Origin of the sequence: Sporosarcina cascadiensis (genome assembly GCF_009650995.1) — a bacterium.
GTDB lineage: Bacteria > Bacillota > Bacilli > Bacillales_A > Planococcaceae > Sporosarcina > Sporosarcina cascadiensis.
Genome location: NZ_WHVV01000005.1, coordinates 172,619 through 228,670 on the forward strand (window position 1 = coordinate 172,619; position 56,052 = coordinate 228,670).

General features: G+C 45.5%; 61 protein-coding genes and 1 riboswitch (1 of these 62 running past the window's edge). Of the genes, 51 read left to right on the forward strand and 10 right to left on the reverse strand.

What is annotated here, in order from left to right:
* From ureG to GDZ68_RS07580, 8 genes are all read left to right on the forward strand, one after another.
* Positions 1-340: the 3' portion of an urease accessory protein UreG gene (gene ureG / locus GDZ68_RS07545; RefSeq protein ID WP_153721661.1), read on the forward strand. Its footprint begins 272 nt before the window's first position; the window shows 340 of its 612 coding nt (coding positions 273-612); the start codon falls outside the window, past its left edge; the stop codon is at positions 338-340.
* On the forward strand, positions 341-1,165 hold the full coding sequence (locus GDZ68_RS07550) for an urease accessory protein UreD (RefSeq protein ID WP_153721662.1): 825 nt from the start codon (positions 341-343) through the stop codon (positions 1,163-1,165).
* A gap of 144 nt (positions 1,166-1,309) precedes the next feature.
* Positions 1,310-2,356 (forward strand): selenide, water dikinase SelD, encoded by a 1,047-nt coding sequence (gene selD / locus GDZ68_RS07555; protein ID WP_153721663.1) that lies wholly within the window; start codon positions 1,310-1,312, stop codon positions 2,354-2,356.
* A gap of 21 nt (positions 2,357-2,377) precedes the next feature.
* Positions 2,378-3,412, forward strand: a complete 1,035-nt coding sequence (mnmH, locus tag GDZ68_RS07560) for a tRNA 2-selenouridine(34) synthase MnmH (protein WP_153721664.1) — start codon at positions 2,378-2,380, stop codon at positions 3,410-3,412.
* Between the two features lie 128 nt (positions 3,413-3,540).
* Complete coding sequence (locus GDZ68_RS07565; RefSeq protein WP_153721665.1) at positions 3,541-3,969, forward strand: YugN family protein; 429 nt, start codon at positions 3,541-3,543, stop codon at positions 3,967-3,969.
* A 192-nt stretch (positions 3,970-4,161) separates the two neighbouring features.
* Positions 4,162-5,463, forward strand: a complete 1,302-nt coding sequence (locus GDZ68_RS07570) for an MFS transporter (RefSeq protein ID WP_153721666.1) — start codon at positions 4,162-4,164, stop codon at positions 5,461-5,463.
* 87 nt (positions 5,464-5,550) lie between these two features.
* Positions 5,551-5,802, forward strand: a complete 252-nt coding sequence (locus GDZ68_RS07575) for a PepSY domain-containing protein (RefSeq protein WP_153721667.1) — start codon at positions 5,551-5,553, stop codon at positions 5,800-5,802.
* Positions 5,803-5,893: 91 nt separating this feature from the next.
* A complete protein-coding gene (locus GDZ68_RS07580; protein WP_153721732.1) occupies positions 5,894-6,376 on the forward strand; it encodes a GAF domain-containing protein in 483 nt (160 codons plus the stop codon).
* Positions 6,377-6,612: 236 nt separating this feature from the next.
* Here GDZ68_RS07580 and GDZ68_RS07585 read toward each other — a convergent pair whose 3' ends face one another.
* Positions 6,613-7,935, reverse strand: a complete 1,323-nt coding sequence (locus GDZ68_RS07585) for a sodium-dependent transporter (protein WP_153721668.1) — start codon at positions 7,933-7,935, stop codon at positions 6,613-6,615.
* 173 nt (positions 7,936-8,108) lie between these two features.
* On the opposite strand from GDZ68_RS07585, the gene GDZ68_RS07590 reads away from it, so the two are divergent.
* From GDZ68_RS07590 to GDZ68_RS07610, 5 genes are read left to right on the forward strand one after another with little or no spacing between them, the layout of a single operon-like run.
* Entirely contained in the window at positions 8,109-8,561 is a 453-nt protein-coding gene (locus tag GDZ68_RS07590; RefSeq protein WP_153721669.1) for a helix-turn-helix transcriptional regulator, read from the forward strand.
* A gap of 15 nt (positions 8,562-8,576) precedes the next feature.
* Positions 8,577-9,728: a PstS family phosphate ABC transporter substrate-binding protein gene (locus GDZ68_RS07595; protein WP_153721670.1), complete on the forward strand. Its 1,152-nt coding sequence runs from the start codon at positions 8,577-8,579 to the stop codon at positions 9,726-9,728.
* Positions 9,729-9,751: 23 nt separating this feature from the next.
* Entirely contained in the window at positions 9,752-10,057 is a 306-nt protein-coding gene (locus GDZ68_RS07600) for a hypothetical protein (protein WP_153721671.1), read from the forward strand.
* A 41-nt stretch (positions 10,058-10,098) separates the two neighbouring features.
* Entirely contained in the window at positions 10,099-10,323 is a 225-nt protein-coding gene (locus GDZ68_RS07605) for a DUF2651 family protein (RefSeq protein WP_228551039.1), read from the forward strand.
* 31 nt (positions 10,324-10,354) lie between these two features.
* Positions 10,355-10,762, forward strand: a complete 408-nt coding sequence (locus tag GDZ68_RS07610) for a hypothetical protein (RefSeq protein ID WP_153721673.1) — start codon at positions 10,355-10,357, stop codon at positions 10,760-10,762.
* A 36-nt stretch (positions 10,763-10,798) separates the two neighbouring features.
* On the opposite strand, the gene GDZ68_RS07615 is transcribed toward GDZ68_RS07610, so the two are convergent.
* Positions 10,799-11,188 carry an OsmC family protein gene (locus GDZ68_RS07615; protein ID WP_153721674.1) on the reverse strand — a complete coding sequence of 130 codons (390 nt, stop codon included), beginning with the start codon at positions 11,186-11,188 and terminating at the stop codon, positions 10,799-10,801.
* A 153-nt stretch (positions 11,189-11,341) separates the two neighbouring features.
* Here GDZ68_RS07615 and GDZ68_RS07620 point away from each other — a divergent pair, with 153 nt between their 5' ends.
* The 21 genes from GDZ68_RS07620 to GDZ68_RS07720 all read left to right on the forward strand — a co-directional run bounded on the left by GDZ68_RS07620 (position 11,342) and on the right by GDZ68_RS07720 (position 32,645).
* Positions 11,342-11,485, forward strand: a complete 144-nt coding sequence (locus GDZ68_RS07620) for a YfhE family protein (RefSeq protein WP_153721675.1) — start codon at positions 11,342-11,344, stop codon at positions 11,483-11,485.
* 405 nt (positions 11,486-11,890) lie between these two features.
* Positions 11,891-12,868, forward strand: coding sequence for an alpha/beta hydrolase (locus tag GDZ68_RS07625; protein ID WP_153721676.1), 978 nt, complete (start codon positions 11,891-11,893; stop codon positions 12,866-12,868).
* A 77-nt stretch (positions 12,869-12,945) separates the two neighbouring features.
* Entirely contained in the window at positions 12,946-14,376 is a 1,431-nt protein-coding gene (locus tag GDZ68_RS07630; RefSeq protein WP_228551040.1) for a PAS domain-containing sensor histidine kinase, read from the forward strand.
* Positions 14,369-14,938: an ANTAR domain-containing response regulator gene (locus GDZ68_RS07635; RefSeq protein ID WP_153721677.1), complete on the forward strand. Its 570-nt coding sequence runs from the start codon at positions 14,369-14,371 to the stop codon at positions 14,936-14,938. Before GDZ68_RS07630 ends, GDZ68_RS07635 begins: the two co-directional genes overlap by 8 nt.
* A gap of 160 nt (positions 14,939-15,098) precedes the next feature.
* Complete coding sequence (gene eutH / locus GDZ68_RS07640) at positions 15,099-16,358, forward strand: ethanolamine utilization protein EutH (protein ID WP_153721678.1); 1,260 nt, start codon at positions 15,099-15,101, stop codon at positions 16,356-16,358.
* A 31-nt stretch (positions 16,359-16,389) separates the two neighbouring features.
* Positions 16,390-16,731: an ethanolamine utilization microcompartment protein EutS gene (eutS, locus tag GDZ68_RS07645; protein ID WP_153721679.1), complete on the forward strand. Its 342-nt coding sequence runs from the start codon at positions 16,390-16,392 to the stop codon at positions 16,729-16,731.
* Positions 16,732-16,743: 12 nt separating this feature from the next.
* Positions 16,744-17,241: a EutP/PduV family microcompartment system protein gene (locus GDZ68_RS07650; protein ID WP_153721680.1), complete on the forward strand. Its 498-nt coding sequence runs from the start codon at positions 16,744-16,746 to the stop codon at positions 17,239-17,241.
* A gap of 657 nt (positions 17,242-17,898) precedes the next feature.
* Positions 17,899-19,347 (forward strand): ethanolamine ammonia-lyase reactivating factor EutA, encoded by a 1,449-nt coding sequence (locus GDZ68_RS07655; protein WP_153721681.1) that lies wholly within the window; start codon positions 17,899-17,901, stop codon positions 19,345-19,347.
* Between the two features lie 14 nt (positions 19,348-19,361).
* The gene (locus GDZ68_RS07660; protein WP_153721682.1) at positions 19,362-20,726 is read left to right on the forward strand and encodes an ethanolamine ammonia-lyase subunit EutB; all 1,365 of its coding nucleotides are present in this window, start codon (positions 19,362-19,364) and stop codon (positions 20,724-20,726) included.
* Positions 20,727-20,733: 7 nt separating this feature from the next.
* Positions 20,734-21,732 carry an ethanolamine ammonia-lyase subunit EutC gene (eutC, locus tag GDZ68_RS07665; RefSeq protein WP_376776784.1) on the forward strand — a complete coding sequence of 333 codons (999 nt, stop codon included), beginning with the start codon at positions 20,734-20,736 and terminating at the stop codon, positions 21,730-21,732.
* A 15-nt stretch (positions 21,733-21,747) separates the two neighbouring features.
* Entirely contained in the window at positions 21,748-22,392 is a 645-nt protein-coding gene (eutL, locus tag GDZ68_RS07670) for an ethanolamine utilization microcompartment protein EutL (protein WP_153721684.1), read from the forward strand.
* A 74-nt stretch (positions 22,393-22,466) separates the two neighbouring features.
* Positions 22,467-23,936: an aldehyde dehydrogenase family protein gene (locus tag GDZ68_RS07675; protein WP_194841095.1), complete on the forward strand. Its 1,470-nt coding sequence runs from the start codon at positions 22,467-22,469 to the stop codon at positions 23,934-23,936.
* A gap of 23 nt (positions 23,937-23,959) precedes the next feature.
* Positions 23,960-24,244 carry a BMC domain-containing protein gene (locus GDZ68_RS07680; protein WP_009499205.1) on the forward strand — a complete coding sequence of 95 codons (285 nt, stop codon included), beginning with the start codon at positions 23,960-23,962 and terminating at the stop codon, positions 24,242-24,244.
* A 33-nt stretch (positions 24,245-24,277) separates the two neighbouring features.
* Positions 24,278-25,156 (forward strand): phosphate propanoyltransferase, encoded by an 879-nt coding sequence (pduL, locus tag GDZ68_RS07685; protein ID WP_153721686.1) that lies wholly within the window; start codon positions 24,278-24,280, stop codon positions 25,154-25,156.
* 16 nt (positions 25,157-25,172) lie between these two features.
* Positions 25,173-25,478, forward strand: coding sequence for a EutN/CcmL family microcompartment protein (locus GDZ68_RS07690; protein WP_153721687.1), 306 nt, complete (start codon positions 25,173-25,175; stop codon positions 25,476-25,478).
* The gene (locus tag GDZ68_RS07695; RefSeq protein WP_153721688.1) at positions 25,453-25,788 is read left to right on the forward strand and encodes a BMC domain-containing protein; all 336 of its coding nucleotides are present in this window, start codon (positions 25,453-25,455) and stop codon (positions 25,786-25,788) included. Before GDZ68_RS07690 ends, GDZ68_RS07695 begins: the two co-directional genes overlap by 26 nt.
* Positions 25,789-26,010: 222 nt before the next feature.
* Positions 26,011-26,961 carry a malate dehydrogenase gene (gene mdh, locus GDZ68_RS07700; RefSeq protein ID WP_153721689.1) on the forward strand — a complete coding sequence of 317 codons (951 nt, stop codon included), beginning with the start codon at positions 26,011-26,013 and terminating at the stop codon, positions 26,959-26,961.
* A 134-nt stretch (positions 26,962-27,095) separates the two neighbouring features.
* The gene (locus GDZ68_RS07705; RefSeq protein ID WP_153721690.1) at positions 27,096-29,198 is read left to right on the forward strand and encodes a methyl-accepting chemotaxis protein; all 2,103 of its coding nucleotides are present in this window, start codon (positions 27,096-27,098) and stop codon (positions 29,196-29,198) included.
* A 373-nt stretch (positions 29,199-29,571) separates the two neighbouring features.
* A complete protein-coding gene (locus GDZ68_RS07710) occupies positions 29,572-29,742 on the forward strand; it encodes a hypothetical protein (RefSeq protein WP_153721691.1) in 171 nt (56 codons plus the stop codon).
* A gap of 177 nt (positions 29,743-29,919) precedes the next feature.
* Positions 29,920-30,804 (forward strand): hypothetical protein, encoded by an 885-nt coding sequence (locus GDZ68_RS07715; protein WP_153721692.1) that lies wholly within the window; start codon positions 29,920-29,922, stop codon positions 30,802-30,804.
* A 78-nt stretch (positions 30,805-30,882) separates the two neighbouring features.
* A riboswitch (cobalamin riboswitch) is annotated at positions 30,883-31,058 on the forward strand.
* 171 nt (positions 31,059-31,229) lie between these two features.
* The gene (locus GDZ68_RS07720) at positions 31,230-32,645 is read left to right on the forward strand and encodes a ribonucleoside-diphosphate reductase subunit alpha (RefSeq protein ID WP_194841092.1); all 1,416 of its coding nucleotides are present in this window, start codon (positions 31,230-31,232) and stop codon (positions 32,643-32,645) included.
* Between the two features lie 400 nt (positions 32,646-33,045).
* Here GDZ68_RS07720 and GDZ68_RS07725 read toward each other — a convergent pair whose 3' ends face one another.
* Positions 33,046-35,106, reverse strand: a complete 2,061-nt coding sequence (locus GDZ68_RS07725) for a catalase (protein WP_153721694.1) — start codon at positions 35,104-35,106, stop codon at positions 33,046-33,048.
* Positions 35,107-35,293: 187 nt separating this feature from the next.
* On the opposite strand from GDZ68_RS07725, the gene GDZ68_RS07730 reads away from it, so the two are divergent.
* The 14 genes from GDZ68_RS07730 to GDZ68_RS07795 all read left to right on the forward strand — a co-directional run bounded on the left by GDZ68_RS07730 (position 35,294) and on the right by GDZ68_RS07795 (position 49,661).
* A complete protein-coding gene (locus GDZ68_RS07730) occupies positions 35,294-36,403 on the forward strand; it encodes a CdaR family transcriptional regulator (RefSeq protein WP_153721695.1) in 1,110 nt (369 codons plus the stop codon).
* Between the two features lie 164 nt (positions 36,404-36,567).
* Positions 36,568-37,662: a YibE/F family protein gene (locus tag GDZ68_RS07735; protein WP_153721734.1), complete on the forward strand. Its 1,095-nt coding sequence runs from the start codon at positions 36,568-36,570 to the stop codon at positions 37,660-37,662.
* Positions 37,659-38,423 (forward strand): YibE/F family protein, encoded by a 765-nt coding sequence (locus GDZ68_RS07740; protein WP_153721696.1) that lies wholly within the window; start codon positions 37,659-37,661, stop codon positions 38,421-38,423. Before GDZ68_RS07735 ends, GDZ68_RS07740 begins: the two co-directional genes overlap by 4 nt.
* A gap of 238 nt (positions 38,424-38,661) precedes the next feature.
* Entirely contained in the window at positions 38,662-40,074 is a 1,413-nt protein-coding gene (locus tag GDZ68_RS07745) for an FAD-binding oxidoreductase (protein WP_153721697.1), read from the forward strand.
* Positions 40,067-41,377, forward strand: coding sequence for a (Fe-S)-binding protein (locus tag GDZ68_RS07750; protein WP_153721698.1), 1,311 nt, complete (start codon positions 40,067-40,069; stop codon positions 41,375-41,377). Before GDZ68_RS07745 ends, GDZ68_RS07750 begins: the two co-directional genes overlap by 8 nt.
* Before the next feature lie 17 nt (positions 41,378-41,394).
* On the forward strand, positions 41,395-42,444 hold the full coding sequence (locus GDZ68_RS07755) for a DctP family TRAP transporter solute-binding subunit (protein WP_153721699.1): 1,050 nt from the start codon (positions 41,395-41,397) through the stop codon (positions 42,442-42,444).
* An 18-nt stretch (positions 42,445-42,462) separates the two neighbouring features.
* Positions 42,463-42,948 carry a TRAP transporter small permease gene (locus GDZ68_RS07760; RefSeq protein ID WP_153721700.1) on the forward strand — a complete coding sequence of 162 codons (486 nt, stop codon included), beginning with the start codon at positions 42,463-42,465 and terminating at the stop codon, positions 42,946-42,948.
* Positions 42,945-44,267: a TRAP transporter large permease gene (locus GDZ68_RS07765; protein WP_153721701.1), complete on the forward strand. Its 1,323-nt coding sequence runs from the start codon at positions 42,945-42,947 to the stop codon at positions 44,265-44,267. The genes GDZ68_RS07760 and GDZ68_RS07765 overlap by 4 nt, the downstream gene beginning before the upstream one ends.
* Positions 44,268-44,279: 12 nt before the next feature.
* Positions 44,280-45,044, forward strand: coding sequence for an SDR family NAD(P)-dependent oxidoreductase (locus GDZ68_RS07770; protein WP_153721702.1), 765 nt, complete (start codon positions 44,280-44,282; stop codon positions 45,042-45,044).
* A complete protein-coding gene (locus GDZ68_RS07775; RefSeq protein ID WP_153721703.1) occupies positions 45,037-45,510 on the forward strand; it encodes a PPC domain-containing DNA-binding protein in 474 nt (157 codons plus the stop codon). The genes GDZ68_RS07770 and GDZ68_RS07775 overlap by 8 nt, the downstream gene beginning before the upstream one ends.
* A gap of 6 nt (positions 45,511-45,516) precedes the next feature.
* Entirely contained in the window at positions 45,517-46,998 is a 1,482-nt protein-coding gene (locus tag GDZ68_RS07780; protein ID WP_153721704.1) for a class I adenylate-forming enzyme family protein, read from the forward strand.
* Positions 46,995-48,128, forward strand: coding sequence for a thiolase C-terminal domain-containing protein (locus GDZ68_RS07785; protein WP_153721705.1), 1,134 nt, complete (start codon positions 46,995-46,997; stop codon positions 48,126-48,128). The genes GDZ68_RS07780 and GDZ68_RS07785 overlap by 4 nt, the downstream gene beginning before the upstream one ends.
* 7 nt (positions 48,129-48,135) lie before the next feature.
* Entirely contained in the window at positions 48,136-48,441 is a 306-nt protein-coding gene (locus GDZ68_RS07790; RefSeq protein ID WP_153721706.1) for a Zn-ribbon domain-containing OB-fold protein, read from the forward strand.
* A gap of 257 nt (positions 48,442-48,698) precedes the next feature.
* Positions 48,699-49,661 carry a bile acid:sodium symporter family protein gene (locus tag GDZ68_RS07795; protein ID WP_153721707.1) on the forward strand — a complete coding sequence of 321 codons (963 nt, stop codon included), beginning with the start codon at positions 48,699-48,701 and terminating at the stop codon, positions 49,659-49,661.
* Positions 49,662-49,898: 237 nt separating this feature from the next.
* On the opposite strand, the gene GDZ68_RS07800 is transcribed toward GDZ68_RS07795, so the two are convergent.
* The 6 genes from GDZ68_RS07800 to GDZ68_RS07820 all read right to left on the reverse strand — a co-directional run bounded on the left by GDZ68_RS07800 (position 49,899) and on the right by GDZ68_RS07820 (position 52,343).
* The gene (locus tag GDZ68_RS07800; RefSeq protein ID WP_153721708.1) at positions 49,899-50,141 is read right to left on the reverse strand and encodes a hypothetical protein; all 243 of its coding nucleotides are present in this window, start codon (positions 50,139-50,141) and stop codon (positions 49,899-49,901) included.
* A 34-nt stretch (positions 50,142-50,175) separates the two neighbouring features.
* Positions 50,176-50,451, reverse strand: a complete 276-nt coding sequence (locus GDZ68_RS07805) for a hypothetical protein (protein ID WP_153721709.1) — start codon at positions 50,449-50,451, stop codon at positions 50,176-50,178.
* A 138-nt stretch (positions 50,452-50,589) separates the two neighbouring features.
* A complete protein-coding gene (locus GDZ68_RS07810) occupies positions 50,590-51,465 on the reverse strand; it encodes a hypothetical protein (RefSeq protein WP_153721710.1) in 876 nt (291 codons plus the stop codon).
* A 51-nt stretch (positions 51,466-51,516) separates the two neighbouring features.
* Complete coding sequence (locus tag GDZ68_RS18295) at positions 51,517-51,651, reverse strand: hypothetical protein (RefSeq protein WP_255425139.1); 135 nt, start codon at positions 51,649-51,651, stop codon at positions 51,517-51,519.
* Between the two features lie 130 nt (positions 51,652-51,781).
* Complete coding sequence (locus tag GDZ68_RS07815) at positions 51,782-52,114, reverse strand: hypothetical protein (RefSeq protein WP_153721711.1); 333 nt, start codon at positions 52,112-52,114, stop codon at positions 51,782-51,784.
* 31 nt (positions 52,115-52,145) lie between these two features.
* Entirely contained in the window at positions 52,146-52,343 is a 198-nt protein-coding gene (locus GDZ68_RS07820; RefSeq protein WP_153721712.1) for a hypothetical protein, read from the reverse strand.
* A 284-nt stretch (positions 52,344-52,627) separates the two neighbouring features.
* Between GDZ68_RS07820 and GDZ68_RS07825 the strand changes: the two genes are divergently transcribed.
* The 3 genes from GDZ68_RS07825 to GDZ68_RS07835 all read left to right on the forward strand — a co-directional run bounded on the left by GDZ68_RS07825 (position 52,628) and on the right by GDZ68_RS07835 (position 55,218).
* Entirely contained in the window at positions 52,628-53,338 is a 711-nt protein-coding gene (locus tag GDZ68_RS07825; protein WP_153721713.1) for a pseudouridine synthase, read from the forward strand.
* Between the two features lie 186 nt (positions 53,339-53,524).
* On the forward strand, positions 53,525-53,899 hold the full coding sequence (locus GDZ68_RS07830) for a BlaI/MecI/CopY family transcriptional regulator (protein ID WP_153721714.1): 375 nt from the start codon (positions 53,525-53,527) through the stop codon (positions 53,897-53,899).
* Between the two features lie 11 nt (positions 53,900-53,910).
* Positions 53,911-55,218, forward strand: coding sequence for a M56 family metallopeptidase (locus GDZ68_RS07835; RefSeq protein WP_153721715.1), 1,308 nt, complete (start codon positions 53,911-53,913; stop codon positions 55,216-55,218).
* A gap of 217 nt (positions 55,219-55,435) precedes the next feature.
* Here the strand turns inward: GDZ68_RS07835 and GDZ68_RS07840 are convergent, their stop codons facing one another.
* Positions 55,436-56,002, reverse strand: coding sequence for a hypothetical protein (locus tag GDZ68_RS07840; protein ID WP_153721716.1), 567 nt, complete (start codon positions 56,000-56,002; stop codon positions 55,436-55,438).
* Between the last annotated feature and the right edge of the window lie 50 nt (positions 56,003-56,052).

The following is a 56,052-nucleotide window of genomic DNA, read 5'->3' on the forward strand; positions in this document are numbered from 1 at the left end:
TCCGGACGTCGAACTTATTTTTGTGGAAAGCGGCGGTGACAACTTGGCTGCTACCTTCAGTCCTGAACTAGTGGATTTTTCTATTTATATTATTGACGTGGCACAGGGTGAAAAAATTCCACGTAAAGGCGGGCAGGGGATGATCAAATCCGATTTATTCATTATCAATAAAACGGATCTGGCTCCGTATGTGGGTGCCAGCTTGGAAGTGATGGAGGCAGATACCAAAGTGTTCCGTGGAGATAAGCCCTTTGTATTTACAAATTTAAAAGACAATACAGGACTTGATGAGGTCATACGATGGATTGAGGAGCATGTGCTGTTAAGGGGTCTTCACTAATTGGCCGGGTGGACAGGTCTATTACGGCTGGCTGTAGCGGACCGGAACGGCAAGACGGTGCCAAATCGAGTCTATTTTGAAGGCGCATTGAAAGTGATGCGCCCCATTTATCATCAAGCATCAGGACAGGTTTGCTATTACCTGTTGAACCCGGGCGGCGGTTATATAGATGGAGATCGTTACCGCATGGAGATTACCGCAGAGAAACAGGCGCGTCTCACTCTGACAACACAATCAGCGACTAAGGTGTACAGGACTCCCCGGCATCACGTCTATCAAGAAGCAGAATTCCACTTGAAAGAGGGAAGCTATCTGGAGTATCTTCCTGATCCGTTAATTGCTTATCAACAAGCACGCTTTATGCAAAAAACCGTTGTGAGGATGGATCGGACCTCCACCTTGTTTTATTCAGATATTCTGACGCCCGGGTGGTCGCCTGAGAATCGGGATTTCAGCTATGAACAGCTTCGTTTAATAACCGAAATCTACGTGGATGATGAATTAGCAGTGTACGATCACATCAAGCTGCAGCCGGCTCATCAGAAAATGGACGCACTTGGTTCGATGGAAGGTTACACACATTTAGGCTCCATTTTGGCAGTGCGTGGAGACATCACGCAAGACTTGGTCAACCGGCTGTATCAAGAAGTTGCGGAAGCAGAAGTCGAATGCAGAATCGGAATATCGCGTTTGCCGATTGGCGGGTTTACCGTGCGTATTTTGGCCAATCAAACACAGGTGGTAGAACGGATCATTGAACGGTGTCATCACTTTGTCAGTAAGGAGTGGTTCCAGACCAAGCCGAGCTTCTTGCGAAAGTATTGAAGGCGTCATCTTAGCGGCAGTTGTTATGGCTGCTCTAAGAGGATGCCTTTTTGTGCAGAGCAAGAATTCCAAGTGCCGATTCGCGAGTGAGAGTAAAATTTGTGATAAAATTAAGGAACTACAAATGAAAGGTTGATTTCCATTATGCGAAATTCTTCTGTTAAATTGACATCATTGTCTTCAAAAGGAGGCTGCGGCTGTAAAATCGGACCGGCCGACCTTGCTGAAGTTTTACATACACTGCCTCCTGGCCTTTCTGACCCTAACCTGCTTGTCGGTCTTGATACGAGCGATGACGCGGGGGTATACAAACTGAGTGATACGATGGCGATCGTACAGACGCTGGACTTTTTCACACCAATCGTCAACGACCCGTATGACTTCGGGCAAGTGGCGGCTGCGAATGCAATCAGCGACGTTTATGCGATGGGCGGCAAGCCAATTACCGGATTGAATATTGTAGCTTTCCCGATTCACACACTGGATCGCAATATCTTGACTGAAATCCTGCGCGGAGCCGGCGATAAGCTGAAGGAAGCCGGTGCAGTACTCGTCGGAGGCCACTCCATTGATGATCAAGAGCCGAAATTCGGCATGCAGGTCACAGGCACGGTTCATCCTGATAAAATCCGTACGAATGCAGGAGCTAAGCCGGGAGACCGCTTGATCTTGACAAAACCGATAGGCGTCGGCATCATGACCACTTCATTGAAAAATGAATTGCTGACGGAAGAAGAGATTACGCTTGTTACGAAGGTCATGACCACGCTTAATAAAACGGCATCTGAAATTATGGATGACTACAGCGTCCATGCATCAACAGACGTAACAGGCTTTGGCTTGCTTGGACATGCATCTGAAATGGCAAAAGGAAGCGGCGTCTGCCTGCGCATCGACAGTGAGAAGGTACCTGTCCTGCCTCGTACAAGAGAACTGGCGGAAGCGGGTTCAGTGCCGGGCGGAACGAAAAATAATCACGCTCATTTGGCAGGTGACGTTGATTATCCAGAATCAATGGATCAGATCGGTCAATGGATTTTATGTGATGCCGTGACGTCGGGCGGTCTTCTTGTGTCGGTTGCAGGAGAAGAGGCTGATCGCCTTCTCGCTCAATTGCGCGAACAAGGTGTCGACGCCCATTTGATTGGGGAAGTAACAGACGAGCAAGACGGAAGAATTATTGTGCAGTAAATCAGGGAGATGGTGAACGAAATGGTTCGAGAATTAACATTGACAGATGCATTGGAACTACAAAAAACACAATCACATACGCTGGTCGATGTCCGCTCTCCTAAAGAGTTTGAAGAAGCAACGATTCCCGGCAGCCTCAACATTTCGGTTTTTTCGAATGAAGAGCGGGCGGAAATCGGTACGTTATATAAACAGGTCGGCAAGCAGGCCGCGATGGACAGAGGACTGGAGATTTTCTCCGCGAAACTGCCTGCGTTCATTGCGGAATTCAGAAAGATCGGCACACCGATTACGGTCTATTGCTGGCGCGGCGGTATGCGAAGCAAGACGGCAGTGACAGTGCTTGAGCTGATGGGAATCCGCGCAAATCGTATAAGCGGCGGAATTCACACGTACAGAAAGTGGGTCATCCAGCGTCTTGAGCAGCCCTTCACACCTGAGCTTATTGTGCTGAACGGCTATACAGGAAGCGGTAAGACAAAAATTCTGCATAAGCTGAAGGAAGACGGCTACCCTGTGATTGATTTAGAAGGTATGGCGGGGCATCGCGGTTCCATTTTCGGACAGATCGGTGTGAAGCCTAATAATCAAAAGAAGTTTGAAATACTGCTGGCAGAGAAGCTCGACCGTTATGCAGATGAGCCGTTTGTGTTCATTGAAGGGGAAAGCAAGCGCATAGGACAAGTGCATATGCCGCCCTTATTGTTTGAGAAAAAAGAGAAAAGTCCACAGTGGATCATCCAGCTGCCGACCAAAGTCCGTGTAGATGAAATTATGTCAGAGTATGAGCCGAAGGAGCGCCCTGAACAGTTTTTGGAAGCGTTCAAACTGATTAAAAAGCGAATCCATCAGCCGGTTGCTGCAGACATTGAAAGTGACTTGGAAAATGGACGATTTGCTGAAGCTGTCGAGCAGCTGCTGACAAACTACTACGACCCGCAGTATGAATATTCCGTTGCGCGTTTTGCTGTTGCAGGCGAGCACGTTATTCAGGCGGAAACGGTGCAGGAAGCCTATGAAGAATGTCTGGACAGATGTAAGGAATTAAAGAAATAAAACAGCGGCAGCTCTTCTTTTTCCGGAAGTTCCTGTTGGTTTGCCGGCTATGTAACTGGGGTATTCCTAGATATACATTCAACTAGATCAGCAGCGAGAAAAACCGACAAAGAAAAGAGGGGCAAGCCATGATTGAATTAAAAACCACTATGCCGGGTAAAAAAGCGTTGTTCGGCGATGCATGTAAAGTTCTTGCGGAACATGGAGTAATCATTGGAGGGAACTGGGATTTTGACCGGGGGAACTTTGACACGGTATTAAACCAGGATGGCGGCGAGTCCGTCTATTTACGACTGCCTTTTGATGTAGTGGACGGCGTAATGGACGAGGACAGTGCGATGATCTCATTCGGCACACCATTCATTATCAAACACGTAGTGAATATTGGTTTGGACGATGATGACAGCCCGGTGTTAGCGGCTGCCGGACTGGATCAGTTTCAAACACCGCATGATAAAGATGCACCGATTGTATACGATGAAAAGTGGGTGCATGAAGGCGAAGACCTCATTGCGAGATTTTCAGAAAATCCTATTTTCATTATACCCTTTGTATAATACAGACACAGTATGAGAGCAATCCCTGAAGATAAGGGAATTGCTCTTTTTTTATGTGCGCTGATTAAAAGAGAGTCTTCCGCTGCAAGCGCCGTCAGATATGATAAGATGGATGGAATTATTAGCGTATAAACACTATGTCTGATAAGAGATGATACATAGACAGACGGCCTAAGGGGGATGGGAAAACAAATGGCAAGACAGCAGGATTACTCTCAATACACACAATCAGAACATGCCCAGCAGCAATTGTACAAGAGATCTTTGATTGTGGTCATGATTTCTCAAATTTTTGGCGGAGCCGGATTAGCAGCGGGAATAACTGTAGGAGCCCTATTGATTCAGCAGATGACCGGGAATGAAAGCCTGGCTGGCATGCCGATTGCACTGGCTACTTTCGGTTCTGCTTTTTCTGCCTATCTAGTCGGAAGAATTTCGCAGCGTTATGGCCGCAGACTTGGCCTGGGGGCCGGCTTTATAACGGGAGGCATCGGCGCGCTCGGCGTGATTGCCGCTGTGGCGATGGGAAACCTTTTCGTATTATTCATTTTCTTGTTTATTTATGGGGCAGGCACCTCGACCAATCTTCAGGCACGCTATGCCGGTACTGACCTGGCCAATCAAAAACAGCGTGCTACGGCAGTCAGTATGGCCCTTGTTTTTACTACGATCGGTGCTGTCGCCGGTCCTAACTTGGTTATACCGATGGGGTATGTGGCGGACTTTATCGGCATTCCGACATTAACAGGCGTATTTTTATTAGCAGGAGTTTCCTATATCCTGGCAGGTCTTATATTTCTCATTTTCTTGCGTCCTGATCCGCTGTTGGCTGCACGGGCCATTGAACTCGCTAAGACAAAAGAAAGAGAACAGGCAAATGACGGAGCGTTTATTCACGAGCATAAAGCGAGCCGAATGGGCATCTGGACAGGCGCGATTGTCCTGGTTCTGTCCCATGGTGTGATGGTGGCCGTCATGACAATGACACCTGTTCACATGAAGCATCACGGCGCTTCATTGGAAGGCATCGGTTTGGTAATCGGACTACATATTGCCGGCATGTATCTGCCCTCCATCTTTACCGGTGTCTTGGTGGATAAAGTAGGACGGCCGGTAATGGTAGTGGCTTCCGGCGTGACCTTAGCGCTGTCAGGCATACTCGCGGCATATGTGGCTGGCGGATCCGTTTTCTGGATGTCCGTTTCGCTGATATTGCTCGGCGTAGGCTGGAATTTTGGATTAATCAGCGGCACAGCAATTGTCATTGATTCCACAGATGTGCTGACACGTGCGAAGACGCAAGGGAGTATTGATGTATTTGTAGCGCTCGCCGGCACTTTGGGCGGCCTGGCATCAGGCTTAGTTGTTGCATTCTCGAGTTTCGCAATGCTTGGTCTTCTAGGAACATATATCGCACTGCTGCTCATTCCGCTGATTATCTGGGTACGCTTGAAAGAAAAAAAGACATCGGCTGAAGCAGCTTTCAAAGCATAGAAACCGCAGCTGTAATCTTGAGGCAGGCACGTTAATTCATTTCACTGCATAGATTGATATGGAGTAAAGAAATGGAGGAATCGGCGTATGAACCAACAGCGTGAAGAAAATTCTTACTGGGTAAATCACTGGCAGCATCCGCAATACCGAAGGATATCTATGGAAGAGGCAAATGAAATTGCATTGAAAAGAGTTCCAGGAAAAGTAGTGAAATCAGAACTGGACTTTGATGACGGCCAGTTGCTCTATGAAATTGACATTCGCACGGAAGACGGCCAGAAGTTTGAAGTAAAAGTGGATGCTGTTACTGGAGAAATCCTCAGGGTGAAATTGGATTGAACAGGAACCAGATGTAAGCCCGAATGCTTTTCCTAAGCTGTGATTCTGTGTAGAATATAGTAAAGATCTTACACAGAAAGCAGGTAATATGATGTTCACTGCAACGGATTATTCAAGCAATCCAAAGGAAAAGTATACACAGCTTGCAGCACAGCTGGATTCGTTATTATCTGGCGAGTCGAATATTTATGCCAACTTAAGCAATGCATCCGCTTTATTGAACCAATTTTTCGACCGCATTAACTGGGTCGGCTTTTATTTAATGGACGGCAGAGAATTAGTGCTCGGTCCGTTCCAGGGGCTGCCCGCCTGCATCCGTATTCCGCTTGGAAGAGGTGTCTGCGGAACAGTGGCACAGACAAAAAAAGGATTGGTTGTTCCAGATGTGAATGAATTTCCGGGCCATATTGCATGTGATGCAGCTTCCCGTTCAGAGGTTGTTGTACCGCTTATGAAAGACGGAGAAGTGTTCGGGGTGCTCGATATTGACAGTCCTGAATTGAATCGTTTCACTGAAGAAGATCTGGCAGGGCTTACAGAAGCGGCAGCTGTCCTGATGAAACATATTAACTAAATAGGCGGTCTTGAAAGTAATTCTACTTTCAAGACCGCTTTTTTCATGATATTCATTTCTATTCTGCATGTCAACGCACCAATAAAACAGTCAGCCGAGCCAAAAAAGCCCGCGAACGAACCAAAGACTGCTGCCGCCGCACGTAACACAAGCTCTAACGCGCCAAACTACATAACAAACGAACCAATCCGGCCCTTTCCCGCACCAAACTTCTCACGCAGAGGAAGACAGAGAATTTACATTCCCACTATCCACGTAATAAAAATAACGACAATCGCGAGCGGTGCAAAGTAGCGGACGATCAACTTCCACAAAGAATGAACAGCCGGATTCATCCGTAATTCTTCCGCTGTATCTTCTTTTGTCAGGACAAACCCGGCAAACAGTGATACCGCCAGCGCACCGAGAGGCATCGCAATCCGGCTCGTCAGGATATCGGCAAAATCAAAAATCGAGTTGCCGAATAGCTGAACGTCAGATAATAAACCAAATGACAACGCACTTGGTATTCCGACTAAGAAAATCAGTCCGCCAAATACCCATGAAGCACGTCTTCTGCGGTCATGCTTCTTGCGTATTCCGGTAGAAACCACAATTTCCAGCATGGCAATCGCTGAAGTCAGTGTCGCAAACAGCATCAGAATAAAGAAGATGATCAAAAATACACTGCCAAATGGTATTTCATTGAAAATTGCCGGCAGAATGACGAAAATCAATCCCGGACCTTCTGCCGGAGAATGCCCGAGCGCAAAAACTGCAGGGAAAATAACCAGACCCGCCAGAATAGAAATTCCGATATTAAGGATGGATACATTAAATGCAGACTGACCGAGCTTCTCTTCTTTTGAGAGATACGATGCATACGTCATCATCGCCGTCACCCCGACGCTGAGAGAAAAGAACGCCTGACCGAGTGCCACGAGAAAAGTGGTCCCGTTGAAATAGCTCCAGTCCGGAACGAATAAAAACTTAACACCTTCCATTGCGCCATCGAGCGTCAGAGAACGGATCGCCAGAACGATAAATGACAGAAATAGCAGCGGCATCATCCAGCGGCTCGCCCGTTCAATCCCGCCCCGTATTCCACTCTGCACGATGAAGATTGTCAGTGCCATAAACAAAGCCTGTGTAATCAAGACCTCCCAAGGATTTGCGATTGTCGTGTTGAACAGTTCGCCGTAATCCTTTCCATTCAGTTTAAATGTAAAAGCTCTTGCCAAATACGATAAAATCCATCCTCCGACCACACTGTAAAAAGACAGGATGATAAAGGATGAGGCAAGACCCATCCAGCCGACCCACGCCCAGTTCCTGCCGGTTGACAGTTTCTGCAGGGAAGTGACAGCATCCGCCTGTCCTCGCCGGCCAATAACGAACTCCGCCAATAAAATCGGCAGTCCAATCAGTAATGTACAAATAATAAATAACAAGACAAACACGCTGCCTCCGTTTGTTCCCGCCATATAAGGAAATTTCCAGATTGCCCCTAATCCGATCGCACTGCCGGCAGCCGCCAGTATAAAACCAATCTTGGAAGTCCATTGTTCCCGCTGTTTCATATACGTCCTCGTTTCTTTTACATAATTATAAATTCACTAAATCCTATCATGATTTCGAAAAAAAAGCGATGCCTCTGCGGTTCGCAGAGAGTTTTGAAAATTCGTTTGCAATATTTTATTCGGTGGTGTAATATTACACCAATAGATATGAAATGTAACCATGAGGTGAGAGTATGAACCAGCAGGAATTAACCGATTTGATATCACTTAAGCTCCGCGTTGTACGTTTGGAAAAAGAGTATTCCCAACAGAAGATGGCAGATGTACTGGGACTTTCCAAAAAGACGCTAATCCAGATTGAAAAGGGGCGGACCGCAGCGGGCTGGACGGCTGTTATTGCGGTCTGTGCGCTGTTCCGGGACAGTGATGTTCTGCAGGCAACGGTAGGAGGAGACCCGCTTGAAGTATTGGAGACGATCGCACATGACGGAATAGACCGGCCGATTGATCAGTCGATGGGCGGGAAAGTATGGTGGCGGGAAATTGAAAAGAATGGACGTTTTCGGCTGCAGCAAAATGTAATCAGCCAGCATTTTCGGATTTTAGATGAAGAACATTATCGCTGGTACAGTTCATTTGATGAAGAAGAAGCCAGACAACGTTTGAGTGAATTAACTGGGAAATAGGAAGGAGAGGGCGATATGTTCACAACGATAGTATTTGCTGTGTTTTTTCTGATCGCGCTGCTATTTTTTGTTGGAATCGGCTTATTGTATTTGCTGTTTATGGGACAGTTTCATTATATTCCTCTGATGATCGCAGTAGCTGTTACTTTATATGTCTGGATTATCATGATGATCAATCATTCATTCCGGACGAAACAGCGGAAAAAGATATTTGGAATTTCTGCTGCCGTCATATTGCTCGGTGCGTCTGTCTGGCCGATTTATACAGCTTATAAAAACAGCATACCGACTGTAAGTGCTGAGGTGGAAGTCTATTATTATGAGCCGTTTGGCCAGGAATCAAAAGTTAAGAAACTGAATGAACCGGCAGCGCTGCAACTGCAGGATCAGTTGCCGAAGATGGATGGAGCCACCGCCCTTTATCCGCTGTATTCCTCATTTGTGCAGGCTGTGTACCCAGAGAAAGCATACAGTCCCTATGACAGCGAAGTAATGGTCAATACCACACCTGAAGCGTATGAGAATTTATTTGAAGGCCGTGTTGATATGATTTTTGCGGCAGGCCCTTCTGATGCCCAGCTGAATGAAGCGGAGAAAAAAGGGCTGAATCTGAAACTGACACCGGTAGGGCGGGAAGCCTTCGTATTTTTCGTCAATCAAAAGAATCCGATCAACAATTTGGAGTTAAAGCAAATTCAGGATATCTACGCGGGAAAAGTGACGAACTGGCAAGAGGTCGGCGGGAAAAATGAGCCCGTCCGTGCATTTCAGCGGCCAGCAGACAGCGGAAGCCAGACGGCGCTGGAGCGGCTGATGGGCGATGTGCCAATTATGGAAGCGCCGCGGGAAAATGTGGCGGAAGGAATGGGCGGAATCATTCAGGAAGTGTCGACCTACCGAAACTATAAAAATGCGATCGGCTATACGTTCCGTTACTATTCAACGGAAATGGCGGGCAATGAGGAGATCAAGCTGCTGGCCATTAATGGTGTCACGCCAACAAAGGAAACGATTCGTTCAGATGAGTACCCGATTTCATCCGAATTTTATATCGTGACAGCCGGAACGAAGAACCCGAATGTTCAGAAGTTTATTGAGTGGATTTTGTCGGATCAAGGACAGCATCTGGTGGAGGAGGTTGGCTATGTGCCGGTAGGGAAACCTTGAGGTACGTAGAACAGGAGAAAATTATGATGAAGATGACGTTATCGATAATGATCAGTATGATTATAGCGACAATCCTGGGTGTATATGGTCAGGGAATGGCATATTTCATGACCGATTACGCGGTAGATATTAATCCTGTTTATTATTTGACTGGGTTCACGGTGATTAGCTTGTTGTTATATGTAGTCAGCTTTATTTTGGCCTCTTTATTAATGAAAAATAAAAGTATTAGCGACTGGAAAGTGTCGGGTGCTTTGTTGGCAATCAGTATCATTGCGGTACCGATTTCGATGTTTTCTTTTTTTGTAACAGCAATGTGGTGGGGATAAGCAGCAGTCCTCCCAACTAAATGAAAGAGGAAGTGGATGGAGTGTATTTTGCTGTGGTATTTTTACTTTTTCCGATTCTTGTCGTTATCACTTCAGTTATTGGCTATTTACTGCTTAAGAAGTGGTTTGTCGTTCTGTTACTTACTTTTGTGATTTTCACTGTATTGACATTTACCGTCTTCGACACAACCTTTTTCATTTGGGTAATTATATTTACGTTACTGTCTGCAATTCTTAGTTTACTCATGAAGTTCACGCTGAAATAAGGACTATTGCAAGCTGTGAAGCGGCGGCCACATGAAAGAAGGTGCAGGCATGCGGAAAAAGTCTGTGTTGTTTATAGCGATAGTAATTATAAGCGTGGCACTGAATATCTACTTAGGAACATCGAGCTTTCTAAAAAGTACATATACACCAAATATAGACGATCAAGAAATATTAGGAGAAATGACAGTGATGACGCTGCAGAATGAAGAATATCAAAGCATTGCAGAAAAGGAAACAGTCCATTCGATTATGCAGCGTGTCAGCCGTTTTAATGTAGCAGATCCGTCTTCCGTCATTCATTACGAAGTGCATGTTTCAACTGATCAGCAAACATATATTTTTTATTGTGAGGATGAGGCGTGTACAAATGTCTCACTGGGTGGCTGGGCGTATTCGCGCTACACAGAAGAAGAGCCTTTGCTGCCTTTAAAAAAGTAAATGGCGTGCCGGAATGTTCCGGGCACGCCGTTTATTTTATTTACTGCCAATCTCGTACGTTTTCACCACTTCTATACAGCCCATTACGGACTGCAGCATGGAACAGTTTTTCTCAGTGAGCTCCATAATTCTCGGCATTTTTTCTTCCGTAATATCAGAGCCGATGACGGTGAAATGAAGGTGGATTTTCATAATGCGGCTTGCATCATCGTCTGAACGAACGACTTCCTTTACAGCAATCGCAATATCGTCAGCAGGCATGCGCATTTTATCAAGAATCTTGCGCATGACGCCGCCTCCGCAGGCAGCGATGGACGCGACCATCAGCTGGTATGGACGAAATCCTTTTTCTTCATTGGAGGAAATGTGTAATGTACCAAATTCCGTTTCGGTGTCAAAACCGTGTTCTGTCATGTGAAATTGCATATGATCAGCTCCTTATGCAAGTAGTATACGTTGTTTTGCCGAAAAGATAGAAGATTTTGCTTCCTTTATCGGAATCGCTGCAGACTTACTGGCTGCGTTTAATTTGCAGCATATGTGGAAGACTAGAAATAAGAAGGAAAGGAGTGTTCATGCATGAGTGAAAATAAGCAGCCGCACAAAACATTTACTGATAAAAACAATGGCCTTTCATCCACTCAAGAAGTCTTATACGCAAAAGACTTTAAGAGGGCAGACAAAGCAGCTGAGCAAGAAAACAATCAGAAACAAAATAAATAACACTAATCAAAAGCCCCAGCAGATACTTTTATCTGTTGGGGCTTTTCTCATGAAATTGTCATAAACAAAACTTGGTTTTCATTGTATAATAAGAAGAAATACTTATCTATATAAGTTGTATTAAACTTTTTACATCATAAGGAAGCTATGTTCTATCTACTCAGTTGATTGGAGTGCAAGGCGGCGACTCTGGGAGGATCAGCCCGACAGGTGATGACAACTTAGGGGAGCGAAGCGACCAAGTTGGCTCACCGCGGGCCCTCCAGAAAGCGTCCGCCTGGAACGGAAATCAACGGTGCTAGGTAATTTATGGAATGCTTATTTATTAATTCAACCTATCTAGACGCTTAGTTCAGACTCCGATACAACTTTGCCAAGTGACAATTGAATAAGAGAACGAGGGAAATGAAGATGAGAAAAATAGGCTGGAAGAAGTTTTTGTTGATTATTGTTGCTTTCTTTATAGTCTTTCAAATAGCAGGCAGTTTTTTCTTTTATAACTTGGCAATTAAGCGGGGGCCAAAGGACTTTCTGACTGGCAATGCGGATCTTAAAGTATCTGCTGAAACGATGGAAGTATTTCTGAACGGTGACTGGAGACAATGGGTGGAGGAGCAAGAATACGAAGAAATGAAGCTGACCTCTAGGGACGGTCTGGAACTGATGGGGTATTACCTGCCGGCAAAGCAGCCTTCCAACAAGCTGGTCATCCTGACGCATGGTTACCTGGGACATGCAAAACAGATGGGGCTGTACGGCCAGTATTATTATGAAGAACTCGGGTTTAATGTTTTCATGCCGAACGCGCGGGGGCATGGCCGGAGCGGCGGCGATTACTACGGCTTTGGCTGGCCGGATCGTCTGGACTTGATTGACTGGACGAAACAGCTGGTACAGAAGCAGGGGCCCGAAACAGAAGTTGTATACCACGGACTTTCAATGGGCGCGGCGACAGTATTAATGGCGAGCGGAGAAGAGGAATTGCCGAAACAGGTGCAGGCAATCGTGGCAGACAGCCCGTATCAATCCGTGTATCAGCTGTTCGCTTATCAAATGGACCGCATGTTTCATTTGCCTGCTTATCCGCTGCTCGATAATATGAGTCTGCTGACGAAGGCGAAGGCCGGCTACTCATTGAAAGAAGCGAATGCGCTGAATGAAGTCAAAAAGACAGAAGTTCCGATCTTGTATATTCACGGCAAAGCGGATACGTTTGTGCCGACCGCAATGGCGGAGGAATTATTCAATGAGACAAACAGCGAGGCAGAGCTGCTGTTAGTGGACGGTGCCAATCACGGTGAGGCATTTGTGATGGATGAGAAGGCTTATAAATTAAGGGTTTCAGACTTTTTGCGATCCCACTTGTCTGCTTTGAAAGATTGACCTGCCAAAAAATCAGCATTATACTAACTTTACAAAATGCAGGGAGAGATATTTCCCTGAAGCGAGGTTGTGGTAGATTGGTTAAAGCGACAGTGGAACAACTGTGTAAACAGCATACAGATTTAACTGATCAAGATATAAAAATTCTGCAGGAACTGGCGTTTAGTCTGCAGACATACGCAGATTTATCGGGTGATTATATGTTTATAGACTGCAAATTAAAATCCCATAATCAAGCGATTGTCGTGGCAGAAGCATTTCCCAAAGGATGCAAGCCGCTGTATGACAATTCGGTTATAGGAAAGATTGTTTTCGAATCGTTTGAGCCGGGCGTGTTTTATTCGTACCGTAATGGGAAAAAGTCCATTATTCGCCATGCTGTGACGCAGGAAGGAATCGCAGTCGATCAGACGGTGGTGCCAATCAAGAATATGTGCCATCAGGTGATTGGAGTGCTGATTCAGGAAAAAGAAGTCTCCTCCTCATCTACCGATCAACCGCTACAGAACTTTTCGGTCATTACAGAAACCGCAGAAGATCAGCTGACTAATTCGGGATTGGGTGTAGTTTCAGACTTATTAATGGAGATGCTGATCTTAACAGATGCTTCAAACCGGCTCGTCTACGCCAATCCGTCGGGTTTGAAACTGATATCTGAGCTGAGCGGCTGCGATGAACTGCACAACCAAAACTTAGTGGAACTGCTGCCGTTTTTACAGCCGGTGTATGAGCAGAAAGATGATGTATTTGTATTTGAAATGACAATTGAACGCAAAAGTCTCATAGTGAAAAAAATAAAAATGCGAGAAAAAAATAAATCCCGAGAAACCTTGCTCATTGTTCAGGATATCACCGAACTTCGGACGAAAGAAAAAGAATTAATGATGAAATCGGTTGTCATCAAAGAAATTCATCATCGTGTCAAAAACAATCTTCAGACGGTGGCAAGCTTACTGCGACTGCAAATGCGCAATGGCGTTACAGCAGAAAGCCGTACTGCATTTGAAGAAACACTGAACAGAATTTATAGTATTTCTTCCGTTTATGAAATCATTCTTGCTAAGGAACATGCGGACGATGATGATGTAAACATTATTAATTTGACAAGAAAAATCTGTTCTACTATGGTATTAAATGAATATAATTTAAAAGTAGACTTGATTATTGAGCCGAATGGCAATAAAATAGTAACAACCTCTAAGAAAGCGGTTTCAATCGCATTGATTATCAACGAGCTCATACAGAATTCCTTAAAACATGCGTTCCAAGGTAGAGAACAAGGGATTATTGATGTAGAATTTACTGTGGATAATGATTTTGTAGAACTTCACGTTTCCGACAACGGCGTTGGAATGAAGGATCCTCAGACTTCATTAGGAACGGAAATCATCCATAACCTTGTGACCAATGACCTGAATGGTGAATTCTTGTACGTGCCTAGGGAAATTGGAACTCATGCACTGATCATTTTTCCAATAGGCGCGGAGGTGGAAATCTTTGGTGAGTAAACGGATTGTCATAGCGGAAGATGAATCGATTATTCGGATGGACCTGAAAATGACCTTGCAAGACCATGGCTATGAAGTGGTGGGCGAAGCAGGGGACGGGGACAGGGCTATTGAACTTGCTTTTCTGCATAAACCGGATTTAGTTTTGATGGATATCAAGATGCCGAAGATGAACGGATTGAAGGCAAGCCGCATTATCGGAGAACAGCTGGATCTGCCAATTTTAATCCTTACCGCATACAGCCAAAAGGAATTTGTGGAAAAAGCACAGCAAGACAATATAGTGGGGTATTTGGTTAAACCTATATTGGAATCCAATTTAATTCCGGCTATAGAAGTGGCGCTTCATCAATCGGATAAAGCGAAACGACTGAAGGAAAATGTTCGGCAGGCAGAAAAGGAAGTAGAAAAGCGAAAAATCATAGAGCGGGCAAAAGGCATTCTAATGGACGCTGAGCAGTTAACAGAACAGCAGGCGTTCAAACAGATGCGGAATGAGAGTATGTCACGGCAAATGACAATGGAGTCGCTTGCCTATGAAATTATTGAATCGTACAAGTAAATAGATTTAAGCAAAGGCGCTTAAAGAGCTTCATTCTTTAAGCGTTTTTTTGTCTTCAATTTTTTCTATTATTTGTGAGTTCATCCAATGAAAAGGTGGTGATTTGCTAGTTACTGGCTGAAAATGCAACACAATATTATAATAAAAGGGGATAGCCTTTATGGAAATGATAGGTACGGTAATTGTATACATTATAATGGCCTGTGCGATTGCAGGGGCGTTTGCTTCCATCAAAAATCCGGAGGAAGGGTTAGGTAAGGAATTCATGTCAGGACTCCACGCGGTTGGACATATTTTTGTCCCGGCAGCAGGTATCATGGCATCCATCCCTTATTTGACATGGTTCATCAGTAAATTCATCGGACCGATCTTTGATTCAATCGGAGCAGATCCAGCCATTGCCGCTACGACAATTTTGGCTTCGGACATGGGTGGTTACCAGTTGGCAGAAGCACTGAAAGTTACAAATGAAGGATGGGTTATGGCGTTGATCGTCGGTTTCATGTCCGGCGCAACCATTGTATTCTCCATTCCGATGGGTCTTGCGATGCTTGATAAGCGGGATCATAAGTATATGGCACTTGGTATTATGTCGGGAGTATTGACGATTCCGATCGGAGCATTTATTGCATCTTGTTTAGTAGTTATTTTTAATACAGATGTGCGTGATGTGATTAGCACTACAGCTAATTCAAATTATGAATTTGCGATTGGTTATTTACAGATTTTCATAAATTTATTGCCATTATTAATTTTTGTTGTTTTAATCGCACTGGGATTAAAATTCTTCCCGCGTCTGATGATCAATGGATTTATGATTTTCGGGCGTGTCATGGACGCAGCAATCAAACTTGTGCTAGTGTTCTCCATTGTAGAAGTATTTACAGGCATTTTCACTAAAATCTTTGGTGTTTGGGGCTTTGATCCGATTATGGCGGATGAGGCAGACCAGTTCCGTGCGCTTGAAACAGCGGGATATATCGGAATCATGCTGGCAGGGGCTTTCCCGATGATTTACTTGATCAGAAAATATTTGGGTCGTCCACTGGAAGCAGCGGGACAGAAAATCGGCCTTTCTCCTGAAGGAAGTGCGGGTCTTCTGGCTACCGTAGCGAATATTTTGGCGATGTTCTCTTTAGTTCGTTATATGCGTCCAAAAGACAAGGTCGTTAATATTGCATTTGCGGTTTGTGCGGCATTCTTGCTAGGCGATCACTTATCATTCACGGCGAACTTCCAGCCGAACATTATTTTGCCGGTGATTATCGGGAAGCTCAGCGCTGGAATTATCGCGATTATTATTGCGTACAAACTATCCATCCCGACTGCGCGGAAATTGGAACAACAGGATCGTGAAGCAGGAATTATTCGCCCAGGCGAATACGAAGATAAAGCTGAAACTCCTCCTGTAAAAGGATAAATAGGTATTAGTTAGAGAGGGAGTGTGTAGAATGAGCGAGGAAAAGAAACGGTTTATACAGGAATTTGTTCCGGGAAAACAGCTGACACTCAGCCACTTAATCGCAAATCCTGATCCCGACATGTTCCAGAAATTAGGTATTCAAGAGGCTGGAGCCTTGGGTATCCTAACTTGCACACCAAGCGAAACGGTGATCATCGCAGGGGATTTAGCAACAAAAGCGGCAAATGTTCGTATTGGTTTTCTGGACAGGTTTACCGGAAGTCTGGTAATTGTCGGGAGTGTGTCTGAAGTGGAAATGGCAATGCAGGAAATCAATCGGTTCTTATCTGAAAAGCTGGGTTATACACCGGCTGCCATTACGAAGTCTTAAGGAGTGGTGAGGATGCAAAACAAGGCGATGCTGGTCGGTGCGGTACGCGCAGGAAAGTCCACGTTGACGAATGCCTTGTTAGGCCGGGAAGTAAAAGCTGTCAAGACGCAGACGCTCAATTATTTTGATTGGATTGTCGATACTCCTGGGGAATATACGGAAAATCCAATGTTTTATAAAAATATCATGGCAACCGCTCTGGAAGTAACACATGTATTTTATCTGCAAGATTCAACAAGCGAAAAGCTGATCTTCCCTCCCGGCTTCAGCCTGGGAGTTCCGAAGTTGCCGATCGGCGTGATTACAAAGTGTGACCGTCCTGATGCTGATACTGAACGAGCGCTCGTCATGCTAAAAATGGTCATGAATCAAGGCCCGATCGTCATTACCTCCTCTGTAACAGGAGTGGGCATCGATCACTTGAAAGAGTTAACCAAACTTAATGACCTGGCATCCATGCGTCAATACGTCGAACAAATGGACGATGAACGCTTACTATTCCTAGGATGATACCCTTTACACCTATCGCAGAATTTGATATAGTAAAGCTCATACAAGTGAATAAAAACGGCAATGGCGCCTTTACATCTCGTGGACTTCCCACGGGTCTGTAAAGGCGTCTTTTTATATTCAAAAGCGGAAAGCGCCGTTTAGCCTCGACAGGCGTTGGAGGTCTTGCCATAAAGGCGCTTTTTGCCTTTCTGGCAGGACCGAAACGACCCGAGAGGCTGGCGCTTGCAGCTGGATGATTCTAAAGCGGAGACGGCTGTCCAGCTCCGACAGGCACTGGAGGACTTAAAAGAAAGGCGCACTTTGCCTTTCCTTTAAGTCTGAAGTGACCCGAGGAGTTAGCCGTCGCAGCTGGATAATTCAAAAGCGGAAAGCGCCGTTTAGCCTCGACAGGCGTTGGAGGGCTTGCCGGAAAATGCAGGTGCCGAACGAAAACGATGAAGGGCCGCGCCAAAAACCGCTGAAATTGCTCCAAAATGACGTGGAAGCGAGCCAAAAGCAGAGGGAACCGAACCAAAACGGCGGACGGCCGCACCAAACGCAAGCGGCACCGAACCAAAACAATGATTCACCGCACCAACCACGACGAAAACAATGGCAATTCAACAATATGAGGCACAAAATTTATTGGAAGGTAATTCAGAAAGAGGTGTGGGCGTGAGCAATTTCAATAAGCACGAAACTATCATCAGTGCAGGCATTGATATTGGCACAAGCACGACGAAGCTGATTATCAGCCGGTTCTCTTTGCGGAATGTTGCGGGAGCAGCGCATGTGCCGAGAATTGAAATAACGGACAAAGAAATATTATACAAAAGCCCGGTCTTCCGAACGCCGCTGCAAGATGCGGTAACGATTAACGTAGCGGGTGTTCAGGAAATCATTCGCTCGGAATATGAGAAGGCGGGAATTCAACCTTCTCAAATTGAGACAGGCGCTGTCATTATTACGGGTGAAACGGCTACCAAGCGAAATGCCAGTGAGATGCTTCATCAGCTGTCGGACGAAGCAGGAGATTTTCTTGTGGCAACGGCGGGACCTGATTTAGAAGGCATCATTGCAGCAAAAGGTTCAGGCAGCTACGAAGAGTCAGGCAAAAAAAGCAGCCGAGTCATTGCGAATATCGATATTGGCGGGGGAACGGCAAATATTGCAGTCTACCAAAACAAACAGTTGCTTGGCACGTGCACGATGCACATCGGCGGCCGATTGATCGAGTTTGCACAAGGCAAAGTCCGAACAATCTCACCTCCCGTCGAGCAGCTGCTGAAAGATCAAGGTTACTCGCTGCAAGCCGGTGATCCGCAAAGTGCAGCGGCAGTCAAATTCGTCACGGTTTATATGGCGGAGGCGATGGCCCGTATCTTAAAAAAAGAAGTGCATGCGCAAGATCAAGTGCTGCTGCTCGGTCATGAACCCAACTGGGCAAAGCCTGTTGATACTATCGTATTCTCAGGCGGAATATCTGAATGCATGTATCGCCATTCTTCAGATGAAGAGCAGGCGGCGCAGTATGATGACATTGGAATTCAGCTTGCCGATGCATTATTGAACAATCGATCGCTGCAGCAATTCACTTGGCAGGAGCCTGTCGAAACCGTTCGTGCGACAGTGCTTGGCGCAGGTACGCAGACGACAGAAATAAGCGGAGCGACCATCCAAGTGGCGCCGCATGAACTGCCATTAAAAAATATACCGATCTATCAATATGATTTTGAAGCCGATCTGGCTGCCGGGTTATCTAATTTTGAAAAAGCGATTGAGCAAGCGGTCGCTCTATATGATTCTGCAAAAGAAGGGCAGAACTTCGCGCTGTATCTATCCAATCTGCCGTATCTCGGATTTCGTGATGTGCAGACATTGGCGAAAGCAATCGTGCAGATCATGGATCAGCGGCCCAGGCCCGAACAGCCGATCATTCTGGTTATCCAGTCGGACCACGCCAAAGTGCTTGGCCAGACATTAGCCGCGTTACAAGTGAAACAAAGTGTAATTTGCATTGATCAAATTAATGTGGAGACAGGCGATTACATCGATATAGGAAAAATATTGGCGTCGGGCGTCGTGCCCGTCGTAGTAAAAACCTTAACCTTCCACACAACGTAAAGGAGGCATCGCACGTGAATTTATCGGCTACATTAGGCGGGGAACGATACATATTCTCCGACCTGAAAGAAGTGCTTGCAAAAGCAAACGAAGAGAAGTCCGGTGACCGCCTCGCAGGAATTGCAGCGGAAACCGTGCAGGAGCGCATTGCCGCCAAAACAGTCGTCAGTGAGCTGCTGGTCAGTGATATCCGCAATAATCCATTGATTCCGATCGAAGACGATGAGGTCTCGCTGATTATTGAAAATGATATCAACGAAAGAGTCTACAGCGAAATCCAAAATTGGAGTATCGCGGAACTCCGGGAGTACATTTTAAGCAATGAAGTGGGTGACCGGGAACTGAAACGTCTCAGCCGCGGATTGACTTCTGAAGTAATCGCGGCAGTGACGAAGCTGATGTCGAATCTGGATTTAGTGCATGCGGCCAATAAAATTGAAATCCTTTCGACGTGTAATATTACGATCGGGCATAAAGGAACATTATCATCCCGCTTGCAGCCAAATCATCCGACAGACAATATCGACGGTATCATTACTTCGCTGAAAGAGGGTCTGTCCTACGGAATCGGTGATGCTGTCATCGGGATCAATCCGGTAGACGACTCCGTAGAAAGTGTAAAGCGCGTGTTGCATGCGACAAAAGATTTTATTAATGACTGGGAAATTCCCACGCAGAACTGTGTACTCGCACACGTGACGACCCAAATGAAAGCGATTGAGCAGGGAGCTCCGGCAGATATGATTTTCCAGAGTATCGCAGGAACAGAAAAGGCTCACCGTTCATTCGGAATTTCAGCAGAATTAATTGCGGAAGCAAAAGAGGTATCGCTGAAACAAGGCACGGGTACGGGTCCGCAAACATTGTATTTCGAAACAGGACAGGGATCCGAGTTATCTGCAGAGGCGCATTACGGCGTCGATCAGGTAACAATGGAAGCCCGCAACTATGGTTTCGCAAGACACTATGATCCGTTTATCGTCAACACAGTGGTCGGCTTCATTGGGCCGGAGTACTTATATAACAATAAACAGGTCATCCGCGCCGGTCTCGAAGATCATTTCATGGGCAAGCTGCACGGACTGCCGATGGGTGTGGATATTTGCTATACGAACCATATTAAAGCGGATCAAAACGATATTGAAGATTTAAGTATTTTGCTGACTGCTGCCGGCGTGAACTTCATCATTGCTGCACCAATGGGCGATGATGTCATGCTGAATTACCAGTCGATGAGCTATCATGATGTGGCGACAGTCCTTCAAACATTAGGCAAGACACCGGCACCTGAATACTTACAGTGGCTCGAAAAGATGGGGATCTATGAAAACGGCAGATTGAGCAAGCGTGCCGGAGACCTCACCATGTTCAATCGATAGGAGGTGGATGGATTTGAACGAAGAATTGATTCAGCAGATTACTAAAATGGTTGTGGAGAAACTGGAAGCGGCAAACGGCGGACAAACGGCACAGCAGCCGGCCGATGAACAAAAGGTTCAGTTGTTTTCACAGCAGCCGGCCGGTCATTTGGCAGCTGAAACACCGCAGGCTTCACCAAGCGGTGCAGTAACATTCCACAGTACAACCGGGGAAGCAAAGCCGCAGCGCAATATTGCGACTGTGAAACCGAAACCGACTACGGCATTTGGCAAACCAAAAGCTGAAGCAGAGCAGCCGAAAGAAGATCACTTGGCGGAGTATCGCAAAAAGACCCCGGCGCGAATAGGTGTCGGCCGGGCAGGATCGCGTCCTAAAACCGATACGTGGCTGAAGTTTCGTCTGGACCATGCGGCAGCTGTCGACGCGGTATTCGGAGAAGTTCCGGATAATTTGCTTGAAGGTTTAGGGTTATTCCAAGTCCAGTCCAAAGTGGCGGATAAGGAAGAATATATCCGGCGCCCTGACCTTGGACGAAAGCTTTCCGATGAAGCGAAAACAACGATACAAGAGCGCTGCAAAAAATCTCCGGTTGTTCAGATTGTTGCGTCCAACGGTCTGAGTGCAAAAGCGATCGAGGAAAACTTGGAAGACGTCTACTTATCACTTCAGCAGTCTCTCAATAACTTGAATATCGAAATGGGTACCACGTTTTATGTCGATAAAGGCAGAGTGGCCGTGATGGATGATATCGGTGAATTGCTGAAACCGGATGTTGTGGTTATGTTGATCGGCGAACGTCCGGGACTCGTTTCGGCGGAATCACTCAGTGCGTATCTTTGCTATCAGCCGAGACACGGTACGATTGAGGCGGATCGCATGGTTATCTCCAATATTCACAAAGGTGGAATTCCGCCTGTTGAAGCTGGTGCATTTCTTGGTACGGTTATACAGAAAATCTTGAAATATGAAGCAAGCGGCGTAAAGCTTGTTCAAAAAGAAGGATAAGGAGGAGATGGACGTATGAAGATCTTTGCGGATATTCTGTCAATGCAAGTCATCCCGAACGTCAGTCCAGAACTCGCTGAAAAGTTTCAGCTGAAGCCTTATCAGCGCAGCTTAGGCTTAGTGACCACTACGATTGATGACGTAGGATATACGGCAGTAGATGCAGCTACCAAACATACTGATGTGGAAGTCGTCTACGCAAAAAGTTTCTACGCAGGCGCTGCACATTCATCCGGTCCGTTGTCAGGCGAGTTCATTGGAATAATCGCCGGACCTTCTCCGGATGAAGTGAAAAGCGGTCTGGATTCCATTCGGATCACCATCGAGAATGAAGCTTATTTCGAAGCGATCAATGGAAATCCTGATCATGCATTTTATGCACATACCATCTCGAGCAGCGGCAGCTACCTGGCGGAAATGGCAGGCATACCGGTGGGTCAATCACTGGCTTACTTGATCGCACCGCCTGCCGAAGCAATTATTGGCCTGGACGCTGCTTTGAAAGCAGCAGATGTCACGCTATGCGAATTGTACGCGCCTCCCTCCGAAACAAACTTCGGCGGCGGCCTGCTGACAGGAACGCAATCTTCCTGCCAGGCAGCAGCAGATGCGTTCAGAGAAGCTGTACAGAATATGGCGAATGAACCGCTGAGCTATTGACTGCAGAAGTAACTAGAAAGGAGTGTTTGAACTTGGTTCAATTAGTAGATAACGATTTATTGGCCCTGCAGCAAATGCGCACGGCCGTTCAAACAGCAAAAGAAGCACAAGAAAAATTCATGAGCTATACCCAGCAGCAAGTCGATAAAATCGTCAAAGCCGTTGCGGATGCAGCTTTCGCGCAATCCGGCCGTCTTGCCCAGCTGGCTGTAGACGAAACGGGCATGGGGGTAGCGGCTCACAAGAAAATCAAGAACGAAGTCGGCTCCCGTGATGTATATGAAAGCATTAAAGATCTTAAAACGGTCGGTATCATCAAAGAAGACCATTTGAATAAAGTTGTGGAAATTGCTGCTCCATTTGGTGTGGTCGCAGCCATTATACCGACAACGAATCCAACTTCCACTGCATTCTTCAAGACACTAATTTCATTGAAAACACGCAATGCGATTGTTGTCAGCCCTCACCCGTATGCAGTGAAATGTACGCAGGAGGCACTCCAAGTCTGTGACGCAGCAGCAGTTGCAGCGGGCGCGCCTGAAGGTTTGATTCAATGTCTGACGCTTGCTTCGATGGAAGCGACGCAGCAGTTGATGTCCCACAAAGATATCAATCTGATTGTAGCGACAGGCGGCGGTGCACTCGTGAAAGCGGCGTACAGCTCAGGAAAACCGGCTTACGGCGTAGGCCCCGGTAATGTACCCGTTTATATCGAGCGTTCTGCAAAAATTGAGAAGGCGGTAAAAGACATTATCGATAGCAAGTCCTTCGATTACGGTACGATCTGTGCAACGGAGCAGGCAATTGTGGTAGATAAGCATGTGGTCGATCTGGTCACACGTGAGCTGAAGAAAAACGGTGCCTATATCTTATCGGATGAAGAAAAGAAGATCATGGAAGGTGTTATTTCACCGGTTCCAGGTAAAGTCAATCCGAAAGTGGTCGGCAAGAGTCCGCAGTTCATTGCGCAGCTTGCTGGAATTTCAATTCCGGAAGGCACACGCGTAATTATTGGCTTGGAAACGGAAGTCGGCAAGAATGTTCCGTTTTCATTGGAAAAGTTATCACCGATTTTTGCAATGTATACGGTGGACGGCGTGAAGCACGCGAAGAAGGTATGTCTTGACCTACTGAACCTCGGCGGACGCGGACACAGCTTGTCGCTTCATACTGAAATCGATGCAGTGGCGCGTGAGTTTGCGATGGAAATGCCGGTATCACGTATTTTGGTCAATACGATGTCTTCGATTGGAGCAGTTGGCGGAACGACGGGCTTGATGCCGTCATTCACATTGGGCTGCGGTACATTCGGCGGCAACATTACATCCGACAACGTGACAGCGAAACATTTACTGAACATTAAACGGATGGCTTACGGCACGAAAGATGTCCAGCTGCCGAAGCATTCCGAGCCGGTGTCTCAATCAAATGAACAGCTCGTATCCAGTGTGATGAACAATGTATCATCTTCGACAAACAGCAATATCGATCCGGCATTAGTACAAAACTTAGTCAGTGAAATTGTTAAACAACTTACAAAATAAAACAATATTAGGAGGAAACAATTATGAACAGAGAAGGTACAGCATTAGGAATGGTAGAAACTAAAGGGTTAATCGGTGCAATTGAAGCAGCAGACGCAATGGTAAAAGCAGCAAGCGTAAACTTAGTCGGTAAAGTACATGTCGGCGGCGGAATCGTAACGGTACTAGTACGCGGTGATGTAGGCGCAGTGAAAGCAGCAACTGACGCAGGCGCAGCATCTGCACAGCGTGTCGGCGAATTGCTTTCTGTACACGTAATCCCTAGACCGCATAACGAATTAGAAATGATCTTGCCAAAAAGCGAATAATTACTTCGAACGCAGTAGAAAGGCGTGAACTAAATGAATCAGCAATTGATTGAACAAATTGTCGGAGAAATCCTCGGGCAGTTAGGTAAAGAATCTACTCAATTGCCGGAACGAGCGGTTCCCATTGCGGTTTCCGCCCGTCACGTACATTTACAGCCTGATCATGTGGAAGTACTATTTGGCGCAGGGTATGAATTGACGCAGCGGTCCGAGCTTTCACAGCCGGGCCAATTCGCCGCCAATGAAACGGTGATGATTGCGGGACCTAAAAGCAGTATTGAACGCGTACGGATTTTAGGGCCTGTCCGAAAAGCGACTCAAGTCGAGGTCAGCTTTACGGATGCCATGAAACTTGGCGTTAAGCCTCCACTTCGGGAATCCGGCAATATTGAAGGATCTGCTCCCATTACGTTGATCGGACCAAAGGGCAGCGTGCATATTGAGCAAGGTCTCATTATCGCGCAGTCGCATATCCATATGGCTCCCTCGGATGCAGCACGTTTCGGCGTGCAGGACGGGGAGTATATAACAGTGGAAGCAGATGGTATCCGGCCGATTTCATTCCGCAATGTCCGCATTCGGGTGAATGAACGCTATCGTCTGGAAATGCATATCGATACAGATGAAGCGAATGCCGGGTTTATTACACAGGGAACAATCGGACGTCTCGTCAAGCTGAATGAAACGGCAGAATCGGTACGCACTCAACCGGCAGCAGTTCAGAGTGCTCCTTCTGCTCCAGTAAAAGCAGCTGCTCCGCAGTCGTTTGAATTTACCAAAAAGCTGCTGTCCACTGAAGACCTTGCGTCAATTTCAGAGGATGAAATTGTGATCACAAAAGGTACGATTGTCACAGCGCTTGCGAAAGATACAGCACGGGAACTCGGTAAAACGATAACCATCAGAAAGTAGAAAAAGGTGATTACGCATGAGAATGGGCAGAGTGATCGGTAATGTGTGGGCAACCCGCAAAGAAGATGGGCTGGCAGGTCTTAAGCTATTGATTGTCCAGCCGATTGATGCACACGGCAACAGTATACAAAGCCATATGGTCGCAGCAGATCGGATTGGGGCGGGAATTGGTGACGAGGTGCTCATTACGAGCGGCGGTTCTTCACGCTTTATTTTGCCGAAAGAAAACCCGATTCCCATTGACGCGGTCATTATTGGCATTATTGATTCAACAGAAGTGAAGAGAGGTGATCTACATGAGTCAAGCGATCGGAATGATTGAAACAAAAGGGTTAATTGGATCAATTGAAGCAGCAGATGCTATGGTGAAAGCCTCGAATGTGGAGTTGGTTTCACAGGAGATGGTTGACGGCGGAATTGTAACGGTCATCGTTCAAGGTGACGTCGGGGCAGTTCAAGCAGCAGTTGACGCCGGCCGTGACGCAGCTGCACGAGTGGGCGAATTGCTCGGTGCGCATGTAATCCCGCGTCCGGATGATTCAGTGTATGAAATGGTGAAGCCGCCTGAGCCGGTTATGCCTGAAGTAAAGAAGCCGGCAGAAGTAAAGGCAAAAGCGCCGAAGAAAGACTGACTTGGTGAGTTGCGGTGGCATCGATGCAAGCGAAAGATCGGCTGCCGCACCAAAGTGACTGTACACCGAACCAAACCGGGATCAGTGCGAGCGAAAGTCTGGTGGAGGCGAGCGAAACATTCATTGGAACGCACCAAAACTGCGTTCCTCCGCACCAAAATCAAATCTCAACGCACCAAACCAATAAAAAACATCCAATCTATATAGAAAGGAGTTGTTTCCATGGCTTTCAAAAGACATAAAATTGCGGTCATCGGAGCAGGTCACACAGGTTCGACTGTTGCGTTGATGGCAGCCCAGAAAGAACTCGGCGACATCGTCTTAGTCGATATCCCGGATCTCTCCAACCCGACCAAAGGGAAAGCGCTGGATCTCCTTCAAACGAGTCCTGTCCAGCAGTTCAACTCCCGTATTACGGGTACATCGAATTATGAAGACATACAAGATGCTGCCATGGTCATCATTACCGCAGGTGTTGCGAGAAAACCAGGCATGAGCCGGGATGATCTCGTTGCGACCAATGCGAAAATCATGCAATCCGTTTCTGAACAGGTGAAACGCTATGCACCGGACAGCACGGTGCTGATTTTGAGTAATCCGGTCGATGCGATGACGTATGTTTGTTATAAGACGACGGGCTTCCCGAAAAACCGGGTGATCGGCCAATCCGGCGTACTCGATACGGCACGCTTCAACGCGTTCGTATCAGAAGAACTGAACATTTCAATTGAGGATATTTCAGGCTTCGTTTTAGGCGGGCATGGTGACGATATGGTTCCGCTTGTCCGGTATTCTTATGCCGGCGGAATTCCGCTGGATAAAATCATCCCGGAAGACCGGCTGGAAGCGATTGTCGAGCGCACCCGAAAAGGCGGCGGCGAAATTGTGTCATTATTAGGAAACGGCAGTGCGTATTATGCACCTGCAGCAGCACTGGTTGAAATGGCGGAAGCGATCATCAAAGATAAAAAAAGAATTCTGCCGTCCATCGCTTATTTGGAAGGCGAATACGGTTATCAGAACATTTATCTGGGCGTTCCGACTGTCCTTGGAGGAAACGGAATTGAAAGTGTTATTGAGCTTCCATTGACGAACGATGAACAAAAAGCGCTCGATCAGTCGGCAAATTCTGTGAAGGCAGTTATTGAAATTTGCGAACGACAAATGGCGTAATGACTTGACCACAGCGATCTCTCTAAGTCTCAGTAAAGACTTAGGGAGATATTTTTGCATAATGACTAGGTCTTTTTGCAGAAGAATTATAAATAAGTATCAGGAACTAAAAAATATTAGGAGGTAACAAATAGGTGTCAAAATTCAGAAGTATTGCTTGGAAGCTATCAGGAATTATCATAGGACTATTTTTACTTTTATTCGTTATCTACACAATCAGCACAAGTACAATCTTATATAATCAAAGCATGTCGGACTCCGAGGAATTTGCAGTTGAAAACACCCAATTAAACGCCAAAAAATTGAGCGAGCGATTTAATAAAACGAATGAAATGCTGCATACGACCAAGCACATTTTTGAGACACTGCAGTCACAAGGAAACCTCTCAACAGATGAAATCATTTCAATCATTCAAAATAACTTGGAAAAAAATATGGATGCAACCGGAATGGCAGCTATTTTTGAAAAAGGTTCTGTCAAGCTGGACGATCAAACTAATAAAAACCTGGTCGATCCAACAAAACGTTTCATTCCGTATTTATATAAAGAAGGAAGCAGCATCAATGTAGAAGCGCTCAGTGAGTATGATACGCCTGGTGAAGGTGATTGGTATTTAACTCCGAAAGCAGAGAAACGCGCGGTCATGACGGAACCATATGAATACAATGCAGGCGGCCAAACTGTACTGATGACGACATTATCCGTGCCGTTAGTTAGCGCAAATGATGAATTTTTTGGTGTGCTGACGACGGACATATCCATTGATTTCTTAAATGAACTGGTTAAAGACATCGAACCGGAAGGCGGCTATGCTTCTATTATTACGGACGCGGGCAGTCTGACGGCCAATAGCCTGAAGGATGAGATGAACGGTACAAATATGGCGCAGGCCATCAATTGGGAGCCTGTTAAACAGCAAATCAATAATTTAGAAACAAGCACCCTGTATGTAGATTCAAAATCATTGAAAGAAGAAGCATTTAATACATTTGCACCCATCGTACTGGATCAAATCGATGAAAAATGGTCTGTGCAAACGGTGGTTCCCAAAACAAAAATCCTGGAAACATTCAATGCGATTTTATGGCTTACAATTATTGCAGCAGTCGTGATGGTCATCTTGATGACTGTAGTCACAGCAGGCTTCATCTTCAAACAGCTGAAGCCGTTATCTTCCTTGCAGCAATCGATAGAGGCGGCGGCAAAAGGTGACATGACGCAAAGTGTGGAAGAAAAGTTAATTCGTAATGATGAAATCGGAGCTGTTTCGAAGGCCTATAATAATATGATTGATCAAACCAATCATGCCATTTATTCGGTACGCGATGCAGCTGCCCGTTTAAACGAATCATCTGCTCATGTCCATCAGGCATTTGAAGAAATTGTAGCGGCGAGCGAAGAAGTTTCATTGGCTACAACAGAAATCGCACACGGGGCATCCAAGCAATCCGAGGACACAGAAGAAACAAGCAACCGCATGGCTGAATTGGCGGACCAAATTAATGCATTATCCGACTTGTCAGGAAATATGGATGAACTGTCTAAACAAACCGTTTCTTCTACTGAGACAGGTATGTATGAAGTGAAAAAGCTTCGTGAGCATAATATATCGGCTAACGAAATGACAGAAAAGGTCCAGTTGCAGATGGAAACCCTATCGAATAAAATCGGTGCCATCAATCAGGTCATCACGTCCATTCATGATATCACCGCGCAGACGAACCTCCTTGCATTAAATGCGAGCATCGAAGCTGCAAGAGCGGGTGAGCACGGTAAAGGGTTCGCCGTCGTCGCGGAGGAAGTTCGAAATCTGGCCGAACAGTCACAGAAAGAAACAAGCGTTATTTCAGAGATTGTAAAAGAAATCGTAGCAGAATCAAAGCAAACGACAGAAGTGATTACAGCGAATATGCAGGTGATGGAAGAGCAAAACCAATCTGTCACAAGCACAGAAGTCTCATTCACACAAAACGTGGAATTGACCAATCAAATGCGCCAGGCCATCATGGAACTGGCAGCTGAGCTGGAAGAAATGCTTGTACACAAAGATCAGGCAATGCTTGCGATTCAGAGTGTTTCAGCAGTATCTGAAGAAACAGCAGCTTCTGCTGAACAAGTGAGTGCATCGTCTGAAGCACAGCAGAGTGAAGTAGAGCGTGTGGCGGAATCGACCAACCGAATGAAAGAAATTGCAGGTGAATTGCAGGATGTAGTCGGCCGGTTCCGATTAGAATAGTATGAATGAACGCAGAAAACCTTCTTCCGCCAATCTTTTTGGCAGAAGAAGGTTTTTTCATATAGGCAGTATATGTGTATGAATTTATCTAATTTAGTAACTAAGCTTGAAATTTTCTATTGCGCAATTGAATATATTTATAGTATAATGTTCTGAATAGGAAGAATTGAAAATCATGCACACTAATATTTCCGGAGTAGAAGAAAGAGAAATTCCTTATACCTTTATCAGAATATGTAAGCGCTTCCAAATGACCTTGTGAGAGGGATACTTTTTTCAGGTCGGCGCATATAGTAAAAATACAAGGATAGGTTTCTAAATTCTCTGTTCGGGCATATACTGTGCAAACATTAAAAATCAGGAGGTCATTTCTATGAAAAACAATACCTATCAAAACAATTCAGCACTGCCGGAGCAAAATGAGCAATTCTATTTAATCACAGGATACTCGGAGAATGGCTTTATCCATGGGATTACATGGGAAGAAGCTTATGTACAAGGATTGGCGGAGTGCGGCTGTCTATGCGAACAACAACTAATGTAACCGGCGAAGAAAATTCGATACAGGGTGCCTGACAGGAAACAATTGTGATGAAGTCCACACTTGTTTTGTGCATAGGCACCCTGTTTTGTTATGCCGTTAGTCTTTTGATGCTGCATCTTTCTTATCTTGTAACTTTATCCACTTTTGAGAGTCTAAGTGGGAAAGGGGGCTTACGATATGAAAAAAAGTCGATTGTTAATCAGTTTGATCTTAGTATTATTCAGTTTACTGGGATGCCAGCAGAATGAGCAGACGGAGGAAAAGCAGGGAACACCGCTTTTAGGGGAAGTGACAAATCAAGCAGAAGTGACCGAAGATGATTTTGTCTACCGGTTAGTTTCCGAAAAACAACAGTATCAAGTTAGCGAGCCGATAAAATTATATGCAGAATTAGAATATACAGGTGATCAAGATGAAGTAGAAATCACCCATGCCACTTCGCCGTTTTATTTTCCTATTACTGAAACAACAAGAGAATACGATATTGAATACTCTATGGATATGCCTTTAGAGCGAACCATGCTGAAAAAAGGGGAATCGCTTCGTATGGATTATGAATCCAGCGGCAGTTTTCTGGACAGGGATACTGAAGAATATAAAACGTTTATGAAACAAGTCATGAACGGCCACTTTCCTGCGGGTCAATATGTTGTTGACGGTAATGCCGACTTTAATTTAATTGGAACCGAAGAAAAAAAGTATCAAATAGAGGCGCCGGTGAAATTTCAGGTTGCTGGTGGAATCAAAAAATTCAGCTTATCCAAGTCGAAAGGTTTCGGTCAAGTGAATGGGGATATTTATGCAGAAATAGATGACGAAGAATCAGCTGAATTGATCCAGACTGCAATTTTGAATGCTGTGAAACAACCTGGCATAGTCGATACGGCGGCTTCTGATTATGATATGAAAGTGTCCTATGAAGACGGCGGAACGCAGGGATATCATTTGTGGATTGGTGAAAAGGGACAGAAGAGTACAATTATGCGGGTTGATGACACACATAGGATTTATACTGTTTCAAAAGAGATGACGGAGCTGTTGTTTGAGATTGTTAACAAATAGCTATTTCTTTCATCCGTCACAAATCATACTCTACCACCTTCGCCTTCATCCGTGGTAAAATAGAACAAACCAAATAAATGAGTTTGCACGATGCGCCGGTACCTATCAAGGTATAAAAGGGAATTCGGAAATCGAAGCTGTCCCCGCAACTGTACACACGGACGACCGCCAGAAACAGCCACTATGGAGACATGGGAAGGCTTGGCGGAAGGATGAAGTGAAGCCAGGAGACCTGCCGCGCATCGTCAAAGCGACACTTTCTTCGGGGGTTGAGAGGTGGAGGCAAAAAAGTCTCTGATCATCATGCGGCTTGCATGGTTACTTTAGAGTTGCTTATTTTTGTTTCCTCATTCACAACTATTGCAATCATACTGCCGAAGAGGCGGAATGATTGTTTTTTGTTGTTTACGAAAGGAGACGGCGAGATGAAGGTATTGGAACAAACAGAAGAGCGGCCGCATGAACGCGCGCTGCTGACTATTTTATACAAACAAGCAGAACAATTGCGCAAAAAACCGGCATACGAAGGATTTCACCATACCGTGCGAAAGCTGCTGGAAGCCGGGTTATACGGCAGCTGGGTCAATCATTATTCTGCCAATGAAATTAAATGGCTGGGCCTGCAAATTGTACCTGAACGCGATCAGCTTCTTTGCATCAGACAGCTCCGTCAATATATGAATGAATTTGTCACATGCAATCATTATGATTGGCCAATGGGACTCCCGCAAGAACGGCTGATGCTCATTGCGATGGCTGCCATGCAGCAGGAAACCGTCCAGCGTCTGCAAAAAGTCAGGGAAGCTTATTGGGTATTGAGCAAGGGATATGTGACGCTGCCGGATGAGGTGATGGCATTTCTCGGCAAGACATTCAGCCAGCGTCAGTCTGCAAGCGTGCCGCATTTGTTGGATTTGCTGGATATACGAATTCAATCGTATTTATCCAGCAGAGTAAAGGAGAAGCATATCCGTATACCCCATACATTTATGGAACAAGTGAAGGCGTGCGGTTCCTGGCTGGTATTTAATATGGAAGAAGTCCGGCGCGAGATGAATTGTTCTCTTCACGATGTCGACAGTGAGGCATTTCATCAGGCTGTTGCGAATCCTGCCATTACGCATAAAAAACTATCGGCTATCGGCCTGATGAAACAGCTGCTGGCCAGTGACGGTGTTGTTTTTCATTTTGAGGAAGATAGTCAGTCTGATATCGGAAGATTAGGTTCTTCTATTCAACTGCCGCGTGTGATGAACGGCAATACTTTGGCGCAGGTTTGTGCCATACAGGTCCGTTTACTGAACGGTATATTGGATTTTTGGGAGAGAAAAGATCGCAGGCGGGAAGTGCGTATAGAAGTGGCCGGCTGGGAAGAACTGCTGGCGGGCCAACGAATTGGACTGCATTCCGAACAGGCTGTGTCCTTTATAGAACGGCTGTCTGAAGAGATAAATCTGCACGTAATCAAAGCTTCATTGCAATTGGCGAAAGAGAAAGGACCCTATCCGCAATTTGAAGGCTCGTGCTGGCAGGATGGAAGCTATTTTGAACAGCGGCATTATACTTCTGAAGCGTGGCAGGAAATCAGCAATGAAATCAAGCAGTACGGCATTCGAAACGGCAAGTTGCGAAAAGCTTCGGATACTGTGAATTTGTCAGAACATCCCCCGACTAAGCACCGACAGCTATCGATGATTAACCGGCTCGCTGCACAGCAGCAACATACGGAGATTGGCGGTTCCATCACATTGGAAAAGTCTCCATTACTGGAAACGGCGGAATTATTACAGCTGCTGATGAAGGCTTGGAGCAGCGGGATAGAAGAAGTAAGGATTATTTAAAAGGGATCTGCGTAAGGCTCTGTTCTTGATAACTTGTCTTGTGCGTATTGCGAGAATCATGCTGCAGTTTGACCCCTCTTCGGCGCTTAGGGGTCGCCTTCTACTGTGAGCATACTGGCGAAAAGCATGGCTTTCTGCCAAAGAAGCTTGGCGGATGATCATAGTACCCGCTCAATCGCTCATAGTCCAGCCTCATCCACTCATAGACATCGGCTGTATGATCATTCGGCTCAGCTACGTGATCATACAGCATACCGGCATGATCATTGAACCGATCTCCGCGCTCATAGCCGCTCTGCAGTTATGCCTCTGCGGTTGTTAGGAATATATATTAAACATTCCGCTTAGACTTCTCAACAAACAGAAAACCACCCCGACGGGTGGTTTTCTGTTATTGCCATTAATCTCGATCCCAAAAGCGTTGCTGTGCTACGGCAGCCACAAATTCTTCTCCGAAATTTGTATTTCCTGAAGCAAATACGACTCCTGCCATATTGCTTTCGTTGGACTTCTCCAGGAATGCCTGGCCTGAAGAAGCTACACCGATCGGTTTATAATGAGTGTAGGCTACGCGCAGATAGTCTGCAATTTCGTAATCAAATCTGCTTTGATTTTTATGCGTTCCGCCTACGATATAAATAGAGTCCAGCAAATAGGGGCTAGTCGTGATAAATGTCTCGTTGACTTTTAGCTTGGTTCCGTCATCACCGGTAACAGTGCCCAGTGTGTCGCTGACAATCACAACAAAGACTCCATACTTCTTCAGTGTTTCAAGCGCACCTGAAACTTCATTCGCAGGGAAGCCGTCACCGACCAATACGCCGACTTTCATAGAGTACGCATATTTCGGCGTATTTGCCTGGCTGAGGGAAGGGTAGCTGGTCGTAACCTGCACAGGCGTTCCGCTAGGCCGGTCCACGCCGATATTGTCCGCTATCGTATTCGCTAATTCTCTGTCTACATTTATCAGCATATCGACGTTTTGCTGACGCACCGACTTGCTTTTTACGCTGCCGAGCTGATAGCTGAAACCGTCAATTGTATGCTGTTTCTCAACAGGTGTCAGACTGTTCCAGAAAATTCTTGGCTGCGTGAAGAAATCGTCGAACGACTTGCTTCGTGCCCGGATCGCATGGCCGTCTATTTTCTTCGGATACGATTCATAGCCGCCTTCTTCCGGCGGAGTCGTGTACGGAGTATTATTAGCCAGTGAGTTTTGATGGTAGTTGACTTGGTCGGTATCAATCCGATATCTCATAGCGCCCCGTCTTGTATTGTTATGGAACGGGCAGATTGGCCGGTTGATCGGCAAGTCCTGGAAGTTTGCGCTGCCAAGTCTGTGATATTGGGTGCTCTGGTAGGCGATCAAGCGGCCCTGCAGAACCGGGTCATTGGAGAAGTCGATTCCCGGAACTACATTTGCAGGGTTGAACGCCACTTGCTCCAACTCAGCAAATTCATTATCGACGTTCCGGTTCAATGTCATCTTGCCGATCAGCTTAACCGGAATCAATTCTTCCGGCCAGAATTTAGCCGGGTCCAGAATATCAAAATCAAATTTGAACTCGTCTTCCATCGCAACCAGCTGAACGCCCAGCTCATATTCTGCATAAGCTCCGCGGTCAATCGCTTCCCTCAAATCACGGCGGTGGTAATCCGGATCAATTCCGCCAATTTTTTGCGCCTCATCCATCAGCAGCGAATGCACGCCGAGCACAGGCTTCCAGACAAACCGGACAAAAGTGGCCACTCCTTCTTCATTGACCAGAAGATACGTATTGATCGAAAAGGATTCAATCATCCGATAACTTCTCACGATGCCCCGATCCGACATAATCCACATGACCATGTGAAGGGACTCCTGATTATTCGCGACATAATCCCAAAAATTATCATGTGCACCGGCAGCTGTCGGGATTCCGGTGCGGGGTTCAGGTTTGTAAGCGTGAATCATGTCCGGGAACTTCATGGCATCCTGATTGATCAATACAGGCATGGCAATGGTAGTCAGATCATAATTTCCTTCCTCCGTGTAAAACTTCACTCCTTTACAGCGCAAATCCCTTGCCGTATCTTTAGAACCCTTACTCCCTTGCACAGTAGAGAAGCGGACGAATACCGGCGTCTTTTTGCCGGGCTCCTGTAAAAAGCATGCTTTGGTGAACTGACTCATCGACTCATAGCATTCAAACTCTCCATGTGCGCCGTACCCTCTCGCATGCACGATTCTTTCAGGTATTTCCTCATGAAGGAAGTGGGTCATTTTTTCAAAATATTCATAGTCCTGACGAAGTGACGGACCGCGTACACCGGCTGTCAGCTGCTCCGAGTCATTAGACAGTTTCTTTGACTGGTTGGTTGTTAACGGCTTTCCTGTATTTTGAACACGGAATTCCTCCAGTTGCTCGTTTTTACTGTTGCCATCGTTTTCACGGTTATTTCCTGAGTGTGATTTATCCATACACACGCACCTTTCCTGAGTAAAGTTTCCGATCGTTATCATACTATGCGCGCTAATCAGCAATATTCATTGTATGGATGTAAGATATTGTGAAGCACGTTGCATTTCCTTCCCGCCCCCTATTGAGATGAAAACTGAAGTGGCGTAAGATAACACTAACTAGCAGTTTTCATCAGAGGTGAAGCGGATGTTCCAATTTGATACATTAGGACAAGAGATGGTGAAAGAGATATCGAATTTGATTCAGCAGCAGGTGATTTTAACAGACCGCCGCGGCTTTATTCAGGCGAGCACAGACGCTGCCCGGATCAATCAATTCCATGAAGGTGCATTGTTGAGCATTCGACAGAAAGAAATGCTCTATATGGATGATGACGAAGTAGAGCGATTGCGCGGTGTGCGTAAAGGGATCGCGCTGCCGATTATTATTGACGATGAACCGATTGCTGCACTCGGCATTACCGGTGAACCTGAGACAATCAGGCCGCAAGCACAGCTGATTTTACGTGTTGCAGAACTATTCATTCAAGATTCCATGAAGCGAAAGCAAAAAGATGAAAAGGTACGGGATTTGGAGTTCTTCGTGTTTGACTGGCTGACGGGAATGAAGAAAGACGAGCGATTTGGAGAGAGGGGCACACTGCTCGGAATTGACGTGACACAGTATCGGCAAGTAGCGGTCATTGAAGTGATTGATTTATTGGAACAGTTCTCGATTGAGGAAATAGACATATTTACATCGATTCAAAACATCCACAAATCCATGAAAATGATACGCTGGGCGCAGAACAAGATTTTGCTGCTGCTGCCTGAAATGAATCAGGAAACTCTCGCCCATGAATTAAATTTCTTGCTGCTTCATATGAAACGGCGTAAAAAGGTCCAAGTCGTTGCGGGGATCGGAGCACCGACAGATTACTTTGACCTGGCTAAATCATTTGGACAGGCGGAGCGCGCAGTCAGTGCTTCGAAAAGATCGGGTGAAATCGTATTTGAGCATGAGCTGCGTCTTGAAATTATATTACAGAGCATCCCGGTAGCGGCACGAGCTGATTTTCTGAGCCGGACTATTGCGCCGCTTATGAAAGAAGAAGAGCTGCTGCATAACCTGAAAGTCTGGTTTTCGGAAAACCAATCCATGCAAAATACCGCGCAGCGTTTGCATATCCATAAGAACACGCTGTCCTACCGCCTGCAGAAAATCGAGCAGTTAACGGGGTTATCTGTATCAAGTACACACGATGTGTTTCTGCTTTACTTGGCGTTGTCACTGCTGGACGAGCAGATGAATAAGTGAACAGTGCTTCGCTTCCTATAATGGAATCGGAGTTTTTCTTAATTGAATGGGAAAACAAATCATTTTCTAAAATCCTGCGTCCTATTCATGGCAGGCTTACCCTGTGTCTTATCCCAAGAGTGTCAGGAGGATTTATTTTGAATAAAATCAGAAACGCTACAACTATGCAATGGATGATATTTTCGATCCTGGCACTTTGCTGTATTACTACACTTATTTTTGTCAATCACAATTATTCATTTTATGACCGTCCGATCGCTGAGGTGGTCGATACGACAATGGAAGAGGCAATAGATGTAACAGATCTGCACGGCAATGAAGACACGCTGTTTATTCAGAACATCACAGCAGTGTTAAAAAACAGCGAAGAAAAAGGCCAACAGATCCATTTGAATAATAAATATTCCACTTCGGGTGCGTATGATCAGCAATACCGTATAGGAAACGAACTTTTTGTTTCCATTGATTCGAAGACTGACGGGGATCTGGCAGGTACCATTACGGATGTGAAGCGTGATAAATATGTGCTCGTTGTTGCCTGGATTTTTATCTTTACCTTAATACTTGTCGGGCATAAGCAAGGCCTGCTGGCGATCGCCAGTTTTGTGATCAATGTGTTGCTGCTGTCTTTCGCACTGGATATCTACGTGAATTACTCAAACGTCAGTCTGCTGTTGGTCTGCGGAATATGTATCCTGTTATTTACCGCGATATCGCTTCTTCTCGTCAGCGGGTTTAATGAAAAAACATATGCGGCAATTGCAGCGACGCTCATCGCAACAGCTGCATCGCTGTCTGTGACTGCCCTTGTCATCTGGCTTACTTCCGGAAATGGTCTGCGTTATGAGGAAATGCAGTTTTTGACGCGTCCTTACCATACCGTGTTCATGGCGGGACTGTTCATTGGGTCGCTCGGTGCCATTATGGACGTGGCGATTACTATGTCCTCGTCGATTTTTGCCTTATATGAAAGAGACCGTGATATCTCAATAAAAGCACTGAGAGCATCGGGTATAGGAATTGGTAAAGATATTATGGGGACCATCACGAGTATTTTGTTCTTTGCCTATATCAGCGGCTCGATTCCAATGCTGATTCTTTATTTGAAAAATGCTTCTCCAGTCGGATTTGCACTTTCGATGAATTTGTCACTGGAGCTGGCACGCGCATTGGCGGGTGGAATCGGCATCGTGCTGACGATTCCAATCGGTCTGTACACGGCTATATTCTTCATCGAGCGAAAGAGGGCGAGAGTATGAATGCACTAGTATGGCTCGCAGGAATTTTACTCGTATTAATGGTAATCGTTGGCGGAAAGAGTGGGGCACGGTCTTTCTTTTCGCTGTTCTTGAATTTTGGCGTAATCTTTTTTACGATGTTTTTCATGCTCGATCCATCTGCCAATCCCATTCTGATCACGTTCATTGCCAGCACGCTGATCGGATGTATCAGTCTTTTCTATATTAATGAAGTAAACAGCAAAACGACGATTGCTTTTATTTCGACGATGATCACTATTGTGATAGTACTTTCTTTCATTGTTTTTGTTTCACAGAAACTGATGATACAGGGGTTTGGTGAGGAAGAGGAAGAGGCGATTGCGGGGCTGTCGCTCTATATCGGCGTGAACTTCATGAAAATCGGAGCTTCTGTCATTATTATGAGTACGATTGGTGCCATTATGGATGTAGCGATCTCGATTGCGTCCACCATGCATGAAGTGTGTAGGCATAATCCTGCAATCAGCAGGAAGGAATTGTTCAAAACAGGTATCAGCATCGGCCGTGATATTCTGGGAACAGATACGAATACACTGTTCTTCGCCTTTTTTGGAGGCTATCTAGCTCTGCTGATTTGGTTCAAGGATCTGGAGTATTCAATTGGAGAAATTATCAATTCTAAAATATTCAGTTCTGAAATGATTTTGATTCTTTGTGCAGGAATGGGCATCGCACTGGTGATACCGATAGCTTCGTGGATTAATGCAAATTATTTAGTCAGAAGAAGAGAAAAGTCATAGGAGAAACAGCGGGATAATCATTCAGCTGCTTCTCTTTTTTTTACTCAAATATGTAAGCGCTTACCAATATATTAGTATAATAGCGTACAATTTAGTACTAAATACATAGCAATTTGTTTGTGTGAACAACTAAACGAAAAAATTCGACAGGTAATCTTGTGTACTTGTCTATATGAATAAAATAGTTAGACTATTAGAATTAGACTAATTAATCAAACGCTTAGAAAGGAGGAGCTGGATGGACACACAAATACTGAAGCGGTTAGTCGCGATTACTGGAGAGGCACATGCGAAAACGACAGTTGCACAGAAGCTTGCGTATTCCTATGACGCAACAGCCAACTTTCAGGCGATGCCGGATATTGTGCTGTCACCTTCTTCCATTGAAGATATACAGGAAATCGTCAAAGTCTGTGCGGAGTTTCAAGTGCCGATTGTCCCTAGAGGATCCGGGACAAATTTGGCGGCCGGTACGACGCCGACATCCGGTGGAGTGGTCTTGCTTTTCAATCGGATGAACAGAATTTTGGAGCTGGATGAAGAAAATTTAACTATTACTGTCGAACCCGGTGTTATCACCCAGACCATCAATGAAAAGGTCGCGGCGAGCGGTCTGTTTTATCCGCCTGACCCGAGCTCAATGAGTATATCGACAATCGGCGGCAATGTCAGCGAGAACTCCGGCGGCCTGCGTGGTCTGAAATACGGCGTGACGCGGGATTATGTCAAAGCATTGAAGGTCGTCATGCCGACAGGTGAAGTGATAACGACGGGCGGCAAATTGGCGAAAGACGTGGCGGGCTATGATCTGACCAGTCTGTATGTAGGATCAGAAGGGACGCTTGGAGTCATTGCGGAAATCACGCTCGGTTTGATTCCGGAACCAGAGACGAAGAAAACCTTGCTCGCTTATTATAATGATCTGGAAGAAGCGGCGGAGACGGTCTCTTCCATTATCGCTGCGAAGATTGTGCCGGCTACTCTTGAGTTTTTGGATAAAGGCACGATTCAGGCAGTGGAAGATTTCATGCATATCGGCTTGCCGACTGATTGTGAAGCGATGCTGCTGATAGAGCAGGACGGTGATGAGGCGGTAGTTGATAAAGACATGGCGCTCGTGCATCAGCTCTGTATGGAGCATGGTGCCACCTCCGTCCAAATGGCAAAGTCAGCAGAAGAAGCGGCCCAGCTCAGTATCGCAAGGCGTGTGGCATTATCAGCATTGGCGCGTCTGCGGCCGACGACCATTCTGGAAGATGCGACGGTACCGCGGTCGGAAATTGCCAAGATGGTGAAGACCATTCAAAATATTGCTGTCAAATACAATCTGCTGATCTGTACATTCGGACATGCGGGAGATGGAAATCTTCATCCCACGATTTTGACAGATGAACGTGATCCGGAAGAAATGGAACGTGTGGAAGCGGCATTCGCCGAGATTTTCGACCGTGCCATTCAACTCGGCGGCACTATTACTGGAGAACACGGGGTAGGCGAAATGAAATCTCCTTATTTGGAGTGGAAGATCGGGCCTGAAGGAATCGCTGTCATGAAGAGTATTAAGCAGGCGATCGATCCGCTCAATATTATGAACCCGGGAAAGATGTTTGCGAAGGATATGAAGAAAAGGATTGTGGTGCAGCATGAGTAACGCTCAACCAGAAGCCATCCGGCAGGCGTTCGTTACGCACGTAGATGAAAATCGGCTGATGGACTGCATGCGCTGCGGGTTCTGTTTACCTGCCTGCCCCACATATATTCATTCAGGTTATGACGAAACCCAGTCACCGCGGGGACGCATCGCCTTAATGAAAGCAGTGAGAGACGGCGTGGTGGAATGGGACGGATCAATTGAAGAATCATTTGATCTATGTCTCGGCTGCCGTGCATGTGAACCCGCCTGTCCCGCCGGCGTGCAGTATGGAACATTGATTGAAGAGACACGAGACGCAATTGTTTCGGCAAAACAGCTGTCAGTGACAGAGAAGGCCATCCGTAAAGGTGCATTTGACCATCTATTCGCTGATCAGAAGCGGATGAAGCAGGCAGTCGGACTTGTACGGTTCTATCAGAAATCCGGCCTGCAGAAAGTGGTCAGGAAAGTCGGCTTTCTGGACTTGTTCCCGCCGGTTATGCGGGATATGGAAAAAGTCTTGCCGGATCCGCCGAAGCGCCGGAATGTGCTGATTCATTTGGAAGCGAAGAAAACGAAGGTAGCGTTCTTCACCGGCTGTCTGATGGATACGATGTTTCAGGAAACGAATCGCAACACGATTGATCTGCTGGAATATCTCGGCTGTGAAATCGTCATCCCGAAAAACCAGCAATGCTGCGGTGCGCTGCAGGGGCACAGCGGCGAGATGGACCGCGCAACCCGCAATGCCAAAGCGAATTTAGAAGCATTCGATGCCGAAAATGTAGACTTCATCGTCAACAACGCAGGCGGATGCGGTGCATTTCTGGCAGAATATGACCGTTTATTCGAACAGGACGCAGCACTTTCAGCAAAAGCGAAAGAGTTTGTTGAAAAGCAGACCGACATCTCTTCACTGCTCGTACAGCTGGGCATCGTGGAGAAACTCGCTGCACGTCCGGGTTCTGACATAAAAGAATTGATTACTTATCAGGATTCCTGTCACCTGCGCAACGTCAATGGCGTGATCAATGAACCTAGAGAGATCCTGCGCGCCATGAACGATGCGGTATTCGTGGAACTGCCCGGTGCCCGCCTATGCTGCGGATCCGCCGGTATCTATAACTTGCTGCAGCCCGAAATGGCCATGACCATTCTGGACGCCAAGATGGAAGAGGTGCAAGACATACAGGCAACCGTCATCGTAACCACCAACCCGGGCTGTCTGCTGCAAATGAAAGTAGGTGTAGAAAGGGAGGGACTCTCACAAACATCAAGAGCTGTTCACATCGTTGATTTGATTCATGAAAAGTTATTCTGATAAAAAACTGGAGGGAAATGAAAATGAAAATGAAAAAGAAGAGTGTACTAGGGGCGATTGGATTATCAGCTATGCTGATGCTGGCGGCATGTTCATCAGACAAAGAAGGAGAAACATCTGCAGACAGCGGTAAAGCGGAATCAGAGGGTAAATCCTACAACCTGAAAATGTCCGTAACTGTCAATGACTCATCCACTTGGTATCAGGCGGCAGACAAATTATCGAAAGACCTGAAAGAAGAAACAGACGGCCGGATCAATATCGAAGTCTTCCCGAATGAACAATTATCAAACGGCGACCAAGGTAAAGGCGTCGAGCTCCTGACAAAAGGACAGACTGACTTGAGCCTTCACTCCACGATTATCTATTCCATCCTTGATGATCGTTTCGGAGTAGCGAGTGCACCGTTCCTGTTCAAAGATAAAGACGGCGTGGACAAAGTATTCAACGGTGCCGGCGGAGAAGCCATCGCAGAAATCCTCAATGAAAAGAACGTAGAGCTGCTTGGCTTTGGGGAAAACGGTTTCCGTCAGATCACTAACAGCAAAAAGGAAATTAAGTCACCGGCTGACATGAAAGGTCTGAAAATTCGTATTCCTGGAATTACGATGTATACCGACCTATACCGTGCTTTAGGTGCAGATCCAACGACTATGGCATTCTCTGAAGTCTTTACAGCGCTGCAGCAAGGAACGATTGACGGCCAGGAGAATCCGATCGATGTCATTCATTCGTCCAAGCTGAGCGAAGTACAGGATTACTTGACGACTTGGAACTATTCTTATGACCCGCTTGTATTAGGGATCAATAAAAAGTTGTTTGACTCCATGAGTGCAGAAGATCAGGAGCTGGTGAAGAAGCTGGGTAAAGAAGCAGCGGAGTATCAAGTAGAGCTGGCACGTGAAACGGAAGCGAAGCAAATTGACGAGCTGAAGGATGCGGGGATGCAGTTTTACGCACCGACTGAGGAAGAATTAGCGGTGTTCACAGAAGCGGTACAGCCTGTTTATGAAAAATACGAAGATATCTGGGGTAAGGATCTGTTAGAAAAGTTCCGCGACCAATAAGGACTGGAGGGTGGATACATGGGAAAGGTACTCAATAGATTAGAAGAGTGGATTGTCGTCATCGTGTTGTCCATCATGTCCACCATTGCATTCGTGAACGTGCTATCCAGAGGGTTTGCCAATTATTCATTTTCCTTTACGGAGGAAATCACAGTAAATTTGTTTGTCATGTTGACATTTGTCGGAACGGCCATTGGTGTGCGTGAATACGCGCACCTTGGCTTTACGCTGATTTACGACAGAGGGAACAGACTGCTGAAGAATATCATCACGATTTTGGTAGGCTTGATGATGGTGCTATTATTTTTCATTCTTTTATTTTATGGAATTAAGATGGTGCAGTATCAGGTGGATATGGGGCAGAAAACGCCTTCTCTTGGCTGGCCACAATGGTGGTTCTCGATGTCGATGCCGATTGGAGCATTCTTCTGTTTGATTCGCTCCATTCAAGCAACAATCACGGAATTCCGTCAGCAAAATGGGAAGGGAGAGCAGCCATTATGACAGCTATTATTTTATTCGGCCTGTTTTTTATCTTAGTTATGCTTCGAATGCCGATTGCTGTAGCGCTGGCGATCTCATCCATTGTGGTGCTCTTTACAGGCAGCGGGTTATTCGGCTTGGAATTAGTAGCAGATATTATGTATACGAGTGTGGCGAAGTTTACGCTGCTTGCGATTCCGTTTTTCATTTTGGCGGGCGTCATTATGGAGCACGCAGGGATCTCGAAGCGCTTGATTGATTTTGCACAAGCTTTGGTCGGTCACCGGAAAAGCGGAATTATCTTTGTTACCGTGATGACGGCGATTTTCTTTGCTGCCATCTCTGGCTCCGGCCCGGCGACTGTAGCGGCAATCGGCGGTATTTTGATTCCGGGCATGGTAAAGAACGGGTATAAGACCGAAACAGCAGCCGGCTTAGTTGCGAGTTCGGGTGCAATTGGGATTATCATACCGCCCAGTATCGCATTTATCGTGTTTGCGGTCGTAGCAGGTGATCAAATTCCTGTTTCTATCGGACGGCTGTTCATGGCAGGCGTGATTCCAGGACTGTTATTAGGTGCAGGTTTCATCCTGGCAGCCATGTTTGTCAGACGCCGGCAGGAAAAGCGCGAAGGCCCGATAGCTGCTCAGCAGAAAACAGAGCCGGCTTCCGGAAAAGAACGTTTACAGGCATTTGTCAGTGCGATCTGGGGATTGCTGATTCCGGTCATTATACTGGGCGGGATTTACGGCGGGTTTTTCACGCCGACAGAAGCCGCAGTTGTCGCCGTATTCTATAGCTTGTTTATCGGTTTTTTCATTTACCGCGAATTAACGCTGAAGAAACTGTACGATATTTTGGTGGCGGCAGGCATTCAGACAGCGGTTGTCATGTTCATCGTCAGTGCGGCAAGTGTGTATGCGTATATCATTACGACGGAGCAGATTGCCACACAGGTATCCAACGTCATGCTGGGTATTTCCGATAATAAAATTATTATTCTGCTGCTGATCAATATCATTCTATTGATTGCGGGGATGTTTATCGACGCAATTTCTGCCTATTATATTTTCGTGCCGATTTTATTGCCTATCGTGCTGTTGTTTGATGTGGATCCCACCGTATTCGGTGTGTTCATGACAGTCAACTTGGCGATCGGACTTTTTACACCGCCTGTAGGTCTCAACTTGTTTGTGGCCGCCGGGATATCGAATATGTCGATTGGACAGGTATCGAGAGGGGTCTTGCCTTTCGTTGTCTCCTCGATCATTATTTTGTTCCTGATTACGTATATTCCTCAAATATCCACATTTCTGCCAGACTTATTAAATATTAAATAGATACAGGGAGGGATGCTTGTGAAACTGAAAGGCCAGACAGCGATCGTCACGGGGGCAGCCAGCGGTATTGGCGCCCGGACGGCCCTCCTTCTCTCTCAAGAAGGAGCTAATGTTGTTTTAGTCGACTTAAACAGCTGCCGCAGCACTCTGAATGACATTCAAGAATCACGAGAAGAAGCGGGAGTCCTAGAGTGTCTGGGCGATATTCGGGATAGTGAGTTTGTAAGCGCCGTCATCGCGAGAGCATCCGATACATTCGGCGAATTGCATATCCTAATTAATAACGCGGGCACATGCAGCAGAAACAGTTTAGAAACCATGACACTTGATATGTGGGACCGCGACATGGATACAAATGCAAAAGCTGCATTCCTGTTTACTCAAGCGGTTGTTTATCCGCATATGATGGGACAAAAGTACGGGCGGATCATTAATATCAGTTCGATTTCGGGAATGAATGGCGGTGTCATCTCCGGCGGTTCCAAAGACGGCAGATCCGGGCCGGCCTACTCGGCTTCCAAAGGTGCAATAATTGCACTGACGAAGTGGGTGGCGAAAGAGCTGGGGGAATACGGGATCACGTGTAATTCAGTGGCACCCGGGGCAACTGAAAGTGCGATTACGGCAGGTATTGAATACGATGTCAGCGGCCAGGCGGTCAAACGGATCGGCACACCTGCTGATATCGCACAGGCTGTTTTATATTTTGCATCATCCGAATCAAGCTATACGACAGGACAAATTCTGAAAGTTGATGGAGGGTACAGTTTTGGATAATCGTATTCAAGCGGTGTATGACGGCACGACGAATCGCATCATCGGACGTTTGAAGAAAGATATTGATTTGTTTGAAGGCATTATTGAAATATGCAAAGAGCATAGCGTGGAAGCGGCACAGTTTCAATGTATGGGCTCTCTCGCATACGCCACATTCGTACAGCTGGATCAGAATGAGGACAAGTCCCTGCAGTATTCCAATCGGATTGTCACGGACACTCCGGTTGAACTGCTGACAGGCACGGGCTTTGTCGGTCACAGCGCAGAAGGAGAACTGGAAGTCCATTTTCACGGATTATTCGTTGATTGCAATAAAAATATCAATGGCGGTCATTTCATCGGCGGTGAAAATCCGATTGCCATCACAGTGGAGTTTATAATTTTTCCCCTGCTGGATGCTGCCATGCAGCGGCGCCCGGATGAAATTTCGGGTATCCCTGTATTCCACTTTTTAGAGAAGGAGTGAAGAATTTTGGAGACAATCGGTAAATTGGCAATGAAATCAGCAGCTGCCTATCCGGATAAAACAGCGGTAAAAGACGCACAGCGTTCATTTACATACCGGGAAATGATGGAACGGGCACTCGCTCTGACAGCCTATTTTAAGAAGGTCGGACTGAAAAAAGGAGACCGTTTCGGAATTTTGATGTCAAACCGGCTGGAACACATTGAACTGGATGTGGCCGCAGCACTTTCGGGAGTTATCAAAGTACCGCTGAATTACAGACTTCATCCAAAAGAACATGCTTACATGCTGATGGATGCAGATGTGAAGCTGGTGATTGGAGAAGAGCAGTTGATCGAACCGATCGATATGAAATTACAGGCGCTGCCGATCGGCGAGGCGTATGAAAAGGCGATAGAAAGCTGTAAAGGTATTCATTCGGCTGTAGCTGTCGATGAAGATGATATTTTTGCGATTATGTACACATCCGGCACGACAGGCAATCCAAAAGGTGTCATGCTGAGTCACCGCAACATGATTGCAGGCGCGTTGTCACTGGCCCTTGTCTGCGAGACGGGTTACGACGATGTCATCGGGCACGTCGCTCCCTTGACGCACGGCAGTAATTTCTTATCACATGTAGCGTGGCTGTATGGGCTGACGCAGGTAGTGTTCAGTAATTTTGAGCCGGAAGAATTCGTACTTGATTTGAAACGTGAAAATATTACCGTCATCTTCCTGGTGCCGACAATGGTCAATCTGATGATTCAGCATCCTAAGTTTGATCCGAAAAATCTGGCTACGCTGAAAGCAATTAACATGGCGGGATCGGCTATCGCGGCGAGTAAACTCGAGCAAGCGCTCGCTCTGACGGGCCCGATTTTCGCCCAGACATTCGGGCAGGTGGAAGCACCGATGTGCATTACGATGATGCCGAAACGCGAACTGGGAGATCATTTGGAATCGTGCGGACGTGTCGGACCGTTTGTTGATGTGAAAATTGTTGATGACCAAGGGACAGAACTGCCGGCAGGGGAAGTCGGAGAAATCGTCTGCAAAGGGTCACTTGTCATGAAAGGCTACTGGAATAATGAGCAGGCGACGAATGAAACACTGATTGACGGCTGGCTGCAGACAGGCGATCTCGGCTGGAAAAGTGACGAAGGCTATGTTCATATTGTCGACCGGAAAAAAGACGTCATCATCTCAGGGGGCGTCAATATTTATCCGCGAGAAGTGGAAGAAGTGCTGAATAAACATACCGGCGTAAAGGAGACATGTGTCATTGGCGTGCCTGATGACAAGTGGGGAGAGAACGTCATCGCGTATGTTGTTCCGAACGGCACAGCTGAGGTGACGAATGAAGACTTGATCCAGCTGTGCCTCGATCATATGGCCAGTTTCAAGAAGCCGAAAGAAATTCATATCGTGGAAGAACTGCCGAAAAGCTCATACGGCAAAATACTGAAGCGGGAGCTGCGCAGTCAGCATGAGGAGGTGCAATCATGACGAATGTATATATTGAGGGAATCGGAATGACAAAGTTCGGTAAATTTGTGGATCGATCGATGAAATCACTCCTTCTGGATGCCTGTGTTGAGGCACTGGAAGATGCGGGAAATCCGAAAGTTGATGCGGTATTCGTCGGGAACTTCATGGGCGGTTCCATCTCCAATCAAGAAATCCTTGGCGCCATTGTCGCGAATGAACTTGGCCTCGGCTACGTTCCGACGGCCAAAGTCGAAGGAGCCTGCGCGTCAGGCGGCATCGCTCTTCGTCAAGGCATTATGGGAATCTTGAGCGGCGAGTATGAGACGGTGCTGGTGGCGGGCGTCGAAAAGATGAAACATGCCTCCACAGCGGACGTCACGCAGGCCATCAACGCTGCAATGGATACGGATTCCAATGAAAAGCAGGCGGGACTGACCTTCCCGGGTTTCTTCGGAGTGCTTGCAAACCGGTACTTCCATGAAACAGATGCCACGAAAGAACATCTGGCCATGATTGCACTGAAGAACCGCGAGAACGCCTTGAACAACCCGTTGGCGCAGTTCCAAAAGCCGACGACGATGGATGAAATCATGAGTGCGCGGATTATCACGTCACCGCTCGGTCTGTTTGACTGCTCACCGACAACGGATGGGGCAGCAGCTTTAATTATTTCCAATAAAAAAGGAAAGATTCATATTCGTTCGTCAGCACAGAGTTCGGGACCTACACAAATGCAGGATGCAGATGATCTGCTGTCGCTGCCTGCTGTCCGGGAGTCCGGCCGTATGGCGTACGAAAAGGCAGGAGTCGGCCCCGAAGATATAGACGTCGTGGAAATCCATGACTGTTTCTCCATGACAGAGATGATTGCGACAGAGGAGCTCGGCTTCTTCCGTAAACGAGAAGGCTGGCTAGCGGTGGAGCAGGGACGAACGAAAGCAACCGGCGATAAGCCTGTCAATACGAGCGGAGGTCTGCTGTCACGCGGCCATCCGATTGGTGCAACAGGCATTGCGCAGATCTATCATTTAGTCCGGCAGCTTCGCGGGACAGCGCCGAATCAAGTCGAAGGGGCACGGCTGGCACTTGCGCAGAATCTGGGCGGAACCGGCTCTTATTCCACAGTTCATATTTTAGAAAGGTTGTGAAGAAGGGATGAAAATTTATCAATGCGATCAGTGTGAATATGCCAGCGTGTCGGATAAGTACAGATGTCCAAGTTGTGGAACCGGACAACTGCAAGAAAAGGAATTGTCATCAAAAGGCAGTGTCTACAGCTACACAGACATCCATATTGCGCCTGCTGAATTTGCGCATCTAGCGCCTTATACCGTTGCGCTCGTCCAGCTGGATGAAGCGCCAGTGAAAGTGACCGTGCGGATGAGTTCTGGTGTGAAGATCGGTGACACAGTGGATTTGGATCATTTGGAGGATGGGGCGTATATTTATAGCAAGTGCTGACAAATGGGAGTGTTCGATGTGCCCGTGATCGTAGAAAGCGGTTGAGCGCTCATTGACACCTCGCGAGTGATCATAGAAAGTCGACGGACGCTCATAACAAGCGTCTGCGTGATCATAAACACCCCGTAGGTGATCGTACACAGGGGCCAGCCGCTCATAGCACCATATTTGAATATTCTTTTTATGGGTTAACGGCTTGTACCTGGCATGCTATACTGATGCCAGGTGCAAGTTTTGCTCGTTAGGGAGAGTTGTCTGTGAAAATCATACCGGTAATTTCTAAAATCATTTCTAAATATCTGCCCATCTGGATTGTGCTGTTATCGATTATCGCTTACGCCATTCCAGATGCTTTCATTTCCATCCGCCAGCTGACCGGCTTCGGACTGGGGACCATCTTCTTCCTGATGGGACTGTCGCTGTCTTGGGAAAAGCTGCTCGAAGTGATTAAAAATCCGAAGTATGCGCTGCTCGGTGTATTTCTGAAATGGACGATCATGGTCGGCGTGTCAATAGGTATTGCCTATGTGTTCTTCAGCAATCAAGCCGAAATCGCAACAGGGATTATCTTGGCGGGAACGGTGCCAAGCGGAACATCCGCGAATATTTATACATTCATTGCAGGCGGAGAAGTTGCGCTGAGCATTACGATGGCCACACTGGACACGTTCATTTCGCCTGTGCTGACGCCTGTGCTGCTGCAAGTATTCGCAGGACGCTTTATCCCGATTGAATTCTGGCCTTTATTCCTTAATATCATATATATCGTATTCCTGCCTTTACTGGCGGGACTGCTAGTGCAATGGAAATGGCAGAAACAAGTGGAAACCATCAAACCGTATACACCGGTTTTATCGCAGCTCGCGTTATTTGTCGTTATCCTCTCCGTCATTTCGAACGCACAGCAGGCGTTATCGGAAAATCTATCTGTATTACCGCTCGTTTTCGTGGCGGTTACCCTGCAAGTCTGCATTCCCATGCTGTCGGGTTACTTCATTGCCAGATGGCTCGGCGTGCCGGAACGCAATGCGCGCGCTATTTTATTCCACACGGGCATTTGTAACTCCGCATTGGCCGCGACGCTTGCGATGGAACATTTCGGCTCGCTTGCTGCCGTGCCGGCTGTTGCCAATATGGTCATGAATTTGACGATCGGGGCGCTGATGGCGAGTTTATTTGAGAATAAATTTCGGATGAATGATGAGGAAGTGCAGGCATGACAAAAGAAGCTGTCCGGGAAGTGAAAGTTGCTTCTAGGACAGCTTTTTCTAATGTAATACAGTGAGATAAATACCGCAGCGCTCCAAAGTGGCTCCAGACCGCACCAAACTGGCTGTTCACCGCACTATTGTTCCATGCTGCTTGGTTCATACGCAACTCCAAGTACAGTTTTGAATTCTTTCTAAGTTGTAGGGGGACCAGTTACCTTATTTTCAATGTACTTCTGGGCAATAAACTCATTCATATGTGCTGGATTTTGCTTTACTCAATTGATCTTTCATATTAAAAATAAATTCCCCCGCAAAGAAAGCTAATAGGCCGCTCCAAAAAATCATACTCGGCGAGAATAAAATGCTGTCTTTTGCTAAATAGTAGAAGTAGTTTATCGCTGAGACGAGCATATACACAAAAAAACCAATAGTGATGCCCCTTTTTGAATTAATCAACTCCTGATCATTCATCTTTTTGAAAAATACCATGTGTCATCCCTTCCTTCATCCTTCCTGAATAGATTTAATTTACACCATTGTTAATCCAATAGACGAGGCCGATTGTAAAATAGATGATGACAGAAACCGGTATGGACAGGCTGAATAAAATCAATCGTTTACGACCTGGTGTTTCTTTTACCGCATTATAATGAATGCCTAACGTGATGATGGACATCATTATGGTCGCATGGTCAAGATAGGAAGTCAGCTGATATAAAGGCTTGTGTGTCAACGAGCTGTAAATGACAGACGCTAAAATAAACACAGATGTCAAAATTGCCAATTTAGTATTTGTCATTCTTTTCAACACCCGCTTCCTGCATTAGACTTTGTTTCTACAGTTTAGTTACAACAATCATAGTCTGTGTTTTACACAGGATAAGAAATAGCGGGCTGTAGATCTAGTTCTATCTAGATCAATGTAATGAAAAGACTTTTATTCGACACGGGAATCCCAAAGCAGCTTTCCATCAGCAGAGTAAATTTGTTCGTGTTCTATTGGTTCTCCTGGAGGCTCAATACCTTGAATCCAGCGATTTACAATATAGTGATGGTCAAACCCTATATTATTTGTCGCTATGATTGTCGTCGTATAAATCTCCCCGTCGCCTAATGTTACTTCTTCATCCGTTTCATAGCCTTCAGAAAACATGTCATGCGGGATTTTTTTATCAGAAATCACATGATCATCTACTTTGCTAACGACACGTATGTCAGTGAATTTTATCTCTGATTCTACTTTCTGAATGTCTGCACTAAGAATTCCTTTTTTCCAATAAATATTGTCACTGTATCGCTCTTCACCCTCAAAACTTGGAATAAGCGTTGGGAAAACCACCTCTTTTATACTCTCCATACCAATTCGGTCGTCTTGAGTGGTTTTCATTACACCCCGTTCATTAATCACAATTTTGGGCAATGCATCACCAAAAATATCACGGGAAACAGTTATGCGGAAAGTGGTGCCGCTTTTTTGCATAGGGAATAGCTCGCCGTCAAAATCCAGACTGACAACAGTGTGTTGACTGACCTCCTTCGGTGTTAGAGTGAAGGTTAGGGGCAATGTAAGCTCTTCTGCATTAATCGCTCCCAATTCGGTAGCAGCACTTTCAATAAGGCTCGCCTTTTGTTTTAACATGTCGTCAACATTAGAAGAAATCATATTCATGTCATTTCTTACGCTGTTATTCCAATACTCCATTTCAGCAGTTGTATTTTCTATGTGCATTTGCAGATTGTTGATTTTAAAAAATGAAACCGCTTGGGATACTAGGAGTATTCCCACTAAAATATATAATATTTGATTCTTCATTTTGCCCTCCTTCAGTAACTTCCACACCATAATGTATAGGAGCCCGGCACCTTACTTTCTATTTTTCTTGCCTTCATAGGAATCTACAACCTTCCCGTCCTTTGTTTGTTTCAGGATATACTTATCACTTGCGTATTTATTATGATCGTCTAATTCTTTCCCTAAAGTTTTATAGTCTGTGTTCATTAACCAACCGCCATATTCACCCATATCACCTTTTAACTGTTAGGGTAATTTTATTTATTTCATTTATAGTTCTATCATTTTTATGAGTAACTTGTTCTAACACGGCATGCCCGAAAACTTCTACAACTCACTACTTCCTCCACAACAAGTAGAACAATTCATAAATGAAAATATTCGAAAGGGCCAGCACGCCTATCATGATATACATCTCGGAAGGCAATTTGAAGTAGTATATCACTATAGCTAAGAAGGCGAAAACGCCAAAGGTTCCGGCATACAATCGCTTACGGGTGGGAGTTGCTTTTTCTTTTGTACTAGATGCATTAAGCACAATGACTGTTACCGCCACTGTGAAGACTGTAATCAGCGCAGTGCGGGGAAAATCAAAAATAAGCACCATGGCAATTATAATCAGAGTCATCACAAGTATTTCAAGGTATTCTCTTACTTTATATCTGGCCATCTCGTATTTACCCCCGCAAACTAAACATTTTTCATGAACGCCTGCCTGGACTTTTCAGCCAGCCAATAAAAATCAAAGATTCACCGATCAGTAACCCTATGGCTGCAGCAGTGATTCCTGTTTTATAGTCCGGATTTTCAAAAACCAATCCTGCAATGATAAATCCGATGAGAAAGCCGAGTAAGATTTTTGGATATTTCCTCCATCTACTCCTGAAATATTCAGCCATGAAATGAACTCCTTTCAGCAGTTTCCGTTTCTATACCATGTTACCTAAATATACCATAAACGACTGAATTATTAAATGGTTCAGTCAACTACGCCTTCTCTAAACAAACAAAAAAGGCTGGTCAGAGAAATGAATTTCCTGACCGGTCTGATTGAAAGAATAAATGGGAACTAGTCACCCATAATTCAAGAACGTTTCTAAATTGTACAGGGACCAAGTACCTTATTCTATACACTACATGATATGATAGAAAAAAAGCTGCGGACAGACAAGGGGCGGAAGCGTTGAGGTTGAATCAATTTATCAGTTCTTCAGGATTCTGTTCCAGAAGGCAGGCGGAGCGGTATATTTCAGCCGGAAAGGTTCAGGTGAACGGGGAGATTGCACCGCATGTGTATTTTGTTGAAGAGAATGATCAGGTGGAAGTGGATGGCCAGGTCATTACACATGCTTCGCCGAATATTTATATGATGCTGAATAAACCAAGCGGAATTATTTGTACGGCTTCACCCGGCGTCGCGGATAATATTATTGACTTTGTGGCGTATCACGAACGTATATTTCCGGTGGGCCGGCTGGATAAAGAAACAGAAGGCCTGATTTTATTAACCAACGACGGCAGTATCGTGAATGAGTTAATGAAGGAAGAAAATCAGCAGGAAAAGGAATATATCGTGACAGTCGATAAAAAGATTACAGAGGATTTCATAGCAGACCTCTCAAGCGGTGTGGATATTTATAATCCGAGGAAAAAGGGTTATTCAAGAACAAATCCCTGTCCGGTAATTCAGCAGGATGACTATACATTCCGCATAACGCTTTCTCAGGGGCTGAATCGGCAAATCCGCAGAATGTGCCGCCGTTTCCAGTATACAGTTAAGCATTTGCAGAGGGTGCGGATCAAGCATATTGAGCTAGGTGTATTGGCACGGGGCCAGTGGCGCTTCCTGACGAGCGAGGAGATTGAAGGGTTAAAAAGAAAAGATAACGAGTAACGATTCTGAAATAAAAACATCCATGGAGTTGAATTCATTGATGTTTTTATTTTTGTTCAATTGCAACAGTGAAGTAATTATTAGCTTATTTGACAGTCACTACAACTTGTAGTATGTTATTGTTACTACAAGTTGTAGTGATTTAATTGTTATGGACGCATAACACTAAGTAAAGAGGTGTACACTTTGAATTATTTACAGAAGTTGTCTGATACTGAGATAGAATTAATGGAAGAGATTTGGGGTTATGAACAACCCGTCACTTCAAGAGAATTATTGAATACCTTCTCCACAAAGGGAAGAGAGTGGAAGTCCCAGACAATCTCCACATTTTTATCCAGATTAGTAGAAAAGGGATTTTTACATGTCACACGACGGGGCCGGACCAATACCTATGTTCCCTGCATTTCATCAGCGGATTATAAACTACAGGAAACACAAAATGTATTAGATGGGTTATATGAGGGCTCGGTCAAAAATTTGATTTCAGCGTTGTATGATGGTGAAAAGCTTTCAAGTGAAGACATTGCAGAATTGAAGCAATGGTTTTCAGAAAGATAGGTGGAAACCAAATGAGTTTATTTCTAGAACTTCTTGTCACACTCACGGTTAGCGGCAGTATAATTGTATGCTGCATCTTGTTGATGAGTCTCATTTCACCTGATGTTTTCCCTGCAAAAGTGCGTTATATAATTACAAAGTCGGCTGTTTGTTTCTATTTACTTCCAATAGCGTTTATAGCGGAACGACTCATGACATTCTTAAGTTTCAAGTCAGGGCAGATCGGGACTGCTTCCGGAACGGTTACACTTATACCGGAAACAGCTGCTGGAAACATTAGACGGTTGATCCCGGAATATATTATTTCCTTCGAGATAATTTCAGTATTATTAAGCTTGTGGGCGACAGGTGTTCTGACTTTTAGTATTTGGCAAATTTACTGCTATCAAAGATTTTTAAAAAATATAAGAGCATCCAGTATGCCTGTTTCGAATGATAGCGAAGCAGCTACACAGCTTATTTATATGAAGCAAGTAGTAGGGATAAAAGAAATTGTACGAATTAAGTATAATTCAAGTATTAAAAGTCCCGTCTTGGTCGGGTTGCTAAAGCCAACCATTTTACTTCCTGCGAACGATAAACTGGATATGGATTTAGGTATGGTCATTCGCCACGAATTAGTTCATCTCAAGCGCAAGGATTTATGGGTGAAGATGCTTGTTCTAAGCGCTGGGGCCATCCATTGGTTCAATCCTCTTGTTCACGTGCTTCGTAAGGACATTCATACGTGGAGCGAACTTTCCTGCGATGCAGAAGTTGTAAAGGATATGTCTCATGACGAGCGAAAAAGATACGGCGAAACGATTTTGAACGTCATGATAGGGTCCAGAGGATTGCCTATAAAGTTTTGCTCTTCATTATCAGGTGATGGAATACAGTTAAAGAGGAGGTTGACGATGATGTTGAATGTAAAGAAATTGAAAAAACACACTAAATTTATGACAGTCATTACGATTCTTATTATTGGTGCTATTGGTACATCTACAGCTGTTTGGGCTGCGAAAATTACGCCGGAGGTTACTGGTACAGTAAAGACACAGATTGCAGCAGATGAAAAAAAGGGAGGCTCCACTTTTTCCGACGGTTCCGAATATGATTATGCTTTTTCTGCGCTCTCTTCTGACCAACAGAAGCAAGTGACAAAAGAAATGGCTCACTACTATTTGGATGAACAAAGGAATGTAGTTTACTTCAGTGATTTACATACCGACAGTGTCCCTTTTACATCTCTTACGGCTGAACAACAGCTTCAAGCTACTAAGGAAATTGGCTGGTATTCACTTAAAATCATTAGAGAGCAGAAAACTAGTGTTGAATAACAGCAAATAATATGATATTCATGTCAGTTTGTAAAAGCACTAAAATAGTAAAGGGCGATATTATACAAGCAATCTTGTATAGTATCGCTCTTATTTTTAACTTAACCTCGTTCCCTAAGAGGCCTGTGTTTGGAACCCGTTGATCGCACTGCAACCAGCTTTCGCTCCGATCAATTCGAAGATCATTCAGTAACGCGCCCTATTGCGATATATCTTCTTAATTAATCTCTTGTTCATATATTAAATTTACGTCAGCATTTGGATATCCCAATTCATCTTTAAGATATTTTGTAATTAAACTACAATATTTTTCCTGATTTTCCTTCTGATCTTCAAGTAAGCGTATATTTACTAATACATCACGTTTAGGTAGATAATGAACAGATGTCACATTTTCTTTGTTAATGCTTTCATCAATAAACTTCTTCACTTTTGGTTCCACATTATTTTTAATCTCATTGTATCTTTTATCAGCTTCCCTAGAGTCTTCCATTTTCTGAAGTTCGTCATTATAATAAACCAGAAAATCTTCTCCATTGGACTTATCTCTTACCTTTGCAGCGTATTTAAAATAATTGAAATTTCCCATATTATCATACAACACATCGTATATTTCATATTCACCATCATAGTTAGAATTTAAAAATTCCTCGGCTTGCATTTTCACTTTTTCTTCTTCGGATTTATTAGGCGACATCTCTATCCAAAAAATTATTACAAAAATCAAAATTACTGCGAGTACTAAACCGCCTAAAATCAGTAATCCTTTTACTACTTTATTCAATGTCTATCCCCCTCATCTACCTTGAACAATCTGGCCCCATTAATGAACGG

Excerpts from the sequence above, each read along its gene's own strand:
- GDZ68_RS07725 (WP_153721694.1), bottom strand. The coding sequence starts at position 35,106 with ATGGATAAATCACACTCAGGAAATAACCGTGAAAACGATGGCAACAGT.
- eutC (WP_376776784.1), top strand. The coding sequence starts at position 20,734 with ATGGATTTGAACGAAGAATTGATTCAGCAGATTACTAAAATGGTTGTG.
- GDZ68_RS07570 (WP_153721666.1), top strand. The coding sequence starts at position 4,162 with ATGGCAAGACAGCAGGATTACTCTCAATACACACAATCAGAACATGCC.
- GDZ68_RS07690 (WP_153721687.1), top strand. The coding sequence starts at position 25,173 with ATGAGAATGGGCAGAGTGATCGGTAATGTGTGGGCAACCCGCAAAGAA.
- GDZ68_RS07715 (WP_153721692.1), top strand. The coding sequence starts at position 29,920 with ATGAAAAAAAGTCGATTGTTAATCAGTTTGATCTTAGTATTATTCAGT.
- GDZ68_RS07620 (WP_153721675.1), top strand. The coding sequence starts at position 11,342 with ATGAGTGAAAATAAGCAGCCGCACAAAACATTTACTGATAAAAACAAT.
- GDZ68_RS07590 (WP_153721669.1), top strand. The coding sequence starts at position 8,109 with ATGAACCAGCAGGAATTAACCGATTTGATATCACTTAAGCTCCGCGTT.
- GDZ68_RS07615 (WP_153721674.1), bottom strand. The coding sequence starts at position 11,188 with ATGCAATTTCACATGACAGAACACGGTTTTGACACCGAAACGGAATTT.
- GDZ68_RS07625 (WP_153721676.1), top strand. The coding sequence starts at position 11,891 with ATGAAGATGAGAAAAATAGGCTGGAAGAAGTTTTTGTTGATTATTGTT.
- GDZ68_RS07745 (WP_153721697.1), top strand. The coding sequence starts at position 38,662 with ATGGACACACAAATACTGAAGCGGTTAGTCGCGATTACTGGAGAGGCA.
- mdh (WP_153721689.1), top strand. The coding sequence starts at position 26,011 with ATGGCTTTCAAAAGACATAAAATTGCGGTCATCGGAGCAGGTCACACA.
- GDZ68_RS07710 (WP_153721691.1), top strand. The coding sequence starts at position 29,572 with ATGAAAAACAATACCTATCAAAACAATTCAGCACTGCCGGAGCAAAAT.
- GDZ68_RS07760 (WP_153721700.1), top strand. The coding sequence starts at position 42,463 with ATGGGAAAGGTACTCAATAGATTAGAAGAGTGGATTGTCGTCATCGTG.
- eutS (WP_153721679.1), top strand. The coding sequence starts at position 16,390 with ATGAGCGAGGAAAAGAAACGGTTTATACAGGAATTTGTTCCGGGAAAA.
- eutL (WP_153721684.1), top strand. The coding sequence starts at position 21,748 with ATGAAGATCTTTGCGGATATTCTGTCAATGCAAGTCATCCCGAACGTC.
- GDZ68_RS07730 (WP_153721695.1), top strand. The coding sequence starts at position 35,294 with ATGTTCCAATTTGATACATTAGGACAAGAGATGGTGAAAGAGATATCG.
- GDZ68_RS07735 (WP_153721734.1), top strand. The coding sequence starts at position 36,568 with ATGCAATGGATGATATTTTCGATCCTGGCACTTTGCTGTATTACTACA.
- GDZ68_RS07565 (WP_153721665.1), top strand. The coding sequence starts at position 3,541 with ATGATTGAATTAAAAACCACTATGCCGGGTAAAAAAGCGTTGTTCGGC.
- GDZ68_RS07810 (WP_153721710.1), bottom strand. The coding sequence starts at position 51,465 with ATGAAGAATCAAATATTATATATTTTAGTGGGAATACTCCTAGTATCC.
- GDZ68_RS07805 (WP_153721709.1), bottom strand. The coding sequence starts at position 50,451 with ATGACAAATACTAAATTGGCAATTTTGACATCTGTGTTTATTTTAGCG.
- GDZ68_RS07770 (WP_153721702.1), top strand. The coding sequence starts at position 44,280 with ATGCTTGTGAAACTGAAAGGCCAGACAGCGATCGTCACGGGGGCAGCC.
- GDZ68_RS07650 (WP_153721680.1), top strand. The coding sequence starts at position 16,744 with ATGCAAAACAAGGCGATGCTGGTCGGTGCGGTACGCGCAGGAAAGTCC.
- GDZ68_RS07585 (WP_153721668.1), bottom strand. The coding sequence starts at position 7,935 with ATGAAACAGCGGGAACAATGGACTTCCAAGATTGGTTTTATACTGGCG.
- pduL (WP_153721686.1), top strand. The coding sequence starts at position 24,278 with ATGAATCAGCAATTGATTGAACAAATTGTCGGAGAAATCCTCGGGCAG.
- GDZ68_RS07675 (WP_194841095.1), top strand. The coding sequence starts at position 22,467 with ATGCGCACGGCCGTTCAAACAGCAAAAGAAGCACAAGAAAAATTCATG.
- GDZ68_RS07695 (WP_153721688.1), top strand. The coding sequence starts at position 25,453 with ATGAGTCAAGCGATCGGAATGATTGAAACAAAAGGGTTAATTGGATCA.
- GDZ68_RS07610 (WP_153721673.1), top strand. The coding sequence starts at position 10,355 with ATGAAAGAAGGTGCAGGCATGCGGAAAAAGTCTGTGTTGTTTATAGCG.
- mnmH (WP_153721664.1), top strand. The coding sequence starts at position 2,378 with ATGGTTCGAGAATTAACATTGACAGATGCATTGGAACTACAAAAAACA.
- GDZ68_RS07575 (WP_153721667.1), top strand. The coding sequence starts at position 5,551 with ATGAACCAACAGCGTGAAGAAAATTCTTACTGGGTAAATCACTGGCAG.
- GDZ68_RS07820 (WP_153721712.1), bottom strand. The coding sequence starts at position 52,343 with ATGGCTGAATATTTCAGGAGTAGATGGAGGAAATATCCAAAAATCTTA.
- eutH (WP_153721678.1), top strand. The coding sequence starts at position 15,099 with ATGGAAATGATAGGTACGGTAATTGTATACATTATAATGGCCTGTGCG.
- GDZ68_RS07595 (WP_153721670.1), top strand. The coding sequence starts at position 8,577 with ATGTTCACAACGATAGTATTTGCTGTGTTTTTTCTGATCGCGCTGCTA.
- GDZ68_RS07720 (WP_194841092.1), top strand. The coding sequence starts at position 31,230 with ATGAAGGTATTGGAACAAACAGAAGAGCGGCCGCATGAACGCGCGCTG.
- GDZ68_RS07740 (WP_153721696.1), top strand. The coding sequence starts at position 37,659 with ATGAATGCACTAGTATGGCTCGCAGGAATTTTACTCGTATTAATGGTA.
- selD (WP_153721663.1), top strand. The coding sequence starts at position 1,310 with ATGCGAAATTCTTCTGTTAAATTGACATCATTGTCTTCAAAAGGAGGC.
- GDZ68_RS07800 (WP_153721708.1), bottom strand. The coding sequence starts at position 50,141 with ATGGTATTTTTCAAAAAGATGAATGATCAGGAGTTGATTAATTCAAAA.
- GDZ68_RS07580 (WP_153721732.1), top strand. The coding sequence starts at position 5,894 with ATGTTCACTGCAACGGATTATTCAAGCAATCCAAAGGAAAAGTATACA.
- GDZ68_RS07815 (WP_153721711.1), bottom strand. The coding sequence starts at position 52,114 with ATGGCCAGATATAAAGTAAGAGAATACCTTGAAATACTTGTGATGACT.
- GDZ68_RS07755 (WP_153721699.1), top strand. The coding sequence starts at position 41,395 with ATGAAAATGAAAATGAAAAAGAAGAGTGTACTAGGGGCGATTGGATTA.
- GDZ68_RS07835 (WP_153721715.1), top strand. The coding sequence starts at position 53,911 with ATGAGTTTATTTCTAGAACTTCTTGTCACACTCACGGTTAGCGGCAGT.
- GDZ68_RS07750 (WP_153721698.1), top strand. The coding sequence starts at position 40,067 with ATGAGTAACGCTCAACCAGAAGCCATCCGGCAGGCGTTCGTTACGCAC.
- GDZ68_RS18295 (WP_255425139.1), bottom strand. The coding sequence starts at position 51,651 with ATGAACACAGACTATAAAACTTTAGGGAAAGAATTAGACGATCATAAT.
- GDZ68_RS07785 (WP_153721705.1), top strand. The coding sequence starts at position 46,995 with ATGACGAATGTATATATTGAGGGAATCGGAATGACAAAGTTCGGTAAA.
- GDZ68_RS07600 (WP_153721671.1), top strand. The coding sequence starts at position 9,752 with ATGATGAAGATGACGTTATCGATAATGATCAGTATGATTATAGCGACA.
- GDZ68_RS07765 (WP_153721701.1), top strand. The coding sequence starts at position 42,945 with ATGACAGCTATTATTTTATTCGGCCTGTTTTTTATCTTAGTTATGCTT.
- GDZ68_RS07790 (WP_153721706.1), top strand. The coding sequence starts at position 48,136 with ATGAAAATTTATCAATGCGATCAGTGTGAATATGCCAGCGTGTCGGAT.
- GDZ68_RS07680 (WP_009499205.1), top strand. The coding sequence starts at position 23,960 with ATGAACAGAGAAGGTACAGCATTAGGAATGGTAGAAACTAAAGGGTTA.